The organism is Occultella glacieicola (assembly GCF_004353825.1).
GTDB classification, from domain to species: domain Bacteria; phylum Actinomycetota; class Actinomycetes; order Actinomycetales; family Beutenbergiaceae; genus Occultella; species Occultella glacieicola.
Genome location: NZ_SMNA01000005.1, coordinates 396726 through 452673, shown reverse-complemented (window position 1 = coordinate 452673; position 55948 = coordinate 396726). Strand labels below are relative to the sequence as shown.

Here is a 55948-nt window from a genome sequence, read left to right as displayed (position 1 = left end):
CGCGGCGGCGCTGCTCGTCGCGGTGGCCCGGACGCCCGCGGCGCCACCCGGTGACCGCCCCGCCAATCGGACCGTGCCTACGGGGCTCAACGGCCGCCGTCGGACCTCTCCTTCGGCGTGAACGACTCGATGCCGACCGCTACGGCCGCGAACAGCACCCCGGCGACCGGCCAGACGAGCCAGGAGCGGTCCCAGGCGTTTCCGATGAAGCTCCAGGCGAGGAACACCGCCGCCGCGACGATCCAGTACGGACCGGCGATGCGTCCGGTGAGCGAGTTCGACGCCCGCTTCTCCGGCGCGTAGTCGCCCTCGGCGGTGAGCCGGTCGAGCGCGCCGCGGCGCAACCCGGCCTCGATCAGCAGCGCGACGGCGAGCCCGATGGCCACCAGCATGGCCGCGACGGCCAGGTTCGTGACGGGCTCCGAGTCCGGGTACATCGTGTCGAGCGTCGCGGGGATCGCGACCGAGAGGATGATCACAGCGACACCGGCCGCGATCTTCACCACGAACGAGGTCTGTTCCCGCTCGCGCTGCTCGCGGTAGGCGGCGGCGACCTGGGGCTCCAGCCGCAGCTCCTTGTCCTTGAGCCGGTCGTAGCGCGACATCGACGCCCCGGCCACGATGAAGCCCGCCACCGCCCCCGCGATCGCCACGAAGAACGCCACCAGTGACAGCGGGTGGGGGTCCGACCCGGCGCCGTCGCTGAACAGGACGAGCTGCGCGATGCCGAGCAGGATCACGAGGACGCCCCCCGACACGAGCCAGGCACCCCGGCGGCGGACGGCGAGGTACCGCTCGGCCTCCCCGTGGGAGAGGTCGATCGGCGCGTCCGGGCGACCCGCCCGGTCGAGCTCGCTGCGGATGCCGAGATCGTCGGCCAGTTCGTCGAGGTTGCCGAACTGGGTGATGACCCGGCCCACGGCCTCGTGCTCGCTGACCCCCTCGGCGAGCAGCTCGCGGTAACGGTCCTCGCTCATCTGCAGGAGCTCGGACCGAGCACGCGCCACCTCGGCGGTCGGCGGCAGGCTACGGAAGATGTGGTCGACATAGGTCGTGATGGCATCCATCTTGGGCATCCCTCTCAGTGGGGGTCGCGGACGAAACGGCCGACGAGGGCCACGGTCTGGCGCCACTCCTCGCACTTCTCGTCGTAGAAGCGGCGGCCGAACTCGGTGAGTCGGTAGTACGTGCGGGCACGTCCCTGGCTGTGCGTGCCCTGGAACGAGGTGACGGCCCCGGTCTTCTCGAGCCGGCGGACCGCCGAGTAGAGGGTGGTCTCCTTCATCTCGTACTGGCCCCGGGAGAGCTCCTCGATCCGTTTCGAGATCGCGTATCCGTACGAGGGCTGGTCGAGCAGCGACTCAAGCACCAGGAGATCCACGTAGCCGCGGATGAAGTCTGCGCTGATCATCACATCCCTCTCCCCCCCCCGACTGACGTAGTAATTACTGTATCTGTCGTACTACGTCAGATCAAGTAGTTGTGCGAGACGCATGGGAGGTGGACCCGTGGGCCGGGTGTGGAGAGCATGCCGCCGGCGCCGCGCTCGTGCCCGCATGAGGAGGTCAGTCGGCGATCAGGCGCCGCAGCAGCGTGGTGAGGTGCTCCCACTCGCCCGGCTCGAGCCGGGCGAAGAAGTCCCGCGAGACCTGGGCACGGGCGGCGCCGATCTCCTCGGCGAGGCTATGCCCGGACTCGGTGGGGACGGCGAGCACGGCGCGCCGATCGGTGGGATCCGGCGTGCGCTCGACCAGGCCCTTCTCCTGAAGGGCGTCCACCACCTCGGTGGCCGAGCGGGGCGCGATCCGCAGGTGCGCCGCGACATCGGACAGCCGGGCGCCGTCACTCTCGCAGATCACCCGCAGGGCCCGGGCCTCGTGCGGGGCGAGCGCCCACGGTTCCAGCGACTGTGCCCAGCGCCGGCGCAGTGCCCGGGTCGCCTGCATAAGCAGTTCGCTGGGTTCGCTCTCCGGCGCGCGGTCGCGTCCTCGGGGGTCGGTCACCCTCGTGAGCCTACTATTGACGGCACCCTCATTGTGAGGTAACCTCAGTATATGACCTAGACATTGGAGAAGGTGATGTCCCTATGGCCGACTTCGCCATGAACCCCGGGGGCCCCCGTGGCCGCGACGCCGCGCGCCCGGACCCCAAGGACCGGGCCCAACTCGAGTCCCACCCCGTGAGCCTGCGCCGCATCGGTGCCCTGTTCGCGCCCTACCGGGCCCGGCTCGCCGGCGTGGTCGCGCTCATCGTCGCGACCTCTGCGATCGGGCTCGCCACCCCGTTCCTGACCAAACACCTCATCGACGACGCGATCCCGGACCAGGACGTCCCCCTGCTGCTGACGCTGGTCGGGGCGATGCTCGGCGTGACCGTGGTCTCCGCCGTCCTCGGCGTGTTCCAGACCTGGATCTCCACCGAGATCGGCCAGCGCGTGATGCACCGCCTGCGCACCGACGTGTTCGCGCACCTGCAACGCCAGTCCCTCGACTTCTTCAAGCGCACCCGCGGCGGCGAGGTGCAGTCCCGACTGACCCACGACATCGGCGCCATGCAGTCCGTGGTGACCAGTGCCGCGACCTCGATCGCCTCGAACGTGACCACCGCCGTCGGGACCGCGATCGCCATGGTCGCGCTCAGCTGGCAGCTGTCCCTGCTCTCGCTGATCGTGCTCCCGCCGGCGATCTGGCTGACCCGCAAGGTCGCCAACATGCGCCGCGAGGTCACCGCCCAGCGGCAGCGTGCGCTCGCGAACCTGCACGGGCAGGTCGAGGAGTCGCTGTCCGTCAGCGGGGTCCTGCTCGGCAAGACGCTCGGCGCCGGCCCGTCCCTCACCGCCAAGTTCTCCGACACCTCCGAGGGTCTGCTGGACCTGGAGGTCCGCGCCCAGCTCGCCGGGCGCTGGCGGATGGCCACGATGAGCATCATCTTCGCCGCGATCCCCGCGCTCCTCTACCTCGCCGCGGGCCTGCCGGCCACGTCCGGCGGCATGACCATCGGCACCCTGGTCGCGTTCGTTGGCCTGCAGGCCGGCCTGTTCCGTCCGCTGATGGGCGTGCTCAACGTCGGCGTCCAGGTGACGAGCTCGATGGCCCTCTTCAGCAGGATCTTCGAGTACCTGGACCTGCCGGTCACGATCGACGATCCGGCAGTGCCGATCAGGCCGGTCCGACCGGTCGACGGCGGTGGCGCGCTCGCGCTCGACGGCGTCGGTCTCACCTATCCCGACGGCGACCGTCCGGCGGTCTCAGGGGTGACCCTGGCCGTGCCGGCCGGCGGCAGCCTCGCCCTGGTGGGCGAGTCCGGGTCGGGCAAGTCGACGATCGCGGCGCTCGTCTCGCGCCTGCACGACCCGACGACCGGCCGGGTCACGATCGACGGGGTGGACCTGCGGGACATGACCCTGCAGGACCTGGCAGGTGTGGTCGGCGTGGTCTCCCAGGAGACCTACCTGCTGCACACCACCATCAGGGAGAACCTGCGCTACGCCAAGCCCGACGCCACCGACGCCGAGATCGAGGAGGCCGCCCGTGCGGCCCAGGTCCACGACCTGATCGTGGCCCTGCCGGACGGCTACGACACCCTCGTCGGCGCCCGCGGCTACCGGTTCTCCGGCGGTGAGAAGCAGCGGCTGGCGATCGCCCGCACGCTGCTACGTGATCCCCGGGTGCTCGTCCTGGACGAAGCCACCAGCGCGCTCGACAACGAGACCGAGCGGGCCGTCCAGGCTGCCCTCGACGTGGTCAGCGCCGGCCGCACCACCATCACGATCGCGCACCGGCTGTCCACCGTGCGCGACGCGGACCAGATCGCGGTGGTCGATCACGGGCGGATCGTGGAGACGGGCAGCCACGACGAGCTGATCGCGCTCGGCGGCCTCTACGCGCGCCTCGCGCAGGCCCCCGCCCCCGCCCGCACCTGACCCCGCCCCGCGCCCCGCCCCCCGCCCCAGCCCGCGCCTGATCCCTCCCGCGCCCGACCCCGCCCGCGCCCGACCCCGCCCGCGCCGACCCCGCCCCGCTGCTGAGATCGGACCCGGGACACTGACATCGTCGGTCGGCGTGTCCGAGGTCAGTGCCGCGGGTCCGATCTCAGCGGGGGAGTCCGGTCGGCGTACCGAGTAGACCGGCTCGATGGGGCATGCATATGCTGCATATCAGTCCCAAGGTCGGCTATAGTGGGGCCTGACTCGATCATGGCCGACCCCGAGTGGAGGGCACGAATGGCGAAGGCATCCGAACGGGAGCCGATGCAGGGCGCTCAGAGCATCGACCGAGCGCTGTCGCTACTGTCCGCCTTCACGCCACAGCATCCTCAGCAGCGTATCGCGGACCTCGTCGCGGGCAGCGGCCTGGGTCAGTCCACCGTGTCCCGGATGGTCGGGGCGATGCTCTCGCTCGGGTTCCTCAGCCACGACCCGCGCAGTGGCCTGTACTCGCTCGGCCCGGAGGTGGTGAACCTGGCGTCGGTGGTGCTGAACCAGAACCCCGTGCACCACCAGGCCCGGCAGGTCGCCCAGGAGTTGTCCGCCGAGCTCGGTCTCGGCGTCAACGTCGCCGAGCGTGCCGGGGACCGACTCTTCTACCTCTGCAACTTCGAGGGCAAGCAGGCCCCCCGCGCGTCCACCCTGATCGGGCGCGGTGGCCCGCTGCACGCCACCGCCCTCGGGAAGTCGTTGCTGCTCGACCACGACCGGGCCGGGGTGGAGGGTCTGCTCGGTGGCGAGTACCCGCGCTACACCAGTAGCACGATCACCTCGCTGGCCGACCTGCTCACCGAGCTCGACACCGTGCGTGGCCGGGGGTACTCGGTGGAGAACGAGGAGCTCGCGCTGCGCCGGGCCTGCCTGGCCGCGCCCATCCGGGACCGCTCCGGCGCCGTGGTGGCGGCGATGTCCGTCTCCGGGCCCCTCTCGGCGATGAACCTGGCCGAGGACGAGGACCGTCTGGCGATGCTGCTGATCGAGCAGGCGGACCGGATCTCGGTGGGACTGGGCTTCACCGCGCTCTCGGCCTGACGCCGGGGCTCAGTCCGCCGGTGTGAGCAATCGCTCGGGCACCTGCCGCGCCGCCATCGAGGCGGCCAGCGCCGGCACCGACGGCACGGCGAACACCAGGGCCCCCGGAAGGTACAGGTAGCCGAGCACCGCAGCCGCGGCTCCGACGAGCCCCGCCAGCACGAACGGAACCGGCGTGGCGGCGAAGGCCCGCAGCGCCAGGAGCCACAGCCGCGTGGGGCCATGCTCGCGGTCCGGGCCGGCCTCGTCCGCCCGAGCGGCCACGGCCGGCAGGTGGAGCAGCCAGCACAGATATACAGCGAGCAGGATGGCGATGCTCACCGCGACCGCCTGGCCGCGCAGCATCCACAGGTAGAAGCCCAGCACGACCGGCGTCAGCAGCGGGATCAGGTAGCGCTGCTGCGATCGCCAGAACTCCTGGCGCCACCGCCGCCAGGAGTCTCGGTAGTAGCCGACCTGTACGTCGTCCAGCAGCCCGGTCCGCAGTTGCTGGGACAGGACCGACGTGGCCGGTGCGAGCCCGAGGAGCACCCCACCCGCGAGGGTCTGCAGGAGCCACATGACGTTCAGCGCCGCGAGTCGGCAGATCCAGGTCGTGACCGCCTCGACCAGGCCGAGACCACCCGAGCCGCCGGAGCCGGCCGAACCGCCAGAGCCACGTGAACCACCCGAGCCGCCCGCGCGGCCCGAGCCGCGCGAACCGGACCCGGCGAGGCGAGCGAGCCCTCGCCGTCGGGCCTCATCTCCCGCACCGGCACCGGTCACGGGGTCTGCCACCGCTGCGCCATGGCGGGCCGCATGAAGGCGACGGGGGAGGCCACGGACAGTCCCGCGTCGACGGGCAGGATCACGCCGCTGATGCCGGAGGCGCGCGGCGAGGCCAGGAATGCGACCGCCTGCGCCACCTCCTCCGACGTGGGGGTGCGCCCCATCGGGTAGCCGGCCGCACCATCGGGCATGGCGTGGCCGTCGATGAGCGCCGGCGCCACCGCGTTCACCCGGATGCCCCGCGGCGCGTACTCCAGGCTGGCCTGCGTGATCAGTGCGTGCACCGCGCCCTTCGCGGTCGCGTACGCGGAGTTCCCCGGGTGGGCGAGGTAGGCGTTCACCGATGTCAATGCGACGATCGCGGAGCCAGGACCGAGGTGGGGCACGGCCGCGTGCATGGCGTTGAACGTGGTGTCGAGGGTGCCGGCCAGAACCGCGCGCCAGGTCTGCGCCGTGGTCTCGTGCAGACGTCCGCCGAGCTGCTTGGCGGCGGCGGTGATCAGCACGTCGATGCCGCCGAGGAGGTCGAGTGCCGCCGCCATGGCCAGCTCGGCACGTGGTGGCTCGGACATGTCCGCGACGACGTTCGCGGCCAGGGCCGGGTGCTCGAAGTCGGTCGGGTTGATCCCGACCACGCGGGCGCCGTCGGCGACCAGGGCCTGCGTGATCCGCTGGGCGGTGACGGAGCTGGAACCGACGATGACCGCGCGCACGGATACTCCCTGTTCGGTGGATCGGAGGCGGGCCCGAACCTGGGACGGCTCGGGCCCGCGCTGTGGCTCAGACGCTAGCCGGTGCCAGGGGGAGCGGGGCAAGTACCTCGGTCAGCAGCTCCGCCATCCGGGGCGGGATCGGCTGGGCGGGAGCGCGCACGGCGGCCGAGTCGATGACGCCGCGCCGCACGAGCACCTCCTTGTGGATCGCCCACGCGGGCCCGGACTGCAGGCCCCAGACGATCAGCGGGAGGAGGTGGGCGAACGATTCCCGCGCGGTGGCGCGGTCGCCGGCGTTCCAGGTGGCCAGGGTGACCGCGAGCAGGTCGGTGAACTCGCAGGCGGGCATGGTGCCCACGGCCCCGCAGGCGTACTCGTCGAGGACGAACTGGGCGTTCTGCCCGCCGAGCATCGCCATCGGCCGGTCGCCGAGGGCGGCCGCCACCGCGCACATCTTCGGCAGGGTGGGCGGTGCCTCCACCTTGACGCTGTCGACTCCGTCGATGTCCGCCAGTGCGGCGATCAGTTCCGGCGTCATGGCCACTCCGGTGGCGCCGGGTGCGTCCTGGACCATGATGCTGACGCCGAGTCGGACGGCTTCGGCGGCGAGCGTGGCGTAGAACTCCACCAGCTGGCCGGGACCGGGCTTCACCATGAACGGGGGCAGCACCATCGCCGCGCGAGCGCCGCCGTCGGCCAACTGGCGCAGCTGCTCCAGGGCCGGCGCGATCGCGGTGGCACCAACTCCGGCGACCACCGGCAGCGGGCCGGCCGCCGCGACCACGTCGGTCAGGATCGCCTCCCGCTCGGCGGTGGTCAGCGTGAACGCCTCGCTCGCCATGCCGAAGATCGCGACGCCGTCGGCGCCGGACCGGGCCTGGAACTCCACGAGCCGGCGCAGCGAGCCGCGGTCCAGGTCGAGCGCGTCGGTGAACGGCGTTGCCAGCACGGGCACCAGCCCGCGGATCGCTACGTTCTGCATCAGAAGCCTCATTTCTTCCCCGTCGAAGGGCCTCGGTTGAATGCCTTGGCCAACCGAAGGGTGAAGGAACCATATCGTAGATAATGGAACCAGGGGACGTGTACAGTGGGCGACGGATGGACAGCACGCCTGTATCCCTGGCGACATCCGAGAGACAACAGAGAGGTTGTGCAATGACGAGGACACAAGGAAGTGCCGGTGGCTTCTCGCGGCGTTCGGTGCTGCTCGGGGCGGGCGTGGTGATGGCCACCGCGGGCTGCAACCTGGTCGGTGGCGGCGGTGACGAGGACCCGACGGACGCCGGTACCTCCGGTGGCGAGGGCGGACTCAGCGGTGAGATCACGGTCGCCCTGGTACCGGACCCACCCGGAGCCAGCGAGTTCTACCGGGCCCAGTTCGATCTCTTCGAGGAGGCGAACCCCGGGGTCACGGTGAACATCATCGAGAACCCCTCCGACCAGCAGCTCAACGCGCTCGAGCTGATGTTCCAGCAGGGCGAGGGGCCGGACGTGATGCGGGTGCAGGGCTCCGGCGCCCTGACGCGCTTCTACGACCGTGGCTGGGTGGCGCCCCTCGATGATCTCGTCAACGACGACTTCACCGCGAGGTTCCCCGAGGGCTCGCTCGAGCCGACGTCCTCCGGTCTGCACCGGGAGGGCAAGCTGGTCAGCATCCCGCTCGTGTGGGGCGACTGGGGCTACACGCATCTGTGGCTCTACAACACCGACATCCTCGCCGAGAACGGCTACGACGCCCCGCCCGCGACCTGGGACGAGATGGTCGAGATGGCGACCACGATCACCGAGAACGGTGGCGGCAGCGTGTTCGGCGTGGCTCCCGTGGCGCCGCAGTACCTCATCGAGGTGGTGCAGCCGTTCGCACAGAAGCCGGGTGTCAACCTGACCACGGGGACACCGGACCTGGCCAACCCCGACGGGGTCGCCGCCGTCGAGCTCTGGCGTCAACTGCAGGCGAACGGCGTCAACATGCCCGGTTGGGAGAGCTGGGACGGTGGCCGCCCGTTCACGGAGTTCGCCGCCGGCCGCCTGGCGATGTACCCCTCGGCCACGTGGCACGTCGCCGAGATCCGCAAACTGGCGCCGGACATCGGCCTGGGGATCGCCTCGATCCCGCTCCCGGAGAGCGGGCGGGTCGCCTACGCGGCGCGTTCGGCTGCCCACCAGCCGATCTGGTCGATGTCGTCGGAGTCCGCCAATCCCGAGGTGGCCCTCGCGGCCATGGACTTCCTCGGCTCGGTCGACTTCTACAGGGCATACTACGAGGAGTTCGGCTCGTTCACGGCCTCCCAGGTGGCCTGGGAGGACCAGGCCCAGGAGAACGAGGACCAGGCGGGGATCCTGGCCGTGGCTGCCACGGACATCCGCACGTCTCCCAACCCGGAACTGCTCGCCCAGGGCGCGGAGGCCTTCTGGGCCGATGCCGGCGGCAACGCGGATCTGGACCTCAAGAACGCGTACCTGGAGTCGATCGTCAACAACGTGGACTACGAGCCGTTGGCAGCGAACATCGACAGCCAGGTCGAGGCGCTGATCGTCCAGTACGAGGCGGACACCCCCGACCTCCGAGACCTGTTGACCTTCGCCGACTGGGACCCGCTCGAGGACTACACGGCCGGATGAGGCACGGCTCGCACGGACGGCCCGTAGGCTCCCGCCGGGAGTCGCGGGCCGTCCGGCCCGTCCCGACCCCGCCCGCGGAAGGTCCGCGGCGGCGCTCCGCCAAGACGATGGAGGTGCAGAGATGACCACGGCCGTGATGAAGGCGCCCACGAAGCCGAGGGCGCCCTCGAAGACCCGCGCCCGACGTCAGGCGGTGCTCTGGGGCTGGCTCTTCCTGGTGCCGCTCGTGGTCCTGTTCACGGCGTTCAGCCTGTGGCCGATCATCGCCTCCTGGGGTTACGCGTTCTTCGACTGGGACGGTGTGGGCCCGCCGGAGGTGTTCGTCGGTCTGGACAACTTCCGCGAGGCCCTGAACTCGAGCGCTTTCTGGAACGCGTTCTGGAACTCGTTCTTCTTCTCCCTCGGTGCCCTGTTCGTCGAACTCCCGGCCGCGCTCTGTCTCGCGATGCTGCTGAACAACACGCTGCTGCGGGGCCGCACCTTCTACCGGCTCGCGATCTTCCTCCCGGTGGTCTCCACGACGGCGGTCATCGGCCTGGTCATCGCGGTGCTGCTGGCACCGGTGGGCGGGGTGGTCAACGAGGTGCTGCTCACGATCGGCTTCGTGGACCGCCCGATCAACTTCCTCGGCAACCCGGACATCGCCCTACCGACCCTGGTCGTGGTGGACATCTGGAAGGGCTTCGGGATCACCCTGATCTACTGGCTGGCCGCGCTGCAGACCGTCCCGAAGGACCTCTACGAGGCCGCGAAGCTCGACGGCGCCGGTGCCCGCCAGCAGTTGGCGAACATCACGGTGCCGGTGATCATGCCGATCGCCGTGGTGATCCTGCTGCTCACCTTCCAGCGCAGCCTGAACACGTTCGATCTGGTCCAGGCGGTCACCGGCGGTGGGCCCGTGTTCTCCACCGACGTGCTGCCGACGTACATCTACCGGTACGCCTTCGATGCGAACATCGCCGCCCCGCGGTACGGCTTCGCGTGTGCCGTCGGGGTCATCTTCGGCGTGTTCACCCTGATCATCACGCTGCTCCAGGGTCCGCTCCTGGCCGGCCGGCTGAAGAGGAGTGCCCAATGAGTGCCCTGATCACCCCAGGGGCCGGGGCTCAGGCCGGGGTCGACGCCGCCTCGCAGGTCGCCGGTGAGGCGGGCCCGCCGCCCGGATCGCCGAGGCGCGGGCGCAACCGGGTCAGCGGCCAGTCCCGCCGGATGCGCTGGTGGCACCTGTTCCTGATCCCGTTCTGCTTCATCTGGATCTACCCGTTCCTGTGGATGGTGACCGCCGCGTTCAAGACCCCCGCGGAGATGCTGCTCGGCGGGATCGGGCTGTGGCCGAACGAATGGACGCTCGACAACTTCGTCCGGGCCTGGACCACCGGCCGCTTCGGCGAGTACACGGGAAACACGCTGACGTTCGCGATCGCGGTCGTCGTGATCCAGGTGCTCGTGGCATCCCTGGCCGGGTACGCACTGCGCGAGAAGACCCTCCCCGGCCGCAAGATCGTGATGGGCGTCCTGGTCGCGGCGATGTTCATCCCGCACGGCTACACGATCATCCCGGTGTTCCAGCTGGTGAACGCGCTCGGGCTCCAGGACGGACTGCTCGGCGCCGCGATCGCGCAGGCTGCCCCCGGACTGGTGGTCCCGGTGCTGTTGTACGTCGGGTTCTTCTCGGGGATCCCGAACGAGCTCGGCGAGGCCGCCCGGGTCGACGGCGCCGGGTACCTGCGTACGTTCCGTTCGGTGATGCTGCCACTCGCCAAGCCGGTCACCGGCACCGTGGTGCTGATGAACTTCATCGGGGCGTGGAACTCCTTCTTCATCCCGTTGGTGTTCACCCTCGGCCGGCCCGAACTGCGCACCCTCGGCGTCGGCATGTACAACTTCTTCGGCACCGACACCACCGACTGGACCGGCCTGGCCGCGGGCGCCTCGATCGCGATCATCCCGATCGTCATCGTGTTCCTTTTCCTGCAGCGCTCGTTCGTGGAGGGCATCGCCGGTGCGGTCAAGAGCTGAACCGGTCAGCACGCAGACCTACCAGCAGGGCGAGTCGATCCGGGTCGATCCCCGGACCGGCGACCTGATCTGGGTCGACATGCACCGTGGCACGTTCCACTCCGGCGCCTTCGACGGCACGGTCCTGACCGAGTCGTTCACGGCCGACCTCGCCGAGCTCGGCTCCCGCATCGGCGTGGGCGCCCCCCTGGTCGCCGGGCGCGCGGGCTGGGCGGTCGCGGGCGGCCAGAGGCTCTGGCACGTCACGCCCGACGGCGGCCGTTCCGTGTGGGTGGACGGCGTCGGCGACGGCGTGGGCCGGTTCCTCAACGACGGCGTCTGCGCGCCCGACGGCGCGTTCTGGGTCGGCACCCAGTCCGTCCCGCGGGAACCGACGTCGGCGCTGTACCGGGTCGGTCCCGACCTCGCCGTGACCACGGTGCTGAGCGGCGTCACGGTGTCCAACGGGATCGGGTTCAGCCCGGACGGCGCGACGCTGTACTACATCGACACCCTCCCGCATCGGCGCCTGGAGGCGTTCGACGTCTACGGCGACCGGATCACCGGGCGCCGAACCGTCGCCACCCTGACCGGCGGGAATCCGGACGGCCTGGTCGTCGACGACGAGGGCTGCATCTGGGTGGCGATGTGGGACGCGGCCGAGGTGCGGCGCATCTCGCCGGACGGGGAGGTGGTGGCGGTCGTCGAGACCGGCGTACCGCGGCCCAGCGCCGTCACCATCGCCGACGGCGTCCTGTTCATCACGACCGCGCGGGTCGGCCTCGATCCGGTCCCGCCGGACAGCGGCCGCATCCTCGCCGCGGAGGTCGGCGTGTCCGCGCCGCCGGCCGCGCCGTTCCGCGGTCAACCGCCGCACTAGTGCCGGCCGGCACTGCGACCGGCTACCCGTATCGGCCACCACCAGGTGCCGCCCACCATCGCCAGAAAGGTCGTCACCCCGATGTCCACCATCACGTCCGTCGAGGCGTTCCCGCTGCAGCTGCCCGTGGCCCCCGGTCGCGATGCCGGGGGAGCGCGCTACCGGGCCGCTCCGAACGTCCGCAGCGTCTACCCGGCGCGCGACGAGACGGTGCTCGTGCGGATCGCCACGGCCGACCACGTCGGCTGGGGTGAGGCCCTTGCGCCCGTGGCCCCGGAGGCCCCCGCCGTCATCATCAACGAGGTGTTCGCCCCGTTGCTGGTCGGCACCGAGCTCGACGGGCCCCGGCCCACCGCGTTCCGCCTCCAGGAGAGCATGCGCGAGCGCGGCCACCTCAACGGCCACCACGCCGACGCCGTCGCCGGCCTGGACATCGCACTCTGGGACCTGACCGGCCAGATCCACGGGCTGCCGGTGCACACCCTGCTCGGCGGTGCCTACCGGACCGAGATCCCGCTGTACCTGACCACGGTCGGCGGTGCGACGCCGTCGGAGAAGGCGGAGCACGCCGTCGCCGCGCACCGGGCCGGCTTCGACGCCATGAAACTGCACCTGACCATGGACCCGCACACCGTACTGGCCACCGTGGACGCCGTCCTGGAGGCGCTCGCGGGCGAGCCGGCCGGCGACCGCCCCGCGCCCCGGGTGGCGGTGGACGCCCACTGGGTACACCAGCTCGGCCCGGCCCGTTCGCTCGGCCGGGCGCTGGACGCCCGGGGGATCTGGTTCTTCGAGGCGCCGCTGGCGCCCGAGGACCTGCGCGGCCACGAGCTGCTCGCCCAGGACCTCGCCACTCCGGTGGCGGTGGGCGAGGCGATGCGGCACCGGTTCGAGTTCGCCGAGTGGGGCTCGCGGCGGGCCGTCGGGATCGCCCAGCCGGACATCGGCCGCACCGGCATCAGCGAGGGTTTCGCGATCGCGGGCGTCACGGCGGCGAACTACGTGCCGATCGCCCCGCACCACTCGATGGCCACCTCGCTGGCCTACGCCGCCGGGCTGCAGGTCAGCGGCGCCGCCGAGTCGCTGGCGGCGATGGAGTACGGGCCGCACACGGCGGTCAAGTCCGAGCCGCTCATGGCCGCGGACTTCATGGCCGAGGGTGCCGTCACCGCCGGCCGCGTCGCCCTGCCCACCGCCCCCGGACTGGGGGTGACGGTCGACGAGGACGCCGTGCGTGCGCTCGCCGCCGAGTTCCCCCAGCGCTGACTGGGCCGTCCTCGCCCCGCCGAGATAGGACCCGCCGCCTCGAGATCGCCCTTCGGCGTGGCCGATCTCGAAGCGGCGGGTCCTATCTCAGCGCGTGGGTGAGGGCAGGGACGACGAACGCCCGGGCGCCGGCCGGTGGGCCGACACCCGGGCGTCCGGGATGAACCTGGGTGGTGCTGGTGACTCAGAGGTTGGCCGGACCGTCCGCGGCGGCCTCGGCCTCACCGGCGGTGCGACGCTGCTCGATGCTGTCGAGGAGCTGCTGCTCGTTCGACACCTCGGCGCCGAACGTGCGGGCCTGCGGCTGCTGCTCGGCGGGGGCCAGGTCGACGAACTGACCGGAGATCTCACCGCGGACGCGGTTGTCGGCGCCCGTGGGAGCCGGGTCGTTACCCTCGCCACCGAGGTCACCGCGGATGATCGTCTCGTTGACCGCAACGCCGACGGTGTTGTTGGAGGCGTTCAGGCTGCCCCCGATGTAGGTCACGTCCTCGCAGGCCGCGATCGACGAACCGGTGCCGACCTGCACGCCACCGTTCTCGGTGTAGGTGACGTCACCGTCGACCTCCGAGCCGCACAGCGTGGTGCCCGCGGCGTTGCCGGACACCGTCAGGCTGGACAGCAGAGTGGAGTCGACCACGTCGGTGTACTCGGTGCCGGTCGTGCTGACCGCGCCGCCGACCTGGGTGCTCTCCAGGTAGATCGCGCCCTGGGCGGCCTCCACGCGGCGGTCGACCTGCGCACCGACGGCGTAGAAGAACGGGTTCTCCGACTCGCCGGCCTGGCCGACGTAAGCGCCGGCGACCGTTGAGTCCTCGAGGTAGACGCCGTAGCCGTCACGGTTGTTGATGTTGCCGGCGACCGAGGTGCCGACCGCATCGAAGTAGCTGTCCGCGTTCAGCACGACGGCACCGGTGATCGTGCCGTCGGTGATGATCAGGTTCGAGCCGGGCTGCAGTCGGACGCGACCGTCGATCGTGGTGCCGGTCAGCACACAGGTCTTGTCTGCCGGAACGACGAGGTCACCGGGAACGGTGACCGCACCGGCCTCGCCCACACACCGGGTGGTGAGGGCGGCCGAGGCGGCGGTGGCGGTGACGGCCAGGCCGGCGGCGGCGAGGCTGACGGATGCCAGGACGGCGGTGAGGCGTTTCATCGAATCTCCTTGGTTCGTCGCACATCGCGCGTCGCCGGGCGATGCCATTCGGATGGAGCAGTCGGGCGCTCCTGGACCGACGGCAGCCGATGGACTCGGTTGCCCCCGGATGTGAGCCCGCTAGGAAGGCTATTGGTGCTGCTATCGGAGTGGCTACGTTGCATCTCACGGTTCGGGATAGGTTCGCCAGAAGTTCGCCCGCCGTTACCGTCTCACATCAGGGGGTCGCGTGGGTAGACCGCCCGACGTCGTCACACCGAGGCGGGAGCTCGGCGCGTCTCGCCCACCGGCCGCCGACGCCGGCGCCGTCCGGGCACTCCTAGACTCGGCCTGATCGGAGTCGGTGGACGTCCCAGCCGTGCCCGGGCCCGGGCATCCCACGAGAGGCGAGAGACAATGAAGTTGTTGCGAGTCGGAGAGTTCGGAGCGGAGCGGGCGGCCGTGCTCGTCGAGGAGGGTCGTTACGTCGACGTGTCCGACGTGATCGGCGACGTGGACGCCGCGTTCTGGGCCGGCGGTGGACCGGCGGCGCTGGCCCCGGTGGTGGCCGAGCGGGTGGCTGCCGGCCAGGTGGCCGATCTCGGCAGCCAACGCGTCGGTGCGCCGATCGCCCGGCCGCACCAGATCCTGTGCATCGGTCTCAACTACGCCGACCATGCCGCCGAGTCGGGCGCCGCCGCCCCGGACGAGCCGGTGCTGTTCACGAAGTCCCCGAACACGCTCGTCGGCCCCAACGACACCGTGCACATCCCGCGCGGTTCGGAGAAGACGGACTGGGAGGTGGAACTCGGCATCGTGATCGGCGCCCGCGCGCGCTACCTCCAGGACGAGGCCGCCGCCGAGGCCGTGATCGGCGGGTACCTCACGGCCCACGACGTGTCCGAGCGCGCCTTCCAGATCGAGCGCGGCGGCCAGTGGTCCAAGGGTAAGTCCGCCGAGACCTTCAACCCGGCGGGCCCCTACCTGGTGACCCCGGAGGAGGCGGGCGACGTGCGGAACCTGCGCCTGTGGCTGACCGTGAACGGCGAGCCCAAGCAGGACGGCTCCACGAAGGACATGATCTTCTCGCCCACGTTCATCGTGCACTACCTGAGCCAGTTCATGGTGCTCGAGCCGGGCGACCTGATCAACACCGGCACCCCCGCCGGCGTCGGCATGGGCAAGTCCCCGCAGGAGTGGCTCGCCCCCGGTGACGTCGTCGAGCTCGGCGTCGAGGGTCTCGGCTCCCAGCGCCAGGACGTGATCGCCGCCCCCTGAGCAGGTCCCGCCGCCGGGAGCCGGGCGCCCGACCCCGCGCTCCGGCCACCGGGAGGAGGGCGCCCGACCCGGCCCCCGCCGTCGACCGCCTTGTCCGTCCCCGACGCCTCGAGGAAGCCCTCACGTGAGGGCTGCCTCGGGGCGTCGGCGACTTCCTCACGGGCGAGCGCGGGTGCCCGCAGCGACGGGTGGCCGATAAACTCCCGTGGTGACCATGCGCCTGTATGACTCGGCCACCCGTGAGGTGCGCGACTTCGTCCCCCGTGAACCCGGGCGGGTCGGCATCTACCTGTGTGGCGCCACGGTGCAGGGCGCGCCGCACATCGGGCACCTGCGCTCGGCGATCGCGTTCGACATCCTCCTCCGGTGGCTGCGCCGCAACGGCGAGGACGTGACCCTGGTGCGCAACGTCACCGACATCGACGACAAGATCCTCACGAAGTCCGCCGACGCCGGGGTGCCGTGGTGGGCCTGGGCACACCGCTTCGAGCGGGAGTTCAACCGCGCCTACGAGACGCTCGGTGTCACACCGCCCACGTACGAGCCGCGCGCCACCGGGCACGTCACCGAGATGGTCGAGCTGATCGCGCTGCTCGTCGATCGCGGCCACGCGTACGTCGGCGACGAGGGCAACGTGTACTTCGACGTGCGCTCCTGGGGCAAGTACGGCGAGCTCACCCGGCAGCTCCTGGAGAACCTCTCCACCGTGGAGGAGGAGGCCTCGGACAAGCGCGACCCGCGGGACTTCGCCCTCTGGAAGGCCACCAAGGACACGGACCCGGACGGCGCCTCCTGGCCCACTCCGTGGGGCCGGGGGCGCCCCGGGTGGCACGTGGAGTGCTCCGCGATGGCGCGCAAGTACCTCGGTGAGTCCTTCGACATTCACGGCGGTGGTATCGACCTGCGCTTCCCCCACCACGAGAACGAGCAGGCCCAGTCGCAGGCCGCCGGCTGGGGCTTCACGAACCTGTGGATGCACAACGCCTGGGTGACCGTGGGTGGGGAGAAGATGAGCAAGTCGCTCGGGAACTCCCTCACCGTCGATGCGGTCCTGGAGCGGGGTGAACCGGTCGTGCTGCGCTACGCGCTCGCCGCGGTGCACTACCGGTCCACGCTCGAGTTCTCCGACTCCAGCCTCGACGAGTCCGGTGCCGCCTGGGAGCGGATCTCCGGGTTCGTGCAGCGGGCCGTGGAGCTCGTCGGTGCGCTCACGCCCGCGGAGGTGGCCGGCGTCGAGGTGCCGGACGCGTTCGCGGCCGCGATGAACGACGACCTGAACGTCTCGGCCGCGCTCGCCGTCGTGCACGAGCAGGTGACCGGCGGCAACAACGCCCTGGCCGCCGGGGACGAGGCGCAGGTGCGCGCCGCACAGGGCCGGGTGCGGGCGATGCTGGACGTGTTCGGACTGGACCCGTTGGCGCAGCCGTGGGCGGGAGCACAAGCGGCCGACGGCGGAGCGGAGCAAGCGCTCGGCGTCCTCGTGCAGGCGGTACTCGCCGAGCGCGTCCAGGCGCGGGCCGAGAAGGACTGGGCGCGTGCGGACGCGCTGCGGGATCGACTGACGGCAGCGGGAATCGTTGTCGAGGACTCCCCGGGCGGAGCCCGGTGGAGCGTGAAGGGTGGCACAGGTGGCCGGTAACTCTCGACGTCAGGGGGCCGTGCGCAAGCCGGGCTCCAAGAAGGGTGCCCGGGTCGGAACCGGCGGCCACGGCAGGCAGGCCCTCGAGGGCCGGGGGCCCACCCCGAAGGCGGAGGACCGGCCCTACCACCCGGCCGCCAAGCGGAAGGCTTCCTCCGAGCGCGACGCCGGCAAGGGCGGCCGCGGCGGGCAGGGCAGGTCCCAGAACCGCTCGCAAGGTCGGTCCGGTGCGAAGAGCCACGAGATCGTCGGCGGCCGGAACTCGGTGGTGGAGGCGCTGCGGGCGGACATCCCGGTCTCCACGGTGTACCTGTCCAGCCGGATCGACTCCGATGACCGGATCCGGGACATCCTGCGCGAGGTGACCGCCCGCTCGCTGCCGCTGCTGGAGGTCTCCAAGGCCGAGCTGGACCGGCTCACCGACGGCGGCGTGCACCAGGGGGTGGCCATCCAGGTCCCGGCGTACTCCTACGCCGAACCGGAGGCGCTCCTCGACCTCGCCACGGGCAACGGGCGGACCCCGCTGATCGTCGCGCTGGACGGCATCACCGACCCGCGCAACCTCGGGGCCGCCCTGCGCAGCGCCGGTGCGTTCGGTGTGGACGGGCTCGTGGTCCCGCAGCGGCGTGCGGCCGGGGTCACGGCGTCGGCCTGGAAGGTCTCGGCAGGGGCCGCTGCCCGGATACCGGTCGCCCGCGCGACGAATCTGGTCAGGGCTCTGGAGATGTACAAGGAGGCCGGCTGTTTCGTCGTCGGCCTCGACGGCGACGGACCCACCGAGATCGGTGACCTGGACCTCGCGGGCGACCCGCTGGTGCTGGTGCTCGGCTCCGAGGGGAAGGGCCTGGGCCGCCTGGTCAGGGAGACCTGCGACCTGATCGTCTCGATCCCGATCGCGGCGTCCACCGAGTCCCTGAACGCCGGGACGGCGATCGGGATCGCTCTGTACGAGGTCGCTCGCAAGCGCCGTGACGCCGCGTCGGCCTGACCTGGCCGGGCCCGGCGTTGCGGGTGTCGGCACACCGCGCGGTCGGTAGGGTCGTGACCATGACGAGTACACCGACGTGGCGCCGCCGCTCCGGGATCGTCAGCGCACGAACCCCTCACGCCGCCCGGGCCCACGGCTTTCTCGACGGCGCCCAGGTGGTCGCGCTGATCGAGTCCGACCCCGAGGCCCCGTACGCCGTGGCCGTGACGATCGCGACCGACGACGAGGACCGGGTCGCCGTCGTGGCCGAGGACGGGAAGCACATCGTCCCCGGCCCGAAGGTCGCCGAACTCACGGAGGCGCTCGCCCGCGAGTGCCAGGCCTACGTCGGCTTCGACGAGATCGGCTTCGACGCCACGCCCGAGCCGGGCGACGGGGTGGAGGAGCCCGACGACGACCCGTTCGATCCGGAGATCGACGTCGCCTCCGCGCGGGTGCCGGACCGGGCCGTGGTCCTCACCCCGGCGACCGTGCCGCAGCTCGAGTCCCTCGCGACCGCCGCCGGGGTGCGCCTGCACGCGGCCCCGCACGGCGACGACCGTCTGGTCCTGATCGAGAGCGGTGCGGTGCTCACCGAACTCACCTGGGCCGAGGAGCATCTGCCCGCCGTGCTGCTCGAACGCGGCGCCGTGTTCCCGTCGGTCGCCCTCATCGAGACACCGGAGCGGACCCAACTGTTCACCTGGGACGCTGCGCTCGCGGCTGTGCCCACGCAGGCCCGGGTGGCCGAGCTGGTGGCGACCTTCATCGACACCGAGCTCGGCGCCGGCGCGCTGGTCCGGGATCTGGCCGTGGTGCGCCCGGAAGCGGACCCGGCGGCCCTACGCGCGGCGCTCGAGCGCTCCTCCGACGGCGGACCTGCCGCCCTGGTGGCGGCACTGGGCCTGCCCGCGTCGATCACGGGGTTCCTCGACCACGAGGTGGACGCCGCCAGCCTGGAGGGTGTGGTCACGATCGACCCGATCACGGTCACCGAGGCGATGCGGCGCGCCGCGCAGGTCGCTGCCGACGAGGCCCGGGCCGGAGCATACGCGCTCTACGAGAGCGCCGAGGAGGTGGGCCGGTCCTGGGTGCCGGCCGCTGCCGCGGGGGTCGAGCTGGGTATCGGGCTGGCACTGTTGCGCCGGGCCGGCCGGTCCCGCCGCGCCGGTGGGAGCGCCTCAGCCGGGGAGCGGGCTCTCGGGGTCGTGGGCATCGTGCTGCTCGGTACGGCGCTGCTGAACGGTGCCGTGGCCACGCTGCCGCGGGTCCGCCAGTACCTCAGCACGCGCTGACCGCTGCGCGCCGTCGGGTGGCATAGTTCCCCCGTGGCGGGGTTCGGTCGGACCCCCGGACGGGCGGAGGTGAGCGCGGCGGTGCGTGCCGTGACGATGCGCGACGTGGCGCAGCGGGCCGGGGTCTCCCTCAAGACCGTCTCGAACGTGGTCAACGCCTACCCGCATGTGCGTCCCGAGATGCGGGACCGCGTGCTCCGGGTGATCGACGAGCTCGGTTACCAGATGAACTTCACGGCCCGGAACCTCAGCCTGGGCCGGACCGGGCTGATCGCGCTCGCGGTGCCCGAGCTGCGCCTCGCCTACTTCGCCGAGCTCGCCGATGCCGTCATCGCCGCCGCCGACCGGATCGGCCTGACCGTGCTGATCGAACAGACCGGCGGCACCCGTGCGGGGGAACTCGAGGTGCTCTCAAGTCCGCGCCGACGGATGACGGACGGGCTGCTCTATTCGCCGACGGCGTTGCGCTCGGTGGACGCCGGAGCGCTCGACGTCGACTTCCCCCTGGTGCTGCTCGGCGAGCGGGCCCTGCGCCGAGGGCTCGACCATGTCGCGATGGCGAACGAGGACGGCGCCCGGGCGATCACCGAGCACCTGCTCGGCACCGGGCGTCGCCGGATCGCGCTGATCGGCGGCCATGATGCCGAGACCGGGGCCGGCAACCTGCGCGCCCGCGGGTTCCGCGCCGCGATGGCCGCCGCCGGGGCCGAGGTCGATCCGCGCCTGCTCGCCGGTGGCGAGCGCTGGAGCCGACAGACCGGGGCCGCCGCGATGTCGCAGATCCTCGCGAGCGGGGCGGTCCCCGAGGCCGTCTTCGCGCTGAACGACGTGATGGCGATCGGGGCCATGCGGGAACTCTACGAACGAGGTCTGTCCGTGCCCGATGACGTCGCCGTGGCCGGCTTCGACAACATCGAGGAGGCCAGGTTCTCGCGCCCGAGCCTGACCACGATCGACCCGGACCGGGACGGGATCGCACGCACCGCCGTCGGGCTCCTCGCCGACCGGCTCGCCGGCGGCGCCGGCGTGCACGACGGGACCGGCGACGAACCGGCCCACGAGATCGTGGCCGGTTTCCGGGTGAAGATCCGCGAGTCCACGGCAACCGGCTGACCGGGGGTCTTGACAGCACTGGCCGTCACATGGTGCATTTACACCGGTGTAAACAGGGATCGACATCCAGGCTCACTTCACAGCGGAAGCGGATCGGCGCGAGGACGCGCCGGGAGGGATGGACCATGCGCAACATCGGACACTCAGCGAGAACCGGCCGCGGGCGACGCGCCGCGGCCGTCGTCGGCGCGGGACTCGTGCTCGCTCTGGCGGCGTGTGGGCAGGGGGAGGATCCCGCCGCGGAGCCGGGGGATGACGGCGGGACGTCCGCCGACGGCGGTGACGTCACGATCCGGTTCGCATGGTGGGGCAACGAGGACCGCGCCGCGATCACGAACGAGGCGGTGGACGTGTTCGAGGCGGCCAACCCGGGCATCACCGTCGAGACCGAGTACGTGGACTTCAACGCCTACTTCGACCGGCTCGCCACCACCGTCGCCGCCGGTGACGCCCCGGACGTGATCACGATGGGCGGCGCCTACCCGCGTGAGTACGGCGACCGCGGCGCGCTGCTCGACCTCGGCGAGGTCTCGGAGTTCCTGGACACCTCCACCCTGGACGCCGGCGCGTTGTCGAACGGGTTCTTCTCCGACACCCAGTACGGGGTACCGACCGGCGCGAACACCTACGGGGTGGTGATCAACCCGGCCATCTTCGAGGCGGCCGGCGTGGACCTGCCCGACCAGGACTCCTGGACCTGGGAGGACTTCGCGGACCTCGCAGCCGAGATCAGCGCGAACACCCCGGACGGCACCTACGGCGCAGCCGACCCGACATCCGCCGAGGTGCTCGACCTGTACCTGAACCACCGGTCCGGGCACGGGCTCTACCTCGAGGACGGCAGCCTGAACGCGACGCCGGACCTGGTCGCCGACTGGTTCACCTACGGCTCCGGTCTCATGGAGTCGGGCGCCACCCCGCCGGCCACGATCACCTCCGAGCTGACCACCCAGACCTCACCCGAGCAGTCGCTCCTCGGACAGGGGCTGGCCGCGATGTCCTTCGGCTGGTCGAACAACCTCGGTGCGTTCCGGGACGCCTCCGGCCAGGAGCTGATCCTGATGCGGGTGCCTGGTGACACCGGTGAGAACGGCTCCGCCATGTGGCAGCAGGCCTCGCAGTTGTACACGATCAACGCGCAGACGGCGCACCCGGAGGCGGCGGCCCGCCTGGTCGACTTCCTGGTCAACAGCACCGAGGCCGCTGACCTGATCGGCACCGACCGTGGGGTCCCCTCGAACGAGACCATCCGGGCGCACCTGTCCGAGCAGGGGCTCGAGCCGACCACGCAGGTCGAGTTCGACTTCCTCAGCCAGGTCAGCGAGTTCATCGACGGCGACTTCGTCATCGGGCCAACCGGGTCCACCGAGAGCGCCGGGATCCTGACCCGGCTCAACCAGGAGGTGCTGTTCGGGCAGACCACCCCCGAGGATGCGGGCGCGGCGTTCGTGACCGAGGTGACCGCGGCGATCTCCTGATCGTGAGATCCATCGACGCCGAGGGAGGTCCACGACGATGTCCGCACTCCAGGAACTGAGCGGCCTGCGCCGCGAGCCGGACCGGGGACGCCGGGGCCGGCAGGCGAGGCATGGCAGGCAGAGCCGCAGCGCCGCGCAGAAGGGCGACAACCGGGCCGCGGCGTTCTTCCTGGCCCCATGGTTCATCGGACTGTTCGTGATCACCGCCGGGCCGCTGGTGGCCTCGCTGTACCTGTCCTTCACGGACTACAACCTGCTCCAGGACCCGAACTGGACCGGGTGGGAGAACTACGCCCGGATGCTCACCGACGAACGGCTGCTGAACTCGCTCGGGGTCACGTTCAGCTACGTGTTGATCTCGGTGCCGTTGCAGCTCGCGGCGGCTCTGCTGCTGGCGATCGTGCTGGACCGGGGCCTACGCGCACTGGCGATCTACCGGTCCGTGTTCTATCTGCCGTCGCTGCTCGGCGGGTCGGTGGCGATCGCGATCCTGTGGCGCCAGGTGTTCGGCACCAACGGGCTCGTGAACGCCTTCCTCGGGATCTTCGGCGTCGAGGGGCAGGGGTGGGTGTCGCACCCGGACTACGCGCTCGGCACCCTGATGGTCCTGAACGTCTGGACGTTCGGGGCGCCGATGGTGATCTTCCTGGCCGGGCTGCGGCAGATCCCGGAGACCTACTACGAGGCCGCCGCGATCGACGGCGCGTCCCGGGCCCGGCGGTTCCGCTCCATCACGCTGCCGCTGCTCACCCCGATCATCTTCTTCAACCTAGTGCTGCAGCTGATCGGCGCGTTCCAGTCCTTCACGCAGGCCTTCGTCGTGTCCGGTGGCACCGGTGGGCCCGCGGACTCGACGATGTTCTACACGCTCTACCTCTACCAGCGGGGGTTCGGCGCGTTCGACATGGGCTACGCCTCGGCGATGGCGTGGCTACTGCTCGTGATCATCGCCGGGATGACCGCCGTGAACTTCCTCGCCTCCAAATACTGGGTGTTCTACGGTGACTGACACCCGTTCCGGCGGGCCCCGGCCCCCGGTTCCGGCCCCGAGCGAGCGTCGGGGCAGCCTGTCCGAGCTGGCGGCGCAGGCGCCACCGGCCCGCCGGCCACTGACGTGGCGGTCCCGGGTGCGCTCGGTCGTCCGGCACCTGCTGCTGATCGCCTTCGGTCTGGTGATGCTGTACCCGCTGTTGTGGATGGTGTCCAGCTCGCTCAAACCGAACGACCTCATCTTCCGGGACCCCTCCCTGCTGCCCGCCGCGTGGGACCTGACCAACTACACGATCGGCTGGAACGCGCTGGCGCACCCGTTCACGCACTACCTGGCCAACTCCGCCGTGGTGGTGGCCGGGGCGGTGCTCGGGAACCTGGTCTCCTGCTCGATGGCGGCCTACGCGTTCGCCCGGCTGAACTTCACCGGCCGGCGGCTGTGGTTCGCCATCATGCTGATGTCGATCATGCTGCCGATCCACGTCGTGATCGTGCCGCAGTACGTGCTGTTCTCCGAACTGGACTGGATCAACACGTTCCTTCCGCTGATCGTCCCGAAGTTCCTCGCCACGGACGCGTTCTTCATCTTCCTGATGGTCCAGTTCTTCCGGGGCATCCCGAAGGAGCTGGACGAGGCCGCCCGCCTGGACGGGTGCGGGCACATCCGCATCTATGCCCGGATCATGATGCCGCTGTCCCTGCCGGCCCTGGCCACCACGGCGATCTTCACGTTCATCTGGACCTGGAACGACTTCTTCGGCCAGCTCATCTTCCTGACCAGCCCGGACATGTACACGGTACCGGTGGCCCTGCGCACGTTCGTGGACTCCACCGGGTCCTCGAACTGGGGCGCGCTGTTCGCGATGTCCATCGTCTCCCTGATCCCGGTCTTCGTGGTGTTCCTGTTCGGCCAGAAGTACCTGGTCAAGGGCATCGCGACGACCGGGATCAAGTAGGCCAGAGCTCAGCACCGACGAGAGGAGCACCGGCAGATGACGAGGTACGCGATCATCGGCACCGGCTCACGGGCACGGATGTACATCGACGCACTGCTGGGCCCGTTCTCCGACACCGGGGACCTGGTGGCGTGGTGCGAGCCGAACCCGGGCCGGCTGGACGTCTACGACGACCTGGTCGCCCGGGCTCGGCCGGGGGTGCCGATGCCGGTCCGGTACCTGCCCGCCGACCTCGAGACGATGGTCACGGCCGAGCGCGTCGACCGGGTCATCCTGACCAGCCCCGACCACACCCACGCGGATCTGGCCGCGGGGGCCCTCCGGGCCGGGGCGGACGTCGTGGTCGAGAAGCCGCTGACCATCGACCTGGCCGGGTGCGAGCGGATCGCCGACGCCGTCGCCGCCACCGGGCGGTCCCTGGTGCTGACCTTCAACTACCGCTACGCGCCGCGCAACGGCGCCCTGAAGGACGTCATCGACTCCGGGCGGATCGGGACCGTCACCTCGATGCACTTCGAGTGGGCCCTGGACACCGCCCACGGCGCGGACTACTTCCGCCGCTGGCACCGGGACCGGGCCAACTCCGGCGGGCTCCTCGTGCACAAGGCGTCCCACCACTTCGACCTCGTCAACTGGTGGCTCACCGACACCCCCGCCTGGGTGTTCGCGGCCGGTGACCTGCGCTTCTACGGCCGCGAGAACGCCATCGCCCGCGGTCTGCCGGCCCGGCCCGCCCGCGGCACGGTGGACCCGCCCACCCGGGACCCGTTCGCCCTCGATCTGCGCACCGACCCGGAACTGCGCCGCCTGTACTACGAGACCGAGCACCATGACGGGTACCTGCGGGACGTGGACGTGTTCTCGGCGGGCATCTCCATCGAGGACAACATGTCCGTGATGGTCGGCTACGGGCGCGGTTCGGTCCTCACCTACTCCCTGAACGCGCACTCGCCGTGGGAGGGGTACCGGGTCACCGCGAACGGCACCGAGGGCCGGGCCGAGCTGGAGGTGGTCGAGCGGTCCGCGGTGGTCCCGGACGCCCACGGCCACCCGATCCTCGACGCGAACTCCCCGGCCAACGTGGCCGGCGCCGACGGGGTGCGGGCGCGTGGGCAGCGACTGCTCGTGCAGCGCCACTGGGAAATCGCCGAGGAGGTGCCGATCCCCGCGGGCGAGGGCGGGCACGGCGGTGGCGACGTCCAGCTCCTGACCGACGTGTTCCGTGGGCCGGCCCTCGACCCGCTCGGGCGTCCGGCCGGGCTCGCCGACGGCCTGCGCTCGGTGCTCGTGGGCATCGCGGCGAACTCCTCGCGCCGCACCGGTGCGCGGGTGGACGTCGCCGACCTGCTGGCCGGCACGTCGGTCCACGCCGCGCTCGCCGAGCCCGACCCGGCGCGCCCGTAGCCGCCGGACACGCCCGACGGCGCAGGTCCGGCCGGGCGGGTCGGTTCCGTTCGTCCAAGGCCGGGCTCGGGGGCCGCCGTCCGGCTCAGTCGGGCTCGATGGCCGCCAGGGTCGCCGTGTCGAGGCCGAGCACGGCCTCCTCGTCCGGCCGGTGCCGCAGCACGTTCTCCACGTAGGAGGTCACGGCCTGCGCGGTCGGGATGTCGTGACCGGCGTTCTGCGCCATGAACCAACGGTGCTCGAGCACCTCGTGGAACATCTCGGCCGGCTCGAGCTTGCCGCGCAGTTCCCGCGGGATGGCGCGTACGGTCGGCTCGAAGACATCCGAGAGCCACTCGTGGGCCACGAACTCCTCGTCCTCGCCCTGCTGGTCGGTGGCCGCCTGGTAGGTGTCCATGTCGTTGAGCAGCCGCCGGGCCTGGTTCTCGCCGGCGTCCAGCCCGGTCAGCCGCATCAGCCGGCGGTGGTGGTGCCCGGCGTCGACGACCTTCGGCTGGATCTGCACGGTGGTGCCGTCCAGGTCCGTCGTCATCTGAAGCTCGCCGACGTCGTAGCCGAGCTCGTTCAGACGGCGGATCCGGTCCATCACCCGCCAGCGTTCGGTCGCGCCGAACTCCTCGGTCCCGGTCAGCTCGTCCCAGAGCTCCTGGTAGCGCTGCACGATCATCTCGCCGACCGCGACGGTGTCCATCTCCTCGTCGACGAGGAGTTCACCGGCGGCCAGGTCCATGAGCTCGCCGATGATGTTGACCCGGGCGATCTCCAGGTCGTACTCGCGCTGGCCCTTGGTCAACGTCTCGTGCAGGTCCCCGGTCTCGGCGTCCACGAGGTAGGCCGCGAACTCGCCGGCGTCCCGCCGGAACAGGGTGTTCGACAGCGACACGTCGCCCCAGTAGAAGCCGGTCAGGTGCAGGCGCACCAGCAGCACGGCGAGGGCGTCGATGAGCCGGGTGGCCATGTCCGGTCCCAGGTTCCGGCTGAACAGGGCCCGGTAGGGCAGCGAGAACTTCAGGTGCTTCGTGATCAGCACGGAGTTCAGCGGCTCCCCGTCAGGAGCGGTCCGCCCGGTGATCACCCCGACCGGTTCCACGGACGGCACGTCCAGCCGGTTCAGGTCCCGCAGCAGCGCGTACTCGCGGTAGGCGACGGACTCACCGATCTCCTTGACCGCGATGACCCGCCCGGAGAGCTTCACGAACCGGACCACGTGCCGGGAGATCCCGCGGGGCAGCGCGGCCAGATGGGAGGCGGGCCAGTCCTCGAGCGGCACGTGCCAGGGCAGGTCCAGCAGCGCCGGGTCGGGAGCCGCGGCGGTGATCTGCAGGGACTGTGGCATGGGAGAAGTCTCTCAGGTTCGGCCCCCGGGCGCGTCGGCCCCCTCGAGCATGGGCCCGGGCGGACCCGCCGGGGCACGCGCGAGGGGGCGGGCCCCGTCAGGAACCCGCCCCCTCGTGTGCTGCGTGGAATCAGGCCGGCAGGCGCAGACCCGTGGCGGAGGAGAAGACGTGCGCCTCGCCCGCGCGGACCTTGACCCAGATCTTGTCGCCCTTCATCGGGGGGCGGCGCGGGTCGACGCGCGCGATCAGCTGGGCCTCACCGGCGCCGGAGGTGACGTGCTCGGCGACCTCGCGGGCGGCCAGCTGGCCGTACACGAACGCGTCCGAACCGAGCTCCTCGACGAGGTTGACGTTGATGGCGAACGCGCCCTCCTCGCCCTCGGTCGCGACGTCCAGGGACTCGGGACGGAAGCCGAGGGTGATCTCGCCCTTGTCCTCCTCGGTCAGCGCGTCGATCGTGGTGCGCGTCAGCGGGATGTGCGTGTCGCCCAGGTTGGCCTTGCCGTCGGCGACGGCGAAGCTACCGAGGTTCATGGCCGGGGAGCCGATGAAGCCGGCGACGAACACGTTCGCGGGGGTGTCGTACATCTCCCGCGGGGTGCCGACCTGCTGGAGGAGACCGTCCTTGAGGACCGCGATGCGGTCACCCATGGTCAGGGCCTCGGTCTGGTCGTGGGTCACGTACACGGTGGTGACCCCGAGACGACGCTGCAGCGACGCGATCTGCGTACGCGTCTGGACGCGGAGCTTGGCGTCCAGGTTGGACAGCGGCTCGTCCATGAGGAACACCTGGGGCTGACGCACGATGGCGCGGCCCATGGCGACACGCTGACGCTGACCACCGGAGAGCGCCTTCGGCTTCCGGTCGAGGTACTCGGTCAGGTCGAGGATCTTGGCGGCCTCTTCGACGCGCTCGCGGATCTGCGCCTTCGGGGTGCCGGCGATCTTCAGGGCGAAGCCCATGTTGTCCGCCACCGACATGTGCGGGTACAGCGCGTAGTTCTGGAACACCATCGCGATGTCGCGGTCCTTCGGCTGGACGTCGGTGACGTCCCGGTCGCCGATGAGGATCCGGCCGGAGTTCACGTCCTCCAGGCCGGCGAGCATCCGCAGCGAGGTGGACTTACCGCAGCCGGACGGGCCGACGAGAACGAGGAACTCGCCGTCGGCGACCTCGAGGTTGAGCGCGTCCACCGCGGGACGCTCCTGGCCCGGGTACACCCGGGTCGCTTGGTCGTAAGTGACCGATGCCATGACTGGTCTTTCCCTTCACCGGCAGGTACGTGCCGGACGATCCGTTGTGAAAGGTGTCAGAGTGTCTCCGCTGACACGGCCCGCATGGCTGCGAGCCACCATGATTGTGCCACACGTCACGGGGTGTTCCGCGTCACCCTCCGGTCCGCGAGATCAGTGAGCATCCGGGCCACCCCCCGTTCGTCCGGAACCCGGTGCGCGGCCACGCTCGGGGCGGCGCCGACCTTCACGCCGAGATCGCCGTCTCGCAGGGTGGCCAGGGCCGTCTCGTCGGTCACGTCGTCGCCCGCGTACAGCACCCGGCGCCCGACGGCGGAACTCGCCTCCGTGGGCGTCGTCGCCTCCCGCGCCGGGCGGGCGCGCAGACGCTCGAGCGCCTGCCCCTTCGTCACCTCGAGGACGGCGAGCTCGGCGACCTGGTTCCCGAGGATCGGGTGTACGCCCGGCCAGGTGCCGGGACCGACCATCGCCGCGGCGAGGGCCGCCTCAGCCGCGGCGGGATCGAGGCCGCGGGTGTGCAGGGCCGCGGCCGCGGGCTTGCGCTCGACCCAGGCACCCGGGTGCGCGTCGGCCACCTCGGCCATCGCCTCGGTGACGGCACCGAGCAACTCGGCCTGCGCCGTCGTCAGTTCGAACGCGTCGAGGTGCAAGGTGCCGTCGGCGCGGACCTCGCCGGTCTGCCCGCCGTGGCTGCCCACCAGCCAGGTGCCGGCGGGCGGCGAGGCGAGGGCGAGCAGGTCCGCCGCCGGACGGCCGGAGACCAGGGCGAGCTGCACGCCGGGGTCGGTCCCGAGTCGGGCGAGGGCCGTGGCGGACTCCGGCAGCGGGCGGGAGTTCGCCGGGTCCCGCTCGAACGGTGCGAGGCAGCCGTCGAAGTCGAGGGCGATCAGGATCGGGGAGGACGCGGCGAAGTCCGCGAGCGCCGCCGTCAGGGACTCGTCCATGGGTTCTCCTCAGGGCTCGTCGTGGTCGTCGGGGCGGGCTCAGACGTGTGTGTCGCGCTGTGGCACCGCCTCCAGCACGGACAGGAACGAGCCCGCCCAGTGCGTCACGTCGTGCTCGAGGACCCGCTTGCGCAGGGCCCGCATCCGACGGCGCCCCTCGCGCGGGTCCATGGTGGCGGCCCTCATGATGGCGCTCTTCATGCCCTCGATGTTGTGCGGGTTGACCAGCAGGGCCTGGCTCATCTCGTCCGCGGCGCCCGCGAACTCGCTGAGCACGAGCACCCCGCCGAGGTCGCTGCGGGCGGCCACGTACTCCTTGGCGACCAGGTTCATGCCGTCCCGCAGGGCGGTCACCAACATCACGTCGGCGGCCCGGTACAGCGCGGCCATCTCCTCCTGGGGGTAGGAGTGGTGCATGTAGTAGATGGCCGCGCGGCCGAGCGAACCGTGCTCGCCGTTGAGGTTCCCGACCATCACCTCGACCTCCTGGCGGAGGTTCTTGTACTGCTCCACCTGCTCCCGGCTCGGGCTGGCCACCTGCACCAGCGCGGTGGCCGGGACGGTCAGCTTCTTCTCGGCGACGAGCTCGCCGAACGCCTTGATCCGGTGCCGGATCCCCTTCGTGTAGTCGAGCCGGTCGACGCCGAGGAGCAGCACGTCCGGGTCACCGAGCTCGGTGCGGATCTCGGCGGCCCGCTGCTGCACGGCCTCGGTGCGGGCGAGCTCGTCCAGCTGCCCGGAGTCGATGGAGATCGGGAACGTCGCGGCCCGCACGTGCCGCTCCGGGCGGGTCCAGTGCTTGCCGATCGTGATCACCTGGCCACGGGTGCCGTAGGAGGTGAACCGGCGCACGGCGCGCAGGAAGTTCGCGGCGTCCCCGGTGCGCTGGAAGCCGACCAGGTCCGCCCCGAGGAGGCCCTCGATGACCTGCGCGCGCCAGGGCAGCTGCCCGAACAGTTCCACGGGTGGGAACGGGATGTGGTTGAAGAACCCGATCCGCACGTCCGGGCGGAGCCTGCGCAGCATCTGCGGGACGAGCTGCAACTGGTAGTCGTGCACCCAGACGGTGGCGTGCTCGGCGGCGGCCACCGCGGCGGCCTCGGCGAACCGGCGGTTCACCTCGAGGTAGGAGTTCCACCATTCCCGGTGGTACTCCGGGTCGACGATCACGTCGTGGTAGAGCGGCCACAGGGTGGCGTTGGAGAAGCCCTCGTAATAGGCGGCCACCTCCTTGGAGGACAGCGGCACCGGGGCCAGCCACATGCCGTCCGCGTCGAACGGGTCGAGGGCGGCGTCCGGGGAACCGGACCAGCCGACCCACGCCCCACCCTTGGCCCGCATGATCGGGTCCAGTGCCGTCACCAGGCCGCCGGGGGAGCGGGTCCAGGTACGTTCGCCGTCGACATCGATGCGGATGTCCACGGGCAGGCGATTGGCGACGACAACGAAATCGTGAGTGCCGGACATATCCCTCAGTTCTTTTGTGGTGTGCGGCCAGGGTATCGAGGTGGAGGGCTACCTGCTCGGCGCGACCGGCGCCGTGGGCGGGTTCGGTGCAGGTCGGCGGGCCCGCCCGGGCGGTCCGAGGATGGTGGCGTAGGTTGCCGATATGGACGAGCGCCCGGCCTCGACCCCGCTGCGAGAGGTGGGTGGATACCGGCTGCTCGCGCGCCTGGGTTCCGGGGGCATGGGCACGGTGTACAAGGCCCTCGACGCCGAGGACCGGCTCGTCGCCGTGAAGCTGCTGCACCCGGCGTTCAGCGCGGACGAGGCGGCCCGGGAGCGGCTGCGCCGGGAGGTCGCGACGCTGCACCGGGTTCGCGGCGAGCACGTGGCCCGGGTGCTGGACGCGGAGGCGGACTCCGACGAGGCGTTCATCGTCACCGAGCTGATCGACGGCCAGTCGCTCGAGGACTCGATCGTCGAGCACGGGCCCATGGCCGCCGAGGAGCTCGCCGAGCTCGCGCACGGGCTCGCCCAGGCGCTGGACTCGATCCACGCCGCCGGCGTCGTGCACCGTGACCTCAAGCCGGCCAACGTGATGCTCACCGACGACGGCCCCGTGGTCATCGACTTCGGGATCTCCCAGCTCGCCGACGACACCCGGCTCACCCAGACCGGCATGGTCACCGGCACCCCCGGCTATGTGGACCCCGAGGTGATGCGAGGCGGCGACCCGGGCGCCGGCGGGGACTGGTGGGGCTGGTCCGCCGTGCTGGTCTGGGCGGCCACCGGGCGGCCCCCGTTCGGCCGTGGCCCCGGGGTGCTGCTGCGGGTCGAGGCGGGTCGTGCGGACGTCTCCGGCCTGCACCCCCGGGTCGCCCAGGTGCTGCGACGGGCCCTGCATCCCGACCCGGACCGGCGGATGGGCACCGACACGGTGCTGCGCGCGTTGACCGACCATGCCGAGGGCCGGGAGGTCACCTCGGTGCTGGCGCCGGGGGAGTGGGAGGTCGACGCGGAGGAGGACGACGGCGGGAGTGCTGGCGGGTACGACGGCGGCGGTGCCGGCGGTGGGTACGACGGCCGGCGCGACAAGGGTGCTGCCGGGTACGACGGTGCCGCCGGGTATGACGACGGTGCCGGAGAGTACGACGGCGGCGGCTCCGCCGCCCGGACGCTGGCCGCCGGGGCGGGCGGCGCTGTCGGCGCCGCAGGGATCGCGGCGGCAGCCGCCCCGGGTCACGCGCCGTCCTACCCGCCGCCGGCCGCCCGGGCCGGAGCGGCCGACCCGTCGTCCGGTCGGCCGCCGACGTACGCGCCGTCAGGCGGGGAGCCCGCGACGTTTGCGCCGTCGGGCGGGGAGCCCGCGACGTATGCGCCGTCGGGCGGGGAGCCCGCGACGTATGCGCCGTCGGGCGGGCAGCCTCCGGCGCACGCGCCGTCCGCCGGTCAGCCCGCGACCTACGCGCCGTCGGCCGGTGAGCCCGCGACGTACCCGCCGTCGGCGGGCTCCGGGGCCGAGCCCGGTACCGATCCGCGGCGGGCGCCGGGGCCACGCGATCCGCAGCCCGGCGACCGCCCGGCCACCGCGGTGATGCCGCTCGCGTTGCGTGAGCAGTACCCACCCACGCAGGCGGCCCCGGTGCGCCAGTTCCAGCCGGAACCACACCAGCAGCCGCACGGTGCGCCGCTGGGTACGGCAGCGCAGCAGCCCGCACCACTGCAGTACCAGCCGCCGGCGACGGGCCTGCCCGGCCCGCCGGCGCCGTCGGACCCGGCCTGGGTGCCGACCACGGACGGACCGCCGCCCGGCATGGGCCCGGGCGAGGCCCGCGGCCAGTGGCCCGCATGGGCGATCCCCGCGCGGCCCCGGCCCGGCATCACCGGCGCCTGGTGGCTCGCCGTGGTCGCGCTCGGGGCGCTCTGGCCGGCCTGGACACTACTCGTGTTCCTCGCCGGGTTCCTGCTGCTGGGCACCGTGGGCTCCGCGGCCCGGGCCGTGCGTGGTCGACGGATCCGACGCGGGCCCGGCCGATGGGACCTGCTCTCGGCCAGCCTCGCCTCCCCGTGGCACCTGATCCTGTCGGCGCTCCTGACACTGCCCGGGCTGATCGTCGCCGTGCTCGGCGGGGGCATCGTGTGGGGCCTCGCCTCACCGACGGTGCCGCTGGATCTCGTGGTGCCCGCCGTCGTGGTGGTGGCGACGCTGCTGTTGTGGTGGACACCGTCCAGCGGGCATGCACGCGAGGGCGCCCGCTCGGTGTTCGCCGTCCTCGCCCCCGGGGTGCGCGGCGCCTGGGCCTGGGTGGCGATCGCGCTCGGCGTCGCCGCGACGGCCGCGCTCCTGCTGCTCGTCGGCGGGCTGGTCGCGGACTGGGCGCCCTTCGGCCAGCCTCCGATCCCCGGCTTCTGACCCGTCCCGCCGGCCGTGAGGGTGCTGAAGTGGCGACCACCACGGCACGCTCGGCGCTCAGCGGCGGCGCGGGTGTGAGGGTAGACCGGACCCGGTCTCGGCTTCAATGGCGGCCCGACGCCGAGGGTGCTGTGGTGGTCGCCACTTCCGCACTCTCGGCCCGGGCCGGGCAAGACCGTATCCTTGGTGGGTGATCGGTGACCGGAGCAGGCGTGTGCGCGCACTCGTGCGACCGACGTCTCCTGCCCTGCTCGCGATCACGCTGGTCGCCTGGCCGGTGCTGACCGCCGCCTTCACCGCGCTGCTGCTCTCGACCGAGTGTGTGCGCGGCACCGGCCTGATCGGGTTCGTCGCCCAGAACCTGGCGCAGATGCGCGAGGTCGCGGACTGCCCCACCGGGTCCCTCGGGTTCGGTCCGCATACCGCCACCCTGCTCGGGCTGTTCGCCGCGCTCGCGGCCACCGCCGTGCTCGCGAACCTGGCCGCGGTCGCCGTCGGGCACTGGCTCGGCCGGGCCGTCGCCGCCGTCCGCGACGGGCTCAACGACCTGCTGCGCCCACGGCGACCCGACCTGCCCGAGGCTACCCCCGCCGTCGGGCGGGTGTTCGTCGACTGGCTCGCGCGTGCCGTGGTCGCCGACCGTCCCTCGCGGCAGGTGCTGCGCCGTGGTCCGCCGGTGCCGGCCTAGGCGCGCGTAGCCCGCAGCCAGCCAGCACGCTCACCCGCACCCGCACCCGCAGCGGCCACGGATGCCGCGCACCCAGGACAAGGACGAATCTCTCATGGCATCGAACACCCCCAAGTCGACCCGCGAGGAGCGCCGCGAGGCGGCCCGACTCGAGGCGGCCCGCCTGCGCGAGCAGGCGGCCAAGCGCGAGAAGCGCAACCGCGGCATCCTCATCGGCGCGGTCGTGCTCGTGGTCGCGCTGATCGCGACCGCCGGCTTCTTCATCTTCCAGGCCGCCGGCCGGACCCTGCTCTCCGACTTCGAGGGTGAGGTGCCGGCGGGCTCGAACCTGCACGGCGGCATCCCGATCGGCGCCGAGGGGGCCGGCAGCCCGAACGAGGGGGCCGTGGAGGTCGACGTCTACCTCGACTTCCTCTGCCCCTACTGCGGCCAGTTCGAGGAGGTGAACGGCGCGGACGTGGCGACGCTGGTCGGCGACGGCACCGCCACCGTCACCTACCACCCGCTGGCGAACCTGGACCACCTCTCCGCGGAGACGATGTACTCCACGCGCGCCGCCAACGCGTTCGCGACCGTGGCCTCCGACGAGCCGGCCATGGCGCTACCGTTCGCCGAGGCGCTGTTCGCGAACCAGCCCGCCGAGGGTGGGCCGGGGCTGACCGACGATGAGATCGCCGCGATCGCCGTCGAGGCGGGCGTGTCCCAGGAGGTCGCCGACTCCCTCGCCGCCGGCACCTACACCGAGTGGGTCAGGGTGGCCACGGAGCAGTCCCAGCGTGACGGCGTGGGCGGCACCCCGACGATCCACATCGACGGTCAGGACTGGAGCGGCAACTGGACCAATCCGGGCGAGTTCATGACCGCCGTCACCGACGCCGCCTGACCAGCACCATGGCAGCCAAGGGCTCCAAGAGCACAGCGGCCTCCGCCCGGGACCGGGGCCGGGCGGAGGCGGAGCGGATCCGCGCCGAGACCGCACGTGGTGAACGGCGCACGCGCATCCTGCTGGTCTCCGGTGCCGTCGCCCTGATCGCCCTGATCGTGGTGGCCGGGTTCTTCATCGCGCAGGCCGCGAACAAGTCCTACCTCGAGGACGTCGAGGTGCGGCCGGCCAACTCCGACCTGCACGGCGGGATCAGCGTGGGGGCCGACGGCGTCGCGGGCACCGAGAATTCCGGCGCCCCCGTCCTGGATGTCTACCTCGACTTCATGTGCCCCCACTGCGTCGATTTCGAGGCGGTCAACGCCGCCGACCTCACCGAGATGCGCGAGGCCGGGGACCTCACCGTGGTCTACCACCCGGTGGCCGTCGTGGACCCCGGCAACGGGGGCGCCTCGCAACGCTCGGCGGTGGCCGCCGCGGCGGTCGCGAACTACGCTCCGGAGCAGTTCGCGGCGTTCACCGGCGCCGTGTTCGCGTTCCAGGAGCAGGAGCTCGTGTCGCTCTCGGACAGCCAGCTCGCCGAGATCGCGGCCGGTGCCGGTGTGCCGCAGGACGCCATCGACACGTTCACCGACGGTCAGTACCCGGAATGGGTCGAGGCCGCCACGAACCAGATGCAGCGCGACACCGACAACCGGTCCACCCCGCAGGTGCTGCTCGACGGCGAACCGCTGGACGTGGACTGGACCGAGCCCGGGGTGCTCCGCGGGGCGATCGAGTCCGCCTCGGACGGGTCGTGAGGGAGCCGCAACTCGTTTGGTCAGGCCCGCGCGGACTCTGGCAGACTCGGCTGGAGCCCGCGAGGGCGCGCCACCTTAGCTCAGCTGGTAGAGCACCCGCCTTGTAAGCGGACGGTCGTCGGTTCGAATCCGACAGGTGGCTCCACTGAATGCCACCGGCTCCGATGTGATGGGCCTCCCAATCGCCCCCGGCGAGGAGGTCCGCCGGTGTATACCTCGGGCATGACCAGTGTGCCGCCCGCTGACCCGACCCGCTCCCGACAGGACCCGCGACGTCGACGACGCGCTCCGGCAGACCAGCGGGCGCAGTTCGCCCCGCCGTGGGACCAGGGCGCCCGGACCGCCCAGGCGCCGCCGGAGCAGCCGAGGAACCGGGTCATCCTGGTGCCGGTCGTCGTGGGCGTGGTCGCGCTCCTGCTCGGCCTGCTCATCGGAGTCGTCGGCCAGAGGCCACCGACCGCCACGGCCGAGTACCAAGCGCTGCTCGCGCAGCGGGACGAGATCCGGACCGAGGCGGAGAGTGCGACCACCGAACGGGACGACCTCGCCACCGAACTCGAGCAGGTGCAGGCCGAGAACGACGCGCTGATCGCCCAGGTCGAGGCCCTCGACGGCAGGGAGGCCGCGGTGCTCGAGAGGGAGACCACGGTCACCGCCCAGGAGGCGGATCTCACGGCCCGGGTCGCGGCCGCAGACACCCGGGACGTCGACCTGACTGCACGGGAGTCGGCACTCGCCGGCCGTGAGGCGGCGGTGAGCGCCCGGGAGACCGCGGTTCCGGCGTCCAGCTCCTCGAGCGGATCCTCCTCGAGCGGATCTTCCTCCACCTATTACGCCAACTGCTCCGCGGCCCGCGCTGCCGGGGCGGCGCCGGTCTACCGGGGCGAGCCGGGCTACGGCGGCCACCTCGACCGGGATGACGACGGCGTCGGCTGCGAGTAGGCCCCGGCCCGCCACCTGACCGCTTGGTGTCCGGCCGGGACCGGAAACCGCGGCCGGGATCAGGGGTGCGCGGCGATCCCCAGCATCCGGCAGAACAACGGCCCCGGTTCGCCGTCGAGGGCGGCCGCGGCGGGGTAGGCACCGCCGTGGTTGCGGGTCATGACCTCGAGGACCCGCGCGGCGGTGACCCGGCCGTAGTCTCCGTCGACCGTGAGGTCCGCGCCCGCCCAGCCGTTCAGCGCGGCCTGCAGGCGCTTGGTCCAGTCGTAGTGGCCCTGCGTGGCGCCGTCCCAGGAACTCGTCCCGGCAAGGCCCCCTCGCGGCCACAGTTGCGCCCGCTGATAGGCCGCGACGGCGGCCCGGTACAGGGTGCCGGCCACGCCGTCGGGCCGGCCGCGGTAGTAGCCGAGCGGGATCAGGGCGTTCCGCATGATCCGCTCCACCGCGGGATCGTGGCCCTTCGCGACCGACTGCGCCTTCGTGGTGGTCGTGGTCGAACCGGCATGGTGCGCCGCGGTGCTTCCGATGGTCACCCCGCGAGCCGAGAGGAACGTCGAGGGGTCGGTGAACCGGCCGCTGACCAGGACCCCCAGGTGCAGGTGGGTGCCCGCGGCGCCGGGCGGACTGACGTTCCCGGTGTGCCCCATGACGCCGACCTGCTGGCCTGCGCGCACGGTCTGCTTGGCACCGACCTTGAAGGAGGCCAGATGGCCGTAATAGGAGCGCACGCCGCCACCGTGGTCGACCAGGACGCCATTGCCGGAGTGACCCTTCAGCGCCTTGACCTTCGCCGCGACCACCACCCCGTCGGCGATCGCGAACACCGGGACGCCCTGCTGGGCAGGCTTGGGCGGCGCGTAGTCGTCGCCGGCGTGCAGTACACCCTTGCGCGGGCCGAAGTTCGAGGTGGCCCGTACGCCGGTGGGCAGCGGGGTGACCCACTTCCGCCCGGGTTCACGGGACCCCGGCGGGGGCGGCAACGGCGTGTACTCCACCCCGTCGTCGAAATCGACGACCTCGTCGGGGACCAGGTCGTCGTCCCGTTCGCCGACATCCACACCCCGGGCCGGCTCCGGTGGTTCCGCACTCACACTCGACCTCCCCGTCGGTGATGGTGGTGCCACCATTGTCGCTGTCGAACTCGCCGCCCGGGCGGGAATAGGCTCGCGGGATGCGACCAGAACAACTCAGCCTGTACACCCGACCCGGCACCCCGGCTCTGCACCCCGACGGCACCTGGGCGGTGGTCGCACTGACCCGGACCGACGTCGAGGACGACTCCTACCGGACCGCGCTGTGGCGCCAGGATCTGCCCTCCGGCGCGCTGCGTCCGTTCACCCACGGGGCCAAGGACTCCGAGCCGGTCATCTCCCCGGACGGGCGATGGCTCGCGTTCGTGCGGGCCCCGGAGGGCGGTAAGCCCCAGCTCGCGGTCATGCCCACCGAGGGTGGTGAGCCCCGACTGCTCACCGACCATCCGACCGGGATCAGCGGACGACCCGTGTTCGCACCGGACTCCGGCCGCATCGCCTACACCGCCCGGCTGCCCGAACCGGGCCGGTACGGCACCGACGAGAAGGTCGGCCCGGGTTCGGAACCGCCCCGGCACATCACCACGTTCACCTATCGGAACGACGGCATCGGCTTCTACGCGGACCGGCCCCAGCACGTGTTCGTGATCGACGTGCCGCCGGCGGCGGATCCGACGGCGGATCTTCCGCCCGCGGGCGGCGGAGCCGACTCGAAGGGGTCGGGTGGGAACGGCGCCGGCGGCGGCGGCGCGAAGGGTCCCGACGACCGGGGTGCCGGGACCGACGAGTCCGCGGTACCCGGCCGGCTCGCCTCGGCGGGCGTCGACCCGGTGCAGGTCACCTCGGCCGCCCAGGACCATCGCAACCCGGTCTGGACCCCGGACGGCACCGGGCTGCTCGTGCTCCGCGCGGTCCCGGACGCGCTCACCGGCGAGCTGGTCCACCACGACGCATCAGGCTCTTCGGCGGGGCTGGTCCTCGACGTCGGCCCTGGCAACGTCGGTGCGGTGCTGTTCGCCGATGCCGATGCCGATGCCGATGCCGATGCCGATGCCGATGCCGATGCCGATGCCGATGCCGATCCCGATGCCGATGCTGGAGCCGTTTGGCTGCTCAAGGCGGACCTCGGCCCGGACGACATGGACTTCATCGGTCGCTCCGCGGCCCTGTACCGCGGCCGCTGGGACGGTGCCGCGATCACCGACCTCGAGATCCTCACCGACCCGGTCACCGAAAGCCTCGGCGGCACGGTGTTCCTCGCCGTCGACGGCGGTGTGCTGATGACCCGGGAACGGCGCGGCACCACCGAGCTCGTGCGGTGGACCGACGGCGCCCTGACCCCCGTGCACGACGGCGCCACCGAGGTCCTCGGGGCCGACACCAGCGACGGTGGCGCCCGCGTGCTGCTGGCCGCGACCGCCGTCGACAGCGTCGGCGACCTGTGGCTGGTCGCCGGTGACGGGCGGCGCCGGGTGAGTGACCTGTCCTCCCGGCTGCGCGCCGAGGCGGGCGTGCTCGAGCCCACCGAACTCGAGGCGACGAGCGACGACGGCTACCCCGTGCACGGCTGGGTCGCCAAGCCGGCCGGCCCCGGTCCGCACCCGGTGCTGCTGCTCATCCACGGCGGCCCGCATGCGCAGTACACCCCGACGTTCTTCGACGAGGTGCAGGTGTACGCCTCGGCGGGGTACGCCGTCGTGTTCTGCAACCCGCGCGGCTCCTCCGGGTACGGCCAGGAGCACGGCCGGGCCATCACCGGTGGGTTCGGCGACCGGGACAGCGCGGACGTGCTCGCGTTCCTGGACGCCGCCCTGACCGCCGACCCCACCCTCGACGCCGACCGGGTGGGCGTGCTCGGTGGCTCCTACGGCGGCTACCTGACGGCGTGGCTGACCACCCGCACGGACCGCTTCACGGCGGCGATCGTGGAACGCGGGTTCCTCGACCCGGTGAGCTTCGAGGGCTCCAGCGACATCGGCTGGTTCTTCGGGCTGCGCTACCTCGGTGAGGACCCGACGGCGGTCGCCGCCCAGAGCCCGATGGCGCACCTGGACAAGGTGCGCACCCCGACCCTGGTGATCCACTCCGAGCAGGACTGGCGCTGCCCGGTCGAGCAGGGGCAGCGCTGGTACGTCGGCCTCAAGCGGCGCGGCGTGCGGACCGAGTTCCTGCTGTTCCCGGGGGAGGGACACGAACTGAGCCGGTCGGGGCTGCCGAAACACCGGATCGCCCGGTTCGAGCACATCCTCGCGTGGTGGGCCAAGCACCTGCCGGTGCCGGTGCCGCCGGCCTGACCGCGGGCCCCGGCTTGGGCGGTGGCCCGTTCAGCGGTATCTGCGGGCTACCGAGTCGGTGGTCGACGGGCCGGGGGCGGCGTCGGCGATCCACGGGCCGGTGCCCTCGGAGGCATCGATGATTCCGGCCTCGGCCCAGGAGTAGCGTCCCTCGAGCACATCGGCCGCGAGCGCCTCGTCGGTGCTGTCGGTGTTCACCCACAGCGCCCGCAGCAGCGAGTTGACCCGCAGTCTCGACTGCCGGCAGAACGCGTTCGCGAGTGCCTGCGGGGAGCCCGGACCGCCCCGGCCGCCGTGGGCGGAGGCGTGCGCGCACACCGCGGTCATCGCGAACAGCTCCGCGCCTATGTCCACGATCCGGCCGAGGAAGCCCTGCTTGTGCTCGAGCCCGCCCTGCCAGCGGGCCATGCCGTAGAACGTGGACCGGGCCAGCCGGCGGGAGGTGCGCTCCACGTATCGCAGGTGCCCGGCCAGCGGGCCGAGATCGGCAAAGCCGGTGGGGGAGTCCCCGGGCCCGACCACCAGGCGCGGCAGCCACCCCGCGTAGAACGCCGCGGCCGCCTTGGCTGCGTCGGCCTTCGCGGACAGGTCGGCGTCCGGGTCGATCAGCTTGCCGGCCACCGACAGGTGCGCGTCCACCGCCTCTCGGGCGATCAGCAGGTGCATGATCTCGCTGGCACCTTCGAAGATCCGGTTGATCCGCAGATCGCGGAGCACCTGCTCGGCCGGCACGGCCCGCTCCCCGCGGGCGGCGAGGGACGCGGCCGTCTCGTAGCCGCGCCCGCCCCGGATCTGGACCAGCCGGTCGGCCACCTGCCAGGCCATCTCCGAGCACCAGAGCTTCGCCAGTGCGGCCTCGATCCGGATGTCGGCGCCGCCCGAGTCGGACAGCTGCCCGGCGATCTCCACCATGGCCTCCTGCGCGTAGGTGGTCGTGGCCATGAACGCGAGCTGGTGCGCGACCGCGGGATGCCGGCCGACCGGCCGCCCCCATTGCACCCGCTCGGCGGCCCACTCCCGGGCGATCTTGAGCGACCACTTGCTGGCCGCCACGCACAGTGCCGGGATGGACAGCCGTCCGGTGTTCAGGGTGGTGAGTGCGATCTTCAGGCCGCGGCCCTCGGCACCGATGACGTTCTCGGCGGGCACCCGCACCTGGTGGAACCGGGTCACCCCGTTCTCCAGACCCTTCAGGCCCAGGAACGCGTTCCGCCGCTCGACCGTGATCCCCGGGGCGTGCGCCTCCACGACGAAGGCGGTGATCCCACCCTTGCCGCCGGAGTGCGGGGCGACCCGTGCCATCACCACCAGCAGTTCGGCGAGGACCCCGTTCGTGGTCCAGAGCTTCACGCCGTCGAGGAGGTAGTCGCCCTCGGGCGTGCGGGTGGCCGAGGTCTGCAACCGCGCCGGGTCCGACCCGACGTCCGGTTCGGTGAGGAGGAACGCCGAGATCGCTCCCTCGGCGCACCGGCGCAGGTACTGCTCCTTCTGCGCCTCGTTGCCGAACTGCTTCACCGGTTCGGGCACCCCGATCGACTGGTGCGCCGAGACCATCGCCCCCAGGCTCGGGTGCACGGTCCCGAGCAGCATGAGTGCCCGGTTGTAATGCACCTGGCTGAGCCCGAGTCCGCCGTAGCGCGTGGGGATCTTGATGCCGAACACCCCGAGTTCGATCAGGCCGGACAGATCCAGATCGGAGATCCGGTCCTCGGCCTCGATCCGGGCACCGTCGATGTGCCGCCGCAGGTGTGCCTCCAGGTCGGTCAGGAACTGCTGCCCGCGGGCCTCGCGCTCGGGATCGTCCGGTGGCCGCGGCCAGACCAGGTCCGGGCGGAACTCGCCGAGGTAGAGGTCCTTGGCGAACGAGTCCATGGTCCAGTCGCTCTGCCGGGCCTGCTCCGCCACAGCCCTGGCCTCACGCTCGGTGACAACCGGTTGGTCCGTCATGATCGCCTCCCTGCGAACGGGTCTGCCATGATCGCCTCCCAGTCTCCACCGGTTCGACGGCGTCCGCCGGATTTCGGCGGAACGCGGAAATCGTGAGAGTGCGGATCCGGCAGCCACAACAGCACCCTCGGCCCCTGCGGGGTGTTGTGTCACAGGCGGTGGGTAGCGTCGTCGTAAGCGCTGACCGAGGGAGAACGTGACATGACGATGCCGCAGACCGAATGGCAGGAGTTCCTGGCCCAGCCCCACATCGGCGCGCTCGCCGTCGACGCCGGCCCGGACCGCGGGCCGCTCGTGGTGCCGCTCTGGTACGGCTATCAGCCCGGCGGGTCGGTGTGGGTGGTGACGCCTGCGGACTCGGTGAAGGCGCGTCTGATCCAGGCGGCCGGCCGGTTCTCGTTGCTCGCCGAACAGTCCACACCGCGGGTGCGGTACGTCAGCGTGGAGGGTCCGGTCACCGAGGCCCGGGAGGCGACCGAGGACGAACACCTCGCGATCGCGCGCCGGTATCTGGGTGACGGCGCGAGGGCGTACCTCGAGATGGCGGCCGGCTTCGGCGTTCAGATGCTCGTCCGGATGGAGCCGCAGCGCTGGTACTCCGCCGACCTCGGTCCGAGCTGACGTCGGCGAGGTTCCGCCGCGGCGGCACCGCTGGCCGCGACGTCACGGGTCCGCGGCGGACGGAGGTTCCTCAGCGACCCCGGTTGCGCGGGTGGTTGCGCGCGGTGCGCTCGTTGCCGTGCTTGTAGTTGCCGGTCACCCGGGCCATCAGCTCCTGCGGGTCGCCGGACTCGACCTCCCGCAGGAACTCCGCGGCCCGGCCCCCGCGCAGCGTGGTGGCGTGGCGGCCGTGGTGGGTGATCCGGACCTCGCCACCGGCCTCGCGGTAGTCGAACCCGTCCGGGCGGTTGCCGCTCACTGCGGGGTCACCCTCTCGGCACTGCCCGGACCGCCGGTGCCGGCGGCACCGGCGGTCGGTCCGGTGGCGTCCGACGGCGTTGCTGCGGTCGCGGAGGGCGCCAGCGGCTCGACCTGGGGTCGCTTCGGCACCCGGGTGTCCCCCGAGGAACGGCCCCACAGTCGACGGGTCGCCCACGGGTAGACGTCGCGGACGAACCACTCCGCGTCGGAGCGGAACCGCTGCCCGGACGGGACCGGCGCGAGGCGCGCCAACGGATCGGCCCAGGCCTCGTCGTCGGGCGTGAGACCGAGCGCGACCAGCGCCGCCTGCGCGACCCGCTGATGACCCTCGGTGGTGAGGTGGATGCGGTCCTGCGCCCACATCCGCCAGTCCTGGATGGCCCGCAGGCCCCACACGTCGACGACATAGGCGTCGTGCCGGCGGGCGATCGACCAGATGTGCGCGTTGTACACGGCCACCCGGCCTCGGATGGCGCGCAGCACCCCGGCCTGGCGGGTGTCGGTGCCGGTCGCGAGCAGCACGTCGACGCCGGCGCGCCGGACCCGGTGCACCGCGTCCTCCAGGACGCCCGCCATCCGGTCCGGGTCGGAGCCGGGGCGGAGCAAGTCGTTGCCGCCGCCGACAAGGGAGATCAGGTCGGGCTCGGCCTCGAGCGCCACCGGGAGCTGCTCATCGACGATCCGTTCGAGCAGCCGTCCACGGATGGCCAGGTTCGCGTACTCCAGCGCGGTCAGACCGGCATCGACGCGGCGCGCGGACAGGGATCCGGCGAGCTGGTCGGCCCACCCACGCACCCGCTCCGGGTCCTGTGGGTCCGGGTCCCACAGCCCCTCGGTCATCGAGTCGCCGACGGCGACGTAACGGGACCAGCGGGCGGGATCCGACACCGGGTGCAGCACGGGGTTCACCACCCCTTCCTACCTCGAGCGCGGGCGTCCTGGCTACGCGTTTGCACGGCTGCGGTACGCGTGGGGTCGCGAGGCAGTCCCTCCGGCTTGAAGCAGGACGGTCTCCGGGACTGCTTCGGGACTCAGGTTCTGCATGACGGCGGGCGGTGCCGCCTCATGCCGGCAGGGACCAGTCGACCGGGGCGCCGCCCTGCTCCACGAGCAGGGCGTTGGCGCGGCTGAACGGCCGGGACCCGAAGAACCCGCGGGAGGCGGACAGCGGGCTCGGGTGGGCGCTCGCGACGATCGGGGTCCGCCCGAGCAATGGGGTCAGCGAGCGGGCGTCGTTGCCCCACAGGATCGCCACCAACGGGGCGTCGCGGGCCACGAGCGCACGGATGGCGGCATCGGTGACCGCTTCCCAGCCCTTGCCGCGGTGGGACGCCGGCGACCCCGGGCGCACGGTGAGGCTCCGGTTCAGCAACAGGACCCCGGCGTCCGCCCACGGGGACAGGTCGCCGTTGGCGGGCGTCGGCAGTCCGAGGTCGGTGCCGAGCTCGCGGTAGATGTTCTGCAGGGAACGCGGCACCGGCCGCACGTCCGGGGCCACCGAGAACGAGAGCCCCATGGCGTGCCCAGGGGTGGGGTAGGGGTCCTGCCCGACGATGAGCACCCGGACGTCGGCCAGCGGGTTCGTGAACGCCCGGAGCACGTGCTCCCCGGCCGGCAGATAGCCGTTCCCCGCGGCCATCTCCGCCCGCAGGAACTCGCCCATCGCGTGCACCTGTGGCTCCACGTCCGCGAGAGCGGCGGCCCAGCCGGGGTCGATCAGGTCGGCGAGCGGGCGAGCGGCGGTGCCCTCCCGACCGGTCGGCGTCGGCGTGTTCTCCACGGAACTACTGTGGCAGATCCGGGCCGCCCATCGGCTCCCGGCTCAGGAGTAGTTCGGCCGCTCGGGCGATGACGTGCGCCCGGGGCAGTCCGCCGTGCTCGGTCGCCAGGTAGTGCTCGCCGATCGCGACGCAGAATGCCATCAGACTGCGGGCCTCCACCTCGAGCGGGTCGTCGCAGAAGGTGCTCATCGTGGCACGCAGCACGTCCATGCGCCGCCCATCGAGCCGAGCCAAGCGCGCGGCGACCGTGTCGTCGCGGCGTGCCCACGACCTGATGGCGAGGTCGATCGGCAGCAGCCGGTCGTTGGAGAAGGTCAACTCGCCGGCGCTGATCGCCTGTGACCGGACGTCCCCGCCCAGCCTTTGTACCTGCTCGAGCACCTCATCTACGCTCTCGCGCTCCCAGGTGTCGAGCATCGTCTGCAGCAGTGCCGCGCGGTCGGCGAAGTATCCGTAGAAGCCGCCCTTGGTGACGCCGAGGTTCTTGGCGATGGCCTCGACCCGGACCGCGTCGACCCCCGACTCGGCAAGTACCCGGAGCCCTTCCTCTACCCAGCCCTCCCGGGGCGTGCGCTGCGATCCCACCCGTCCTCCTCACCCCACGTATACGCAACCGTACAACCTCTGCTAGGGTGATGCGTTATACGCATCCGTATAACAAGATCGGAGACCGTGCCATGGCCCATCGAAACGGCGTCGTCCTCATCGTGGGCGAGGACTGCCTCGCCCAGGTTCGAACGCTCAGCTCGCTGGCGAGCCTCGACTACGTCGACCGGGTGTCGATGCGGACGGCGGTGGTGGCGTCGGCGCAGGACTGGGCCAGGGCGATGTTCGGAGACGAGCCAGACCTCGCCGAGCGCGCGATCTGGCACGGACTCCTGCGGTTGCGGTTGTCGCCATCGCGGTCGCGCGACACGCTCGCCGGCTGGCGAATCGCCGCTGTCGAACGCGACTGGATCCGGCTCGAGGCGGATTCGGGGCTGGTGTCCGGCAACCTGATCGTGACCACCGGCGACGGGCGGGTGGCTCTGACCACGTGCCTGAGCTACCGGCACGTCGCTGGCAGGGTCGTCTGGGGTGTGCTCGCGCCGATCCACCGCACGCTCGCACCGTCCCTCGTGCGCACCGCCGAGTCCAGGCTCGGGCGGTCCCAGGTCGCGCCCTGACGGCCACGACCGATACCACACCAGGTCCGGCGCGGGAGAAATGACACGCGTGTCGTTTGCCCCTACGATGAACCACCACGGGTCGCCGCAGCACCACGGCACCGAGAGGCGCCGCACCGCCGGCCCAGCAGGAACAGGATCACGCAGGGGAACGAGGAGGCACGATGTCGGCAGCGAGGGTGTTGTCCACGCAGCGTTCGGACGAAGCAGCACTGAGTGAACGCGACGCCGAGATCCTCGCCTTCGAGCGGCAGTGGTGGAAGTACGCCGGGGCCAAGGAGACCGCCATCCGGGAACTCTTCGACATGTCCGCCACCCGGTACTACCAGGTCCTGAACGCGCTGATCGACGACCCCGCGGCGCTCGCGGCCGAACCGATGCTGGTCAAGCGGCTGCGTCGGATGCGCAGCACCCGCCAGCGCGAGCGCTCGGCACGCCGCCTGGGCAATGAGCTCTGAACCGGCCCGAACCGTTAACCTTCGGGTGTGAGTAACAGGGACTATCCGCACCCCGAGGACGAGTTCGACGCCCTCGGCGCGGATCGGACCCCGCAGGGCGTGCACCGCGCGCCGCAGTCGCGCTGGCGGCAGTTGCTCCCGTTCCTCGTGGTGATCATCCTGGCCCCGCTGCTCGCGTTCGGTGCGGTGCGGCTGCTCTCCGGCGGGTTCGGTGGCACCGACGACCCGACCGGTGCGGCGAGTTCGACGACCGAACCGGGGGAGCCGACCCCGACGGACGCCACCACGGAGGCCCCGACCGAGGAGCCGACCACCGAGGAACCGACCACCGAGGAGCCGGCCGACCTCGATCAGGACCTGTCCGTGTACGTCCTCAACGGGGCCGGTGTGTCGGGTCTGGCCGGTGCCGCCGCCGAGGCGCTCACGGACGAGGGCTGGACGAACGTCACCCCGGAGAACTACTCCCGCGAGCTGCCCACATCCTCCGCCGTGTTCTACACCACCGCGGACATGGCCGAGGAGGCCGCGGCCGTCGGTGAGCTGCTTGGCGTCACCGACCTGATCGAGGACTCCTCGGCGGCCTCGGACGGCATCGTCGTGGTGCTCCGCGAGGACTTCCGGGGCTGAGCCGGACCGGCCTGAGTTCGCCCGGGCCGAGCGTGCCCGGCCGGGCGAGGCGAGTTCCGCCGTCGGCTCAGGGAGCGGACTCCTCGAGCTCGGCGGCCGTGAGGATCACCACGGCGGCCGACCACATCAGCGGTGCGACGCCGGCGGGCGAGCCGTCCGGCCCGACCTTCTCCGGGATCGCCCCCAGCGGGGTCCGGTGCTCGGCGATCCAGTCCAGCCACTCGACGGCGCGCTCGGGTTGACCGTTCGCCGCGGCGGACCATGCGTACAGGCTGGTCTGCGGCGTCCACGAGATCGACGTCTCGGGCCACGAGCCCCCCGGGGCGAGGCCACCCGCCGGCCGGATCATCTCGGCGATCGAGGCCTCCCAGGCGGCGGCCGCACCGGCCAGCCCCTCCGGTTGGAACGGCGGCAGCACGAACGCCGTGGCCGCGTCCCGAGCGGACCGCCCGGCATAGCGCCCGTAGCCGGTCTGGCCGAAGTTGGCCAGGACCGCCCCGTGCAGACGGTCGGCGTCGGCTCCGGCGAGGGCCGCGTCGTCGTCGCGCCCGAGCAGGTCCAGCAGGTGTTCAGCCGCCTCGAGGCCGGCGAGCACGGGGCCGGCGGTGCCGAGGGTCAGCGCCTGCTCGCGGTGTTCCCAGTAGTCGGCCGACGGCGCAGGTAGGGACCGCGGGTTCGCCACCTGGGCCTGGAGGTACCCGGTGGACCTCTCGATCATCGGGGTGAACGCCCTCAGCAGGTCGGCGCGCTCGGGGCCTGGGCCGAGGGTGTCGGCGACGTGGGCGAGCGCCCAGAGCACCCAGCCGGTCCCGTCGGTCTGCAGACCCCGGTCATCGGGTGGGCCGGACCCGTCCGGCAGGTAGCGGGCCTCGAAGCTCCCGTCCGGGTGCTGGACACCGTCGAGGAACTCGAACACCTCGACCGCGTCCTCGTGGTGCCCGGTTGCTGTGAGTGCGGCGGCGACGAACGAGGCGTCCCGCGGCCAGACGTAGCGCCACTTGCTTGAGTACCCGGCGACCGCGGCGCCACCGTCGAGGGTGAGCGTGTGCAGGTCCAGCAGGGCGTCGGTGACGAGGTCCTCGTGCGGCCCGCCGGCGCCCGGCACCGTCCCGGCGTCGAGCCAGGTCCATGTCTGTTCGGCCAGGGCCCGCGCGGCGTCGCGGTCCGCCTGGGTGGCGTCCGGGCCGGGGTCGAGCACCCGGGAGCCGGGCAGGTAGGCGCCGTCGGAGTCCGTGGGGATCGTCGTCACCGTCCCGTCCGGGCGCACCCCGATCCCGAGGGTGTACAGGTCCACCTGGTCCACCCGGCCGCGGTCGCGGACCACCGCGGCGGCGCCGACGAGCGCCACCACGGCGACCACGGCGGCGAGCGTCCAGAACGTGCGACGGGGGGACCTCATCGCCCTCGATCCTAAGGCGCCCAGGGCGGTGCTCGTCGGGTTGTGGGGAACAATGGCAGGCATGAGGGCTGTGACGGACGCCGTGGTGGTCGGTTCCGGACCGAACGGGCTGGCGGCCGCCGTCACCCTGGCTCGCGCGGGCCTGGAGGTCACCGTGTTCGAGGCGGAGGAGACCGTCGGCGGTGGTGCCCGCACCCTCGAGCTCGGGCTCGCGCCCGGCGTGGAGCACGACATCTGCTCGGCGGTGCACCCGCTCGCCCTGGCCAGCCCCTTCTTCGCCGAGTTCGACCTCGCCGCCCGTGGCGTGGACCTGCGGGTCCCGGATGTCGCCTACGCCCAGCCGATGGCCGACGGCCCGGCCGGGATCGCCTACCGCTCGCTCGGGCGCACGGCCGCAGAACTGGGGCCCGACGGCGCCGCCTGGTTCGGTCTGTTCGGTCCGCTCGTCGAGAATGCGCCGATGCTCACCGAGCTGGCGCTCGGGGACCGCCGCAGCCTTCCGGCCGGCCTGCTGACGCCCACCGGGCTCGGTGCCGCGGTCGCCGCTGCATCCCGTCTGTTCGAGCAGGGTACCCGGGCCTGGTCGGCCCGGTTCCAAGGGGAGGTGGCTCCGGCGCTGTTCACCGGCGTGGCGGCGCACTCGATCACCACCCTGCCGTCGCTGGCCGGCGCCGGGACCGCGATCATGCTGGCCACGCTCGCGCACGCGTCCGGCTGGCCGATCCCGGTGGGGGGCTCTGGTGCCATCGTCGCCGCGCTCCGGGCGGACCTGGAGGCCCACGGTGGGCGGATCCGCACCGGGCACCCGATCCGGGCCTGGCGTGAACTGCCCCGGGCCCGCGCCTACCTGTTCGACACCACCCCGGCCACGCTCCTGGAGATCTGGGGCGAGCGGATGGCGCCGGGGGTGCGCGCGGCGCTGGGTCGGTTCCGTTACGGGGATGCCGCCGCCAAGGTGGACTACGTGCTGTCCGGTCCGGTGCCGTGGGCCGATCCCCGGGTGGGGCAGGCGAGCACCGTGCACGTGGGCGGCACCCGTGAGGAGATGGCCCACGCCGAGGACCTGGTGGCCGACGGCGTGCACGCGGCCACCCCGCTGGTGCTGTTCTCGGACCCGACCGTCGCCGACCCCGGCCGCGACGTCGCCGGACTGCGGCCCGGCTGGGCCTACACCCACGTGCCCACCGGCAGCACCGTGGACGTCACCGGGATCGTCACCGCGCAGATCGAACGCTTCGCTCCCGGCTTCACCGACGTCGTCGTCTCCTCGCGGTGTGTGCCCGCCGCGCAGATGGCCGAGCACAACCGCAACTACCTCGGTGGCGATATCGCCGCCGGCGCCGTGTCCACCTGGGGGATGGTGGCGCGGCCGCGACCGACCACGGACCCGTTCGCCGCGGGGATCCCCGGGGTGTACCTGTGCTCGGCGTCGGTGCCGCCGGGCCCGGGCGTGCACGGGATGGGCGGCCACCATGCGGCCCGTCGGGCCCTGGCCCAGCGGTTCGACCTGCCGGCGCCGTCGCTGGCGCCTGACCCGGCGCCCTGAGCGACCACGCGCCCGGCGTTCACCTGACCGCGAAACCCGGGCTCCGCCGTCGGGCGCTTCTTGCACTCTCCGGGTGAGAGTGCCAATAATGGCGTTAGCACTCTCGGCCTGAGAGTGACAACAGCTGGTCAGTGGGATGAGGCGCTGCGCCGGTGCGGGACATGAACGCATCGGGTGGCGTCGTCCGTCGCGGGCATCGCACCGGCCTTCCGAAAGCCAGTACCGGAGGATCAGACCCGAATGGCAAAGATCATCGCCTTCAACGAGGAGGCCCGCCGCGGGATGGAGCGTGGGCTCAACACCCTCGCCGACACCGTGAAGGTCACGCTCGGCCCGAAGGGACGCAACGTCGTCCTGGAGAAGAAGTGGGGCGCCCCCACGATCACCAACGATGGTGTGTCCATCGCCAAGGAGATCGAGCTCGAGGAGCCCTACGAGAAGATTGGCGCCGAGCTCGTCAAGGAGGTCGCCAAGAAGACCGACGACGTCGCGGGTGACGGCACCACAACCGCCACCGTGCTCGCCCAGGCGCTCGTGCGCGAGGGCCTGCGGAACGTCGCGGCCGGCGCCAACCCGATCGCCCTCAAGCGCGGCATCGAGAAGGCCGTCGAGGCCGTGACCGCTGCGCTGCTCGACTCCGCCAAGGAGATCGAGACCAAGGAGCAGATCGCCGCCACCGCCGCCATCTCCGCCGGCGACCCCCAGATCGGTGAGCTCATCGCCGAGGCTCTGGACAAGGTCGGCAAGGAGGGTGTCATCACGGTCGAGGAGTCCAACGCCCTCGGCCTGGAGCTCGAGCTCACGGAGGGTATGCGCTTCGACAAGGGCTACCTGTCCGCGTACTTCGTCACCGACCAGGAGCGTCAGGAGGCCGTCCTGGAGGACGCCTACGTGCTGCTCGTCGAGTCGAAGATCTCGAACGTCAAGGAGCTGCTGCCGCTGCTGGAGAAGGTCATCGGTGCCGGCAAGCCGCTGCTGATCATCTCCGAGGACGTCGAGGGCGAGGCCCTGGCGACCCTGGTGCTGAACAAGCTCCGTGGCATCTTCAAGTCCGTCGCCGTCAAGGCCCCGGGCTTCGGTGACCGCCGCAAGGCCATGCTGACCGACATCGCGATCCTCACCGGCGGCCAGGTCGTCAGCGAGACCGTGGGTCTGAAGCTGGACAACGTGGGCCTCGAGGTCCTCGGTACCGCCCGCAAGGTGGTCATCACCAAGGACGAGACCACGATCGTCGAGGGCGCTGGCGAGGCCGACGCCATCGCCGGCCGCGTGGCCCAGATCCGCGCCGAGATCGAGAACTCCGACTCCGACTACGACCGCGAGAAGCTCCAGGAGCGCCTCGCGAAGCTCGCCGGTGGTGTCGCGGTGATCAAGGCCGGGGCCGCCACCGAGGTGGAGCTCAAGGAGCGCAAGCACCGCATCGAGGACGCCGTCCGCAACGCGAAGGCTGCCGTCGAGGAGGGCATCGTCGCCGGTGGTGGCGTGGCCCTCATCCAGGCCGCGAACACCGCGTTCGGCTCTCTCGAGCTGGAAGGTGACGAGGCCACGGGCGCGAGCATCGTTCGCATCGCCGTGGACGCCCCGCTCAAGCAGATCGCGGTCAACGCCGGTCTCGAGGGCGGCGTCGTGGTGGAGAAGGTGCGTGGCCTGCCCGTCGGTCAGGGCCTGAACGCTGCGACCGGTGTGTACGAGGACATGCTCGCCGCCGGTGTCAACGACCCGGTCAAGGTGACCCGTTCCGCGCTGCAGAACGCCGCCTCGATCGCCGGCCTGTTCCTCACCACCGAGGCCGTTGTGGCCGACAAGCCGGAGAAGGCCGCTGCGCCTGCCGGCGGCGGTGGCGACGACATGGGTGGCATGGGCGGCATGGGCTTCTGATCCCCTAGGGATCGCAGTCCGGCCCAGCCGGTCGAACGCAGCGAAGGCCCCCGGTCCGATCGGACCGGGGGCCTTCGCCATGCCCGGGGAAGTTGTGCCCATCGCCGTCGGTCACCGGTCGCACTAGGTTCTGGTCGCAGTGAGTGCAGGTCAGGGACGTTCTCGTCCGGCCGCCCGCACTGGCCGGGTCACGACGGTGCGCGTAGGGACCGCAGAGTGCGCAGGGGGCACTCTCCGGTCCGCGGGCTCGGCGCGGATGGTGGGAGTGCTGTGGTGGCAGCCAATTCAGCACTGTCGCGCGAAGAGGTGGGTGGCTCGACCTCAGGAGGGGGCCCGAAGTTCCCCGAGCAGGTTCGCCCGGGCGCGCTCGGCCCACCGAGCCCGACCGCGCTCGGTGCGGAACAGCGGGTCGAGCGAGAGCAGGCCCCGGACGACGGCGGCCCGGCCCCGGGCGAAGTCGGCATCGCCGACGTGGGCGTAGTCGGCCCTGACCGCGGCGAGGTAGCGGGCATAGCCGGCCGGCTCCCGGCCGAGCACGGCCAGGTCCGCGTCGCAGAGCAGTTCGCCGGATCGGTCTCCGGCCGCGGGCGAGTGGGACGCGGTGAGCAGGACCAGCCGCACGACCTCGGTGACGACGTCCGGGTCCACCCCGGCCCCGGTGAGCCGCCCCCGGGCCAGATCCGCGGAATCCCGCTCATCGCGCCCCGCGACTCCGGCGTAGACGGCGTCGTGGAACCAGGCCGCGAGCAGCACCGTGCTCGGCGCCGGGTCCGGCTCGCTCAGCGTCTCGACCGCCTCCAGCACCGCCAGCAGATGTGTGCCGTCGTGGTAGTGCCGGTGCGGCTCGCCCCACCGTTCGAGGAGTTCCACGCACAGGGACTCCGCGCCTGGCAGCAGCCGCTGCCACCGCTGGGTCAGGGCGACCTCGAGGTGCTCGCGCCGGTCCCGGGCCGGCACCCGCAGCCCGCTCCCGCGCAGGGCCCGGATGAGTTCGCCACCCGAGACCGGCCGCGCGCCGAGCGTCACCAGGTCCGCGTGCCGCCGGGCGGGCACGTCGTAGTGGTCGCGATCGAAGGCTCGGCCGGGCAGCCCGGCCCGGCCGGCGAACTCATGCAGTTCCGCGAGGGAGGCGTCCGAGACCAGGTGCGAGAACAGCGTGCCGTGTGCCGGCCACATCGGCGGATCGATCAGGAGGGCCACCGCCCCAGCGTAGGTGGCCATCACGATCGAGGGGTGCGCACCGCCGACGGTCGGCGAGCGACACGCCCGACCGGAGCACCGCCGTCGGACGGTGTCCTCCCGACGCCGCGCGCGGACCGCATCGCGCGCACGGGCCCGGAGGGTTCATCGGATCAGGACGGATGCCGCGACTCCGGGGGAATCGGCCCGGTACTGCCGGGCGATCCGCTCTCCCAGTTCCCTCAGCGCCGCCCGCACCTCCGGTGGTCCGGTGACCTCGGCGGCTCCGGTCCAGCCCGCGAGTTGTTCTGCCAGGGCGTCCACCCGGTGGGCCCGCACCTCCACGAGCGGACGGAGATCGCCCCCGGCATCCGGCGCATCGTCGAGTTGGCGCGCCTGTGCGCCGAAGCGGCCGGTGAGCGCCTTCAGAGCCCAGGGCTCGACGCGCACCACGGCGCGGACCGACCCGCGCATCCCCTCGACGCGCTCGACCATTCGCGCCCAGGCGTCCGGGGCGTCGAAACCCTCGGGCGCCTGCCCGTGCAGCGCCAGCACCTGCAGATCGCCGATCCGGTCGGCGCGATACGTCCGCAAACGGCTGTCATCCGCATGCTCGACGCCGGCGAGCGCGGGCGCAGCGAGCAGGTACCACCGCGCGCCGCGGCTGCCGACGATGAGCGGCACGGTCTCGACCTCGACGTGCCCGCGCGAGCCGTCGTAGTGGAACCGGACCTGGCGTCGGCCGGCGATCGCGCGCTGCAGAGCCGCGACCGCGGCGGGTGCGGCATCGTCGTCGACGACACCCCATGGCGCGTCGCGGACCGTGGCTGCCGCGACGCGCTGCGCCCCCTCCCGGAACGGCTCGGGCATCGCCCTGACGAGCTTGCGCACCGCGGCGATGCGCTCCTGGCTCGCGCCCGCACTCTGCGTGATGCCGACCAGTAGCGAGATCACCTCGCCCTCGGTGAGCCCGGTCAGGTCGGTGCGAGCGCCGCCGATCAAGCGCCAGCCGCCGCCCCGGCCACGGGTGGGGTAGATGGGCACGCCGGCCATCGCCAGTGCCTCGAGGTCGCGGCGCGCGGTCGGCACCGACACCTCGAGTTCCTCGGCGAGCTGGGCGGCGGTGATCTGTGGGCGCCCCTGCAGCAGCAGGAGTGCCTGGATCAGGCGATCGGCGCGGATCTCAGACTCCCATCTGAAGTGATCAGAGGGTGATCACTTCATGATCCAGGATAGAACCATCACGATCCGAACCGAAGGAGAATCCCATGTTCCGTGGACTCGCGAACGTCAACCTCGTCGCCGACGACATGGCGGCAGCCGTCGACTGGTACACCACCGTGTTCGACGCGCCCCCGTACTTCGTCCGCCCCGAGCAGGGCCCCGCCCAGTACGCCGAATGGCGGTTCGGCGACGACGACGACGAGTTCGCGCTGATGGACGCCCGCTTCCGCCCGGTGCTCCCCGCTCCCGGCGGCGCGGTGGTGAGCATGCACGTCGACGACATCCAGGCCTCCTTCGACCGCCTGATCACCCTCGGCGCAGCGTCGTTCGAGCCGGTGACCCGACGCGGCGAGGGCTGGTGGTCGGCCGCCGTCAGCGACCCGTTCGGCAACCTCGTCGGACTCATCCAGAGCCCGCACTGGGCCGCGCAGCACGACTGAACGGCCCGCACGTCACGAGGGCGGCACACCCCCGGCAGGGACGGCCGTCCTCGTGACGTGCGCGCACGCTCGGTCGGCGGAGCTCAGCCCGCAGCGGAGGACGGGTCGGGCTCACCTACCGGGCGAACATCCGCGTCGCGTTGAACTCGGTGTCCTCGTACTGGCGCGCACTCGCGTCCAACGCGAACGAGATCTGCTCCAAGTTCGCCTCGACCTGCTGCTGGGTGGCCCGCCACTGGACGATGAGCGCGCCGAACGCCGACGACGCCCCACCGCGCCAGGACGACTGCAGCGCGGTGAGGTGGCGCATCATGTTCGTCACCTCGGTATTGATGATGGTCGCCGAGTTGCGCGCGGCCGCACCGGCCCTGGCCACCTCGGCGGCGTCGACCTCGAATCGGGTCATGGTGTCTCCTCGATCTGACGACCGCACGCGGTGTGCGGCCCTGGATCGACCGTAGGAGCCGGCGGCCATCGCCCGTCGGTCGCGTGGCGGACCTGTGCGCGCAGCGGCAGGGGCCTCCGGGTGTGGACGCCGACTCACTCCGAGGGCGGGCGCTGGCGGGCCGGCATCCGCGGCGGCCGGCTCAGCGACGTCTCGTGCTGCGTCTCGTCCTCGTCGTCAGCGACGTCGGCGGAGCGCATCGTCGGCAGGCTCGGCCAGGCGCCATCCGTACCCGGCGGCTCGACGGGCCGGTCCCGGTCCACGGCCAGGTCCGGCACCGCGGTGCGGGTCGGCCGGCCGGGCTCGGCCGGCCGGCGCGGTTCCTCCGCCTCGTCGGCCAGGCCGAAACCGGAGTCGTCGGCGTCCGGATCGGCCTCGGCCTGCGCCACGTCGACCCGGCTCGGGTCGGGCTCGTCCGGGTCGCGCGGTGGCAGGCCGGTGAGCTCGTTGGTCAGCCGGGCGAGTTCGGCGTTCAGGTTCTCCCGGGCGGCGTCCTCCCAGTCCCGTCCGAGCGGCGACCGGAACAGGTGGGTGCGGCCCAGGAGCTTCGTCACGATCGCGAGACGGGCCTCCACGTAGTCCCGTTGCGGGATGTGCTGGTACTCCTGGCGCACCTCGCGTCGGTACGCCTCGTACTTCTGCGGTTCGGAGGCGAGCCCGCCGAGGTCGGCGTCACACAGCGCCTGAGCGTCGATGTCCGTGGCCGGGGCGTCGTGGCGCGCCAGCACCGAGATCAGCTCGGCGATCCGGTTGACCACCTTCTCCGGGACCCCGAGGTCGGCCAGCTCGGTGCGCGCGAGCGCGGCGGAGGCCGCCTCGTCCACGCCACCCTTGTGCGCATACGCCTGGCGGGCGGCCGCGTTGAACACGGCGCCGTGGTACCAGGCGGCGATCCGGACGATGTCCGGATGGTGGGTCTCCGGCGCGAGCTCGTCGACCCGGGCGAGTACGCCGATCAGCCGCTTGACGTTGTGGTGGATCCGGTCCGGCCGGGACCACCGCTCGATCAAGGCCTCACCGCGGGCCTCGATGGCCTCGCGGTCGGCGGTGGCACCCACCGCCTCCAGACTCCTGCGCCATGCGGACAGGACCCACTGTGGTGCGTCGATGACGCCCATCTATTCACGTTCCCTCGACGACTGGACTGACGAAGCGATCGTAGCCCGGCTGCGGTGGCCCGGCTGCGCGAGCGACACGGGCAGGTCACCGGCCGATAGGACGTAGGCTGGCCGGATGGGTAACGGTATTCGGGCGGTCGTGATCACGGTCTCGGACCGGTGCGCGGCCGGGGAGCGCGAGGACGTCTCCGGCGCCCGTGCCGCCGCCCTGCTCGCCGAGGCGGGATACGACGTCGAACCGGTCCGGGTGGTCCCCGACGGCGCCGACGCC

Annotated in this window: 53 protein-coding genes and 1 tRNA gene (2 of these 54 only partly in view); 32 read left to right on the top strand and 22 right to left on the bottom strand. The window is 71.9% G+C overall.

Going from position 1 to position 55948, the window contains the following annotated elements:
* Nucleotides 1-121 carry the 3' portion of a CPBP family intramembrane glutamic endopeptidase gene (locus EXU48_RS12450; RefSeq protein WP_133107963.1) on the top strand. It extends 602 nt beyond the left edge of the window, so only the last 121 of its 723 coding nucleotides appear in the window; the start codon falls outside the window, past its left edge; it ends in the stop codon at nt 119-121.
* Here the strand turns inward: EXU48_RS12450 and EXU48_RS12445 are convergent.
* From EXU48_RS12445 to EXU48_RS12435, 3 genes are all read right to left on the bottom strand, one after another.
* Nucleotides 87-1067, bottom strand: coding sequence for a permease prefix domain 1-containing protein (locus tag EXU48_RS12445; RefSeq protein ID WP_133107962.1), 981 nt, complete (start codon nt 1065-1067; stop codon nt 87-89). The genes EXU48_RS12450 and EXU48_RS12445 overlap by 35 nt on opposite strands.
* 14 nt (nt 1068-1081) lie before the next feature.
* Nucleotides 1082-1411, bottom strand: a complete 330-nt coding sequence (locus EXU48_RS12440) for a PadR family transcriptional regulator (RefSeq protein ID WP_133107961.1) — start codon at nt 1409-1411, stop codon at nt 1082-1084.
* Between the two features lie 154 nt (nt 1412-1565).
* The gene (locus tag EXU48_RS12435; protein WP_235856989.1) at nt 1566-2003 is read right to left on the bottom strand and encodes a MarR family winged helix-turn-helix transcriptional regulator; all 438 of its coding nucleotides are present in this window, start codon (nt 2001-2003) and stop codon (nt 1566-1568) included.
* An 83-nt stretch (nt 2004-2086) separates the two neighbouring features.
* Here EXU48_RS12435 and EXU48_RS12430 point away from each other — a divergent pair, with 83 nt between their 5' ends.
* Entirely contained in the window at nt 2087-3922 is a 1836-nt protein-coding gene (locus EXU48_RS12430) for an ABC transporter ATP-binding protein (RefSeq protein WP_133107960.1), read from the top strand.
* A gap of 300 nt (nt 3923-4222) precedes the next feature.
* Entirely contained in the window at nt 4223-5017 is a 795-nt protein-coding gene (locus tag EXU48_RS12425; protein WP_133107959.1) for an IclR family transcriptional regulator, read from the top strand.
* 9 nt (nt 5018-5026) lie between these two features.
* On the opposite strand, the gene EXU48_RS12420 is transcribed toward EXU48_RS12425, so the two are convergent.
* The 3 genes from EXU48_RS12420 to EXU48_RS12410 form a co-directional block, all read right to left on the bottom strand.
* Nucleotides 5027-5794 (bottom strand): DUF624 domain-containing protein, encoded by a 768-nt coding sequence (locus EXU48_RS12420; RefSeq protein ID WP_133107958.1) that lies wholly within the window; start codon nt 5792-5794, stop codon nt 5027-5029.
* Nucleotides 5779-6498, bottom strand: a complete 720-nt coding sequence (locus EXU48_RS12415; protein ID WP_165962792.1) for an SDR family NAD(P)-dependent oxidoreductase — start codon at nt 6496-6498, stop codon at nt 5779-5781. The genes EXU48_RS12420 and EXU48_RS12415 overlap by 16 nt, the downstream gene beginning before the upstream one ends.
* A gap of 67 nt (nt 6499-6565) precedes the next feature.
* Nucleotides 6566-7480 (bottom strand): dihydrodipicolinate synthase family protein, encoded by a 915-nt coding sequence (locus EXU48_RS12410; RefSeq protein WP_133107956.1) that lies wholly within the window; start codon nt 7478-7480, stop codon nt 6566-6568.
* Between the two features lie 173 nt (nt 7481-7653).
* On the opposite strand from EXU48_RS12410, the gene EXU48_RS12405 reads away from it, so the two are divergent.
* The 5 genes from EXU48_RS12405 to EXU48_RS12385 all read left to right on the top strand — a co-directional run bounded on the left by EXU48_RS12405 (nt 7654) and on the right by EXU48_RS12385 (nt 13264).
* Nucleotides 7654-9120 (top strand): ABC transporter substrate-binding protein, encoded by a 1467-nt coding sequence (locus EXU48_RS12405; RefSeq protein ID WP_165962791.1) that lies wholly within the window; start codon nt 7654-7656, stop codon nt 9118-9120.
* A gap of 121 nt (nt 9121-9241) precedes the next feature.
* Entirely contained in the window at nt 9242-10198 is a 957-nt protein-coding gene (locus EXU48_RS12400) for a carbohydrate ABC transporter permease (protein ID WP_133107954.1), read from the top strand.
* A complete protein-coding gene (locus EXU48_RS12395; RefSeq protein ID WP_133107953.1) occupies nt 10195-11139 on the top strand; it encodes a carbohydrate ABC transporter permease in 945 nt (314 codons plus the stop codon). Before EXU48_RS12400 ends, EXU48_RS12395 begins: the two co-directional genes overlap by 4 nt.
* Entirely contained in the window at nt 11123-11998 is an 876-nt protein-coding gene (locus EXU48_RS12390) for an SMP-30/gluconolactonase/LRE family protein (protein ID WP_133107952.1), read from the top strand. Before EXU48_RS12395 ends, EXU48_RS12390 begins: the two co-directional genes overlap by 17 nt.
* Before the next feature lie 81 nt (nt 11999-12079).
* Complete coding sequence (locus EXU48_RS12385) at nt 12080-13264, top strand: mandelate racemase/muconate lactonizing enzyme family protein (RefSeq protein ID WP_133107951.1); 1185 nt, start codon at nt 12080-12082, stop codon at nt 13262-13264.
* Nucleotides 13265-13448: 184 nt separating this feature from the next.
* On the opposite strand, the gene EXU48_RS12380 is transcribed toward EXU48_RS12385, so the two are convergent.
* Nucleotides 13449-14420, bottom strand: coding sequence for a hypothetical protein (locus EXU48_RS12380; protein WP_133107950.1), 972 nt, complete (start codon nt 14418-14420; stop codon nt 13449-13451).
* 396 nt (nt 14421-14816) lie between these two features.
* Between EXU48_RS12380 and EXU48_RS12375 the strand changes: the two genes are divergently transcribed.
* The 9 genes from EXU48_RS12375 (at nt 14817) to EXU48_RS12335 (ending at nt 25519) form a co-directional block, all read left to right on the top strand.
* On the top strand, nt 14817-15677 hold the full coding sequence (locus tag EXU48_RS12375; RefSeq protein ID WP_133107949.1) for a fumarylacetoacetate hydrolase family protein: 861 nt from the start codon (nt 14817-14819) through the stop codon (nt 15675-15677).
* A 208-nt stretch (nt 15678-15885) separates the two neighbouring features.
* Complete coding sequence (gene cysS, locus EXU48_RS12370; protein ID WP_133107948.1) at nt 15886-17316, top strand: cysteine--tRNA ligase; 1431 nt, start codon at nt 15886-15888, stop codon at nt 17314-17316.
* Nucleotides 17306-18304, top strand: a complete 999-nt coding sequence (gene rlmB, locus EXU48_RS12365) for a 23S rRNA (guanosine(2251)-2'-O)-methyltransferase RlmB (RefSeq protein WP_133107947.1) — start codon at nt 17306-17308, stop codon at nt 18302-18304. Before cysS ends, rlmB begins: the two co-directional genes overlap by 11 nt.
* Nucleotides 18305-18363: 59 nt before the next feature.
* Nucleotides 18364-19578 carry a hypothetical protein gene (locus EXU48_RS12360; protein WP_133107946.1) on the top strand — a complete coding sequence of 405 codons (1215 nt, stop codon included), beginning with the start codon at nt 18364-18366 and terminating at the stop codon, nt 19576-19578.
* A gap of 33 nt (nt 19579-19611) precedes the next feature.
* On the top strand, nt 19612-20691 hold the full coding sequence (locus EXU48_RS12355; RefSeq protein ID WP_235856988.1) for a LacI family DNA-binding transcriptional regulator: 1080 nt from the start codon (nt 19612-19614) through the stop codon (nt 20689-20691).
* A 125-nt stretch (nt 20692-20816) separates the two neighbouring features.
* A complete protein-coding gene (locus tag EXU48_RS12350; RefSeq protein ID WP_133107945.1) occupies nt 20817-22169 on the top strand; it encodes an ABC transporter substrate-binding protein in 1353 nt (450 codons plus the stop codon).
* Between the two features lie 37 nt (nt 22170-22206).
* Nucleotides 22207-23178: a carbohydrate ABC transporter permease gene (locus EXU48_RS12345; protein WP_133107944.1), complete on the top strand. Its 972-nt coding sequence runs from the start codon at nt 22207-22209 to the stop codon at nt 23176-23178.
* On the top strand, nt 23171-24115 hold the full coding sequence (locus tag EXU48_RS12340; RefSeq protein ID WP_407938732.1) for a carbohydrate ABC transporter permease: 945 nt from the start codon (nt 23171-23173) through the stop codon (nt 24113-24115). The genes EXU48_RS12345 and EXU48_RS12340 overlap by 8 nt, the downstream gene beginning before the upstream one ends.
* Before the next feature lie 36 nt (nt 24116-24151).
* Nucleotides 24152-25519, top strand: coding sequence for a Gfo/Idh/MocA family protein (locus EXU48_RS12335; RefSeq protein WP_133107943.1), 1368 nt, complete (start codon nt 24152-24154; stop codon nt 25517-25519).
* An 85-nt stretch (nt 25520-25604) separates the two neighbouring features.
* Here the strand turns inward: EXU48_RS12335 and EXU48_RS12330 are convergent, their stop codons facing one another.
* The 4 genes from EXU48_RS12330 to EXU48_RS12315 all read right to left on the bottom strand — a co-directional run bounded on the left by EXU48_RS12330 (nt 25605) and on the right by EXU48_RS12315 (nt 30521).
* The gene (locus EXU48_RS12330; RefSeq protein ID WP_133107942.1) at nt 25605-26855 is read right to left on the bottom strand and encodes a DUF4032 domain-containing protein; all 1251 of its coding nucleotides are present in this window, start codon (nt 26853-26855) and stop codon (nt 25605-25607) included.
* A gap of 130 nt (nt 26856-26985) precedes the next feature.
* Nucleotides 26986-28110, bottom strand: a complete 1125-nt coding sequence (locus tag EXU48_RS12325; protein WP_133107941.1) for an ABC transporter ATP-binding protein — start codon at nt 28108-28110, stop codon at nt 26986-26988.
* Between the two features lie 116 nt (nt 28111-28226).
* Nucleotides 28227-29054, bottom strand: a complete 828-nt coding sequence (otsB, locus tag EXU48_RS12320; RefSeq protein WP_133107940.1) for a trehalose-phosphatase — start codon at nt 29052-29054, stop codon at nt 28227-28229.
* Between the two features lie 39 nt (nt 29055-29093).
* A complete protein-coding gene (locus EXU48_RS12315; protein ID WP_133107939.1) occupies nt 29094-30521 on the bottom strand; it encodes an alpha,alpha-trehalose-phosphate synthase (UDP-forming) in 1428 nt (475 codons plus the stop codon).
* 142 nt (nt 30522-30663) lie between these two features.
* Between EXU48_RS12315 and EXU48_RS12310 the strand changes: the two genes are divergently transcribed.
* The 6 genes from EXU48_RS12310 (at nt 30664) to EXU48_RS12285 (ending at nt 36223) form a co-directional block, all read left to right on the top strand.
* The gene (locus EXU48_RS12310) at nt 30664-32910 is read left to right on the top strand and encodes a serine/threonine-protein kinase (RefSeq protein WP_133107938.1); all 2247 of its coding nucleotides are present in this window, start codon (nt 30664-30666) and stop codon (nt 32908-32910) included.
* A gap of 214 nt (nt 32911-33124) precedes the next feature.
* The gene (locus tag EXU48_RS12305) at nt 33125-33598 is read left to right on the top strand and encodes a hypothetical protein (RefSeq protein ID WP_133107937.1); all 474 of its coding nucleotides are present in this window, start codon (nt 33125-33127) and stop codon (nt 33596-33598) included.
* 94 nt (nt 33599-33692) lie between these two features.
* Nucleotides 33693-34481 (top strand): DsbA family protein, encoded by a 789-nt coding sequence (locus EXU48_RS12300; protein WP_165962789.1) that lies wholly within the window; start codon nt 33693-33695, stop codon nt 34479-34481.
* An 8-nt stretch (nt 34482-34489) separates the two neighbouring features.
* On the top strand, nt 34490-35281 hold the full coding sequence (locus EXU48_RS12295) for a DsbA family protein (protein WP_133107935.1): 792 nt from the start codon (nt 34490-34492) through the stop codon (nt 35279-35281).
* Between the two features lie 69 nt (nt 35282-35350).
* Nucleotides 35351-35426 (top strand) — tRNA-Thr (locus tag EXU48_RS12290).
* Between the two features lie 77 nt (nt 35427-35503).
* The gene (locus tag EXU48_RS12285; RefSeq protein WP_133107934.1) at nt 35504-36223 is read left to right on the top strand and encodes an excalibur calcium-binding domain-containing protein; all 720 of its coding nucleotides are present in this window, start codon (nt 35504-35506) and stop codon (nt 36221-36223) included.
* Nucleotides 36224-36282: 59 nt separating this feature from the next.
* Here the strand turns inward: EXU48_RS12285 and EXU48_RS12280 are convergent, their stop codons facing one another.
* The gene (locus EXU48_RS12280; RefSeq protein WP_165962788.1) at nt 36283-37314 is read right to left on the bottom strand and encodes a peptidoglycan DD-metalloendopeptidase family protein; all 1032 of its coding nucleotides are present in this window, start codon (nt 37312-37314) and stop codon (nt 36283-36285) included.
* 80 nt (nt 37315-37394) lie between these two features.
* Between EXU48_RS12280 and EXU48_RS12275 the strand changes: the two genes are divergently transcribed.
* The gene (locus EXU48_RS12275) at nt 37395-39548 is read left to right on the top strand and encodes a S9 family peptidase (protein WP_133107932.1); all 2154 of its coding nucleotides are present in this window, start codon (nt 37395-37397) and stop codon (nt 39546-39548) included.
* A 30-nt stretch (nt 39549-39578) separates the two neighbouring features.
* On the opposite strand, the gene EXU48_RS12270 is transcribed toward EXU48_RS12275, so the two are convergent.
* Nucleotides 39579-41495, bottom strand: a complete 1917-nt coding sequence (locus EXU48_RS12270) for an acyl-CoA dehydrogenase family protein (protein ID WP_133107931.1) — start codon at nt 41493-41495, stop codon at nt 39579-39581.
* A 201-nt stretch (nt 41496-41696) separates the two neighbouring features.
* Here EXU48_RS12270 and EXU48_RS12265 point away from each other — a divergent pair, with 201 nt between their 5' ends.
* The gene (locus EXU48_RS12265; protein ID WP_133107930.1) at nt 41697-42116 is read left to right on the top strand and encodes a pyridoxamine 5'-phosphate oxidase family protein; all 420 of its coding nucleotides are present in this window, start codon (nt 41697-41699) and stop codon (nt 42114-42116) included.
* Nucleotides 42117-42186: 70 nt separating this feature from the next.
* Here the strand turns inward: EXU48_RS12265 and EXU48_RS12260 are convergent, their stop codons facing one another.
* The 4 genes from EXU48_RS12260 to EXU48_RS12245 all read right to left on the bottom strand — a co-directional run bounded on the left by EXU48_RS12260 (nt 42187) and on the right by EXU48_RS12245 (nt 44782).
* Nucleotides 42187-42414 (bottom strand): hypothetical protein, encoded by a 228-nt coding sequence (locus EXU48_RS12260; protein ID WP_133107929.1) that lies wholly within the window; start codon nt 42412-42414, stop codon nt 42187-42189.
* Nucleotides 42411-43325 (bottom strand): SGNH/GDSL hydrolase family protein, encoded by a 915-nt coding sequence (locus EXU48_RS12255; protein WP_268958163.1) that lies wholly within the window; start codon nt 43323-43325, stop codon nt 42411-42413. Before EXU48_RS12255 ends, EXU48_RS12260 begins: the two co-directional genes overlap by 4 nt.
* A 154-nt stretch (nt 43326-43479) precedes the next feature.
* On the bottom strand, nt 43480-44196 hold the full coding sequence (locus EXU48_RS12250; protein WP_133107928.1) for a uracil-DNA glycosylase: 717 nt from the start codon (nt 44194-44196) through the stop codon (nt 43480-43482).
* Between the two features lie 4 nt (nt 44197-44200).
* Complete coding sequence (locus tag EXU48_RS12245; RefSeq protein WP_133107927.1) at nt 44201-44782, bottom strand: TetR/AcrR family transcriptional regulator; 582 nt, start codon at nt 44780-44782, stop codon at nt 44201-44203.
* 92 nt (nt 44783-44874) lie between these two features.
* On the opposite strand from EXU48_RS12245, the gene EXU48_RS12240 reads away from it, so the two are divergent.
* The 3 genes from EXU48_RS12240 (at nt 44875) to EXU48_RS12230 (ending at nt 46448) form a co-directional block, all read left to right on the top strand.
* Nucleotides 44875-45363, top strand: a complete 489-nt coding sequence (locus tag EXU48_RS12240) for a DUF2867 domain-containing protein (protein WP_165962787.1) — start codon at nt 44875-44877, stop codon at nt 45361-45363.
* A gap of 164 nt (nt 45364-45527) precedes the next feature.
* Entirely contained in the window at nt 45528-45821 is a 294-nt protein-coding gene (locus tag EXU48_RS12235; RefSeq protein WP_133107925.1) for a DUF3263 domain-containing protein, read from the top strand.
* A gap of 27 nt (nt 45822-45848) precedes the next feature.
* On the top strand, nt 45849-46448 hold the full coding sequence (locus EXU48_RS12230) for a LytR C-terminal domain-containing protein (protein ID WP_133107924.1): 600 nt from the start codon (nt 45849-45851) through the stop codon (nt 46446-46448).
* 67 nt (nt 46449-46515) lie between these two features.
* Here the strand turns inward: EXU48_RS12230 and EXU48_RS12225 are convergent, their stop codons facing one another.
* Nucleotides 46516-47847, bottom strand: a complete 1332-nt coding sequence (locus tag EXU48_RS12225; protein WP_235856987.1) for a glycoside hydrolase family 15 protein — start codon at nt 47845-47847, stop codon at nt 46516-46518.
* A 61-nt stretch (nt 47848-47908) separates the two neighbouring features.
* Here EXU48_RS12225 and EXU48_RS12220 point away from each other — a divergent pair, with 61 nt between their 5' ends.
* Both EXU48_RS12220 and groL read left to right on the top strand, forming a co-directional pair.
* Nucleotides 47909-49393, top strand: coding sequence for a phytoene desaturase family protein (locus EXU48_RS12220; protein WP_407938731.1), 1485 nt, complete (start codon nt 47909-47911; stop codon nt 49391-49393).
* A gap of 240 nt (nt 49394-49633) precedes the next feature.
* The gene (gene groL / locus EXU48_RS12215) at nt 49634-51271 is read left to right on the top strand and encodes a chaperonin GroEL (RefSeq protein ID WP_133107921.1); all 1638 of its coding nucleotides are present in this window, start codon (nt 49634-49636) and stop codon (nt 51269-51271) included.
* Between the two features lie 321 nt (nt 51272-51592).
* On the opposite strand, the gene EXU48_RS12210 is transcribed toward groL, so the two are convergent.
* Nucleotides 51593-52471 carry a DUF4031 domain-containing protein gene (locus EXU48_RS12210; RefSeq protein ID WP_133107920.1) on the bottom strand — a complete coding sequence of 293 codons (879 nt, stop codon included), beginning with the start codon at nt 52469-52471 and terminating at the stop codon, nt 51593-51595.
* Between the two features lie 144 nt (nt 52472-52615).
* Nucleotides 52616-53614 (bottom strand): helix-turn-helix transcriptional regulator, encoded by a 999-nt coding sequence (locus EXU48_RS12205; RefSeq protein WP_268958165.1) that lies wholly within the window; start codon nt 53612-53614, stop codon nt 52616-52618.
* A 104-nt stretch (nt 53615-53718) separates the two neighbouring features.
* Between EXU48_RS12205 and EXU48_RS12200 the strand changes: the two genes are divergently transcribed.
* Nucleotides 53719-54114 (top strand): VOC family protein, encoded by a 396-nt coding sequence (locus EXU48_RS12200; RefSeq protein ID WP_133107918.1) that lies wholly within the window; start codon nt 53719-53721, stop codon nt 54112-54114.
* Nucleotides 54115-54229: 115 nt separating this feature from the next.
* Here EXU48_RS12200 and EXU48_RS12195 read toward each other — a convergent pair whose 3' ends face one another.
* Together EXU48_RS12195 and EXU48_RS12190 are read right to left on the bottom strand one after the other, a co-directional pair.
* On the bottom strand, nt 54230-54520 hold the full coding sequence (locus tag EXU48_RS12195; RefSeq protein WP_133107917.1) for a WXG100 family type VII secretion target: 291 nt from the start codon (nt 54518-54520) through the stop codon (nt 54230-54232).
* Between the two features lie 134 nt (nt 54521-54654).
* Nucleotides 54655-55677, bottom strand: a complete 1023-nt coding sequence (locus EXU48_RS12190; RefSeq protein ID WP_133107916.1) for an HD domain-containing protein — start codon at nt 55675-55677, stop codon at nt 54655-54657.
* A gap of 115 nt (nt 55678-55792) precedes the next feature.
* Between EXU48_RS12190 and EXU48_RS12185 the strand changes: the two genes are divergently transcribed.
* On the top strand, nt 55793-55948 hold the beginning of the coding sequence (locus EXU48_RS12185) for a MogA/MoaB family molybdenum cofactor biosynthesis protein (RefSeq protein ID WP_133107915.1). 330 nt of this gene lie beyond the right edge of the window; 156 of the gene's 486 nt are visible here — the first part of the coding sequence; it begins with the start codon at nt 55793-55795; its stop codon lies off the right edge, out of view.

Coding starts and splice junctions, on each gene's coding strand:
- EXU48_RS12445 (WP_133107962.1), bottom strand. CDS start 1,067: ATGGATGCCATCACGACCTATGTCGACCACATCTTCCGTAGCCTGCCG.
- EXU48_RS12440 (WP_133107961.1), bottom strand. CDS start 1,411: ATGATCAGCGCAGACTTCATCCGCGGCTACGTGGATCTCCTGGTGCTT.
- EXU48_RS12430 (WP_133107960.1), top strand. CDS start 2,087: ATGGCCGACTTCGCCATGAACCCCGGGGGCCCCCGTGGCCGCGACGCC.
- EXU48_RS12425 (WP_133107959.1), top strand. CDS start 4,223: ATGGCGAAGGCATCCGAACGGGAGCCGATGCAGGGCGCTCAGAGCATC.
- EXU48_RS12410 (WP_133107956.1), bottom strand. CDS start 7,480: ATGCAGAACGTAGCGATCCGCGGGCTGGTGCCCGTGCTGGCAACGCCG.
- EXU48_RS12405 (WP_165962791.1), top strand. CDS start 7,654: ATGACGAGGACACAAGGAAGTGCCGGTGGCTTCTCGCGGCGTTCGGTG.
- EXU48_RS12400 (WP_133107954.1), top strand. CDS start 9,242: ATGACCACGGCCGTGATGAAGGCGCCCACGAAGCCGAGGGCGCCCTCG.
- EXU48_RS12395 (WP_133107953.1), top strand. CDS start 10,195: ATGAGTGCCCTGATCACCCCAGGGGCCGGGGCTCAGGCCGGGGTCGAC.
- EXU48_RS12385 (WP_133107951.1), top strand. CDS start 12,080: ATGTCCACCATCACGTCCGTCGAGGCGTTCCCGCTGCAGCTGCCCGTG.
- EXU48_RS12380 (WP_133107950.1), bottom strand. CDS start 14,420: ATGAAACGCCTCACCGCCGTCCTGGCATCCGTCAGCCTCGCCGCCGCC.
- EXU48_RS12375 (WP_133107949.1), top strand. CDS start 14,817: ATGAAGTTGTTGCGAGTCGGAGAGTTCGGAGCGGAGCGGGCGGCCGTG.
- EXU48_RS12360 (WP_133107946.1), top strand. CDS start 18,364: ATGACGAGTACACCGACGTGGCGCCGCCGCTCCGGGATCGTCAGCGCA.
- EXU48_RS12350 (WP_133107945.1), top strand. CDS start 20,817: ATGCGCAACATCGGACACTCAGCGAGAACCGGCCGCGGGCGACGCGCC.
- EXU48_RS12345 (WP_133107944.1), top strand. CDS start 22,207: ATGTCCGCACTCCAGGAACTGAGCGGCCTGCGCCGCGAGCCGGACCGG.
- EXU48_RS12335 (WP_133107943.1), top strand. CDS start 24,152: ATGACGAGGTACGCGATCATCGGCACCGGCTCACGGGCACGGATGTAC.
- EXU48_RS12330 (WP_133107942.1), bottom strand. CDS start 26,855: ATGCCACAGTCCCTGCAGATCACCGCCGCGGCTCCCGACCCGGCGCTG.
- EXU48_RS12325 (WP_133107941.1), bottom strand. CDS start 28,110: ATGGCATCGGTCACTTACGACCAAGCGACCCGGGTGTACCCGGGCCAG.
- otsB (WP_133107940.1), bottom strand. CDS start 29,054: ATGGACGAGTCCCTGACGGCGGCGCTCGCGGACTTCGCCGCGTCCTCC.
- EXU48_RS12315 (WP_133107939.1), bottom strand. CDS start 30,521: ATGTCCGGCACTCACGATTTCGTTGTCGTCGCCAATCGCCTGCCCGTG.
- EXU48_RS12310 (WP_133107938.1), top strand. CDS start 30,664: ATGGACGAGCGCCCGGCCTCGACCCCGCTGCGAGAGGTGGGTGGATAC.
- EXU48_RS12300 (WP_165962789.1), top strand. CDS start 33,693: ATGGCATCGAACACCCCCAAGTCGACCCGCGAGGAGCGCCGCGAGGCG.
- EXU48_RS12295 (WP_133107935.1), top strand. CDS start 34,490: ATGGCAGCCAAGGGCTCCAAGAGCACAGCGGCCTCCGCCCGGGACCGG.
- EXU48_RS12285 (WP_133107934.1), top strand. CDS start 35,504: ATGACCAGTGTGCCGCCCGCTGACCCGACCCGCTCCCGACAGGACCCG.
- EXU48_RS12275 (WP_133107932.1), top strand. CDS start 37,395: ATGCGACCAGAACAACTCAGCCTGTACACCCGACCCGGCACCCCGGCT.
- EXU48_RS12270 (WP_133107931.1), bottom strand. CDS start 41,495: ATGACGGACCAACCGGTTGTCACCGAGCGTGAGGCCAGGGCTGTGGCG.
- EXU48_RS12265 (WP_133107930.1), top strand. CDS start 41,697: ATGACGATGCCGCAGACCGAATGGCAGGAGTTCCTGGCCCAGCCCCAC.
- EXU48_RS12240 (WP_165962787.1), top strand. CDS start 44,875: ATGGCCCATCGAAACGGCGTCGTCCTCATCGTGGGCGAGGACTGCCTC.
- EXU48_RS12235 (WP_133107925.1), top strand. CDS start 45,528: ATGTCGGCAGCGAGGGTGTTGTCCACGCAGCGTTCGGACGAAGCAGCA.
- EXU48_RS12225 (WP_235856987.1), bottom strand. CDS start 47,847: ATGAGGTCCCCCCGTCGCACGTTCTGGACGCTCGCCGCCGTGGTCGCC.
- EXU48_RS12220 (WP_407938731.1), top strand. CDS start 47,909: ATGAGGGCTGTGACGGACGCCGTGGTGGTCGGTTCCGGACCGAACGGG.
- groL (WP_133107921.1), top strand. CDS start 49,634: ATGGCAAAGATCATCGCCTTCAACGAGGAGGCCCGCCGCGGGATGGAG.
- EXU48_RS12200 (WP_133107918.1), top strand. CDS start 53,719: ATGTTCCGTGGACTCGCGAACGTCAACCTCGTCGCCGACGACATGGCG.
- EXU48_RS12195 (WP_133107917.1), bottom strand. CDS start 54,520: ATGACCCGATTCGAGGTCGACGCCGCCGAGGTGGCCAGGGCCGGTGCG.
- EXU48_RS12190 (WP_133107916.1), bottom strand. CDS start 55,677: ATGGGCGTCATCGACGCACCACAGTGGGTCCTGTCCGCATGGCGCAGG.